The 56,734-nt window shown below is 70.2% G+C and carries 49 protein-coding genes, 2 pseudogenes and 1 riboswitch (2 of these 52 cut by a window edge); of the genes and pseudogenes, 22 read left to right on the top strand and 29 right to left on the bottom strand.

Going from position 1 to position 56,734, the window contains the following annotated elements:
* The 4 genes from ACIBCK_RS02375 to ACIBCK_RS02360 form a co-directional block, all read left to right on the top strand.
* A protein-coding gene (locus ACIBCK_RS02375; RefSeq protein ID WP_399386197.1) for a VOC family protein crosses the window boundary here: on the top strand, positions 1-375 show its 3' portion. The gene continues 90 nt to the left of window position 1, outside the view; the window shows 375 of its 465 coding nt (coding positions 91-465); its start codon lies off the left edge, out of view; it ends in the stop codon at positions 373-375.
* Positions 376-432: 57 nt separating this feature from the next.
* A riboswitch (cobalamin riboswitch) is annotated at positions 433-619 on the top strand.
* A 104-nt stretch (positions 620-723) separates the two neighbouring features.
* The gene (locus ACIBCK_RS02370; protein WP_399386196.1) at positions 724-1,773 is read left to right on the top strand and encodes an ABC transporter substrate-binding protein; all 1,050 of its coding nucleotides are present in this window, start codon (positions 724-726) and stop codon (positions 1,771-1,773) included.
* Positions 1,770-2,801 carry a FecCD family ABC transporter permease gene (locus ACIBCK_RS02365; RefSeq protein WP_399386195.1) on the top strand — a complete coding sequence of 344 codons (1,032 nt, stop codon included), beginning with the start codon at positions 1,770-1,772 and terminating at the stop codon, positions 2,799-2,801. Before ACIBCK_RS02370 ends, ACIBCK_RS02365 begins: the two co-directional genes overlap by 4 nt.
* A gap of 20 nt (positions 2,802-2,821) precedes the next feature.
* On the top strand, positions 2,822-3,604 hold the full coding sequence (locus ACIBCK_RS02360) for an ABC transporter ATP-binding protein (RefSeq protein WP_399387194.1): 783 nt from the start codon (positions 2,822-2,824) through the stop codon (positions 3,602-3,604).
* 26 nt (positions 3,605-3,630) lie between these two features.
* Here ACIBCK_RS02360 and ACIBCK_RS02355 read toward each other — a convergent pair whose 3' ends face one another.
* Together ACIBCK_RS02355 and glnA are read right to left on the bottom strand one after the other, a co-directional pair.
* On the bottom strand, positions 3,631-4,398 hold the full coding sequence (locus ACIBCK_RS02355) for an alpha/beta hydrolase family protein (RefSeq protein WP_399386194.1): 768 nt from the start codon (positions 4,396-4,398) through the stop codon (positions 3,631-3,633).
* A 192-nt stretch (positions 4,399-4,590) separates the two neighbouring features.
* A complete protein-coding gene (gene glnA, locus ACIBCK_RS02350) occupies positions 4,591-6,000 on the bottom strand; it encodes a type I glutamate--ammonia ligase (RefSeq protein WP_399386193.1) in 1,410 nt (469 codons plus the stop codon).
* 218 nt (positions 6,001-6,218) lie between these two features.
* On the opposite strand from glnA, the gene ACIBCK_RS02345 reads away from it, so the two are divergent.
* Together ACIBCK_RS02345 and ACIBCK_RS02340 are read left to right on the top strand one after the other, a co-directional pair.
* On the top strand, positions 6,219-6,686 hold the full coding sequence (locus ACIBCK_RS02345; protein WP_399386192.1) for an RDD family protein: 468 nt from the start codon (positions 6,219-6,221) through the stop codon (positions 6,684-6,686).
* Positions 6,687-7,314: 628 nt separating this feature from the next.
* Positions 7,315-7,779: pseudogene (locus ACIBCK_RS02340) on the top strand (recombinase family protein); the annotation flags it as partial.
* Here the strand turns inward: ACIBCK_RS02340 and ACIBCK_RS02335 are convergent.
* The 5 genes from ACIBCK_RS02335 to lipB all read right to left on the bottom strand — a co-directional run bounded on the left by ACIBCK_RS02335 (position 7,672) and on the right by lipB (position 12,435).
* A complete protein-coding gene (locus tag ACIBCK_RS02335; RefSeq protein ID WP_399387293.1) occupies positions 7,672-7,971 on the bottom strand; it encodes a hypothetical protein in 300 nt (99 codons plus the stop codon). The pseudogene ACIBCK_RS02340 and the gene ACIBCK_RS02335 overlap by 108 nt on opposite strands.
* A 1,339-nt stretch (positions 7,972-9,310) precedes the next feature.
* Positions 9,311-10,015 carry a DUF4191 domain-containing protein gene (locus ACIBCK_RS02330; protein WP_399386191.1) on the bottom strand — a complete coding sequence of 235 codons (705 nt, stop codon included), beginning with the start codon at positions 10,013-10,015 and terminating at the stop codon, positions 9,311-9,313.
* 30 nt (positions 10,016-10,045) lie between these two features.
* A complete protein-coding gene (locus ACIBCK_RS02325; RefSeq protein WP_363208335.1) occupies positions 10,046-10,249 on the bottom strand; it encodes a hypothetical protein in 204 nt (67 codons plus the stop codon).
* Between the two features lie 248 nt (positions 10,250-10,497).
* On the bottom strand, positions 10,498-11,463 hold the full coding sequence (locus ACIBCK_RS02320; RefSeq protein ID WP_367041172.1) for a lipoyl synthase: 966 nt from the start codon (positions 11,461-11,463) through the stop codon (positions 10,498-10,500).
* Between the two features lie 135 nt (positions 11,464-11,598).
* On the bottom strand, positions 11,599-12,435 hold the full coding sequence (gene lipB / locus ACIBCK_RS02315; RefSeq protein WP_399386190.1) for a lipoyl(octanoyl) transferase LipB: 837 nt from the start codon (positions 12,433-12,435) through the stop codon (positions 11,599-11,601).
* A 246-nt stretch (positions 12,436-12,681) separates the two neighbouring features.
* Between lipB and ACIBCK_RS02310 the strand changes: the two genes are divergently transcribed.
* Complete coding sequence (locus ACIBCK_RS02310) at positions 12,682-14,127, top strand: regulator (protein WP_399386189.1); 1,446 nt, start codon at positions 12,682-12,684, stop codon at positions 14,125-14,127.
* Between the two features lie 99 nt (positions 14,128-14,226).
* On the opposite strand, the gene ACIBCK_RS02305 is transcribed toward ACIBCK_RS02310, so the two are convergent.
* From ACIBCK_RS02305 to ACIBCK_RS02295, 3 genes are all read right to left on the bottom strand, one after another.
* Entirely contained in the window at positions 14,227-16,374 is a 2,148-nt protein-coding gene (locus ACIBCK_RS02305) for a family 20 glycosylhydrolase (protein WP_399386188.1), read from the bottom strand.
* A 210-nt stretch (positions 16,375-16,584) separates the two neighbouring features.
* On the bottom strand, positions 16,585-17,907 hold the full coding sequence (locus ACIBCK_RS02300; protein ID WP_399386187.1) for an NAD(P)/FAD-dependent oxidoreductase: 1,323 nt from the start codon (positions 17,905-17,907) through the stop codon (positions 16,585-16,587).
* 155 nt (positions 17,908-18,062) lie between these two features.
* Positions 18,063-18,998, bottom strand: a complete 936-nt coding sequence (locus ACIBCK_RS02295) for a TIGR01777 family oxidoreductase (RefSeq protein WP_399386186.1) — start codon at positions 18,996-18,998, stop codon at positions 18,063-18,065.
* A 62-nt stretch (positions 18,999-19,060) separates the two neighbouring features.
* On the opposite strand from ACIBCK_RS02295, the gene ACIBCK_RS02290 reads away from it, so the two are divergent.
* Positions 19,061-19,549: a GNAT family N-acetyltransferase gene (locus ACIBCK_RS02290; RefSeq protein ID WP_399386185.1), complete on the top strand. Its 489-nt coding sequence runs from the start codon at positions 19,061-19,063 to the stop codon at positions 19,547-19,549.
* Between the two features lie 114 nt (positions 19,550-19,663).
* Positions 19,664-20,809, top strand: a complete 1,146-nt coding sequence (locus tag ACIBCK_RS02285) for a PP2C family protein-serine/threonine phosphatase (RefSeq protein ID WP_399386184.1) — start codon at positions 19,664-19,666, stop codon at positions 20,807-20,809.
* A 9-nt stretch (positions 20,810-20,818) separates the two neighbouring features.
* On the opposite strand, the pseudogene ACIBCK_RS02280 reads toward ACIBCK_RS02285, so the two are convergent.
* Positions 20,819-20,983: pseudogene (locus ACIBCK_RS02280) on the bottom strand (TetR family transcriptional regulator); the annotation flags it as partial.
* A 168-nt stretch (positions 20,984-21,151) separates the two neighbouring features.
* On the opposite strand from ACIBCK_RS02280, the gene ACIBCK_RS02275 reads away from it, so the two are divergent.
* Positions 21,152-22,048: a peptidoglycan recognition protein gene (locus tag ACIBCK_RS02275; protein WP_399386183.1), complete on the top strand. Its 897-nt coding sequence runs from the start codon at positions 21,152-21,154 to the stop codon at positions 22,046-22,048.
* 48 nt (positions 22,049-22,096) lie between these two features.
* On the opposite strand, the gene ACIBCK_RS02270 is transcribed toward ACIBCK_RS02275, so the two are convergent.
* Entirely contained in the window at positions 22,097-22,621 is a 525-nt protein-coding gene (locus ACIBCK_RS02270) for a DUF4240 domain-containing protein (RefSeq protein ID WP_367048947.1), read from the bottom strand.
* A 133-nt stretch (positions 22,622-22,754) separates the two neighbouring features.
* Here ACIBCK_RS02270 and ACIBCK_RS02265 point away from each other — a divergent pair, with 133 nt between their 5' ends.
* Complete coding sequence (locus ACIBCK_RS02265; protein WP_399386182.1) at positions 22,755-23,726, top strand: SDR family oxidoreductase; 972 nt, start codon at positions 22,755-22,757, stop codon at positions 23,724-23,726.
* A gap of 28 nt (positions 23,727-23,754) precedes the next feature.
* The gene (locus ACIBCK_RS02260) at positions 23,755-24,726 is read left to right on the top strand and encodes a helix-turn-helix transcriptional regulator (RefSeq protein ID WP_399386181.1); all 972 of its coding nucleotides are present in this window, start codon (positions 23,755-23,757) and stop codon (positions 24,724-24,726) included.
* Between the two features lie 77 nt (positions 24,727-24,803).
* On the opposite strand, the gene aceE is transcribed toward ACIBCK_RS02260, so the two are convergent.
* The 6 genes from aceE to ACIBCK_RS02230 all read right to left on the bottom strand — a co-directional run bounded on the left by aceE (position 24,804) and on the right by ACIBCK_RS02230 (position 34,615).
* Positions 24,804-27,500, bottom strand: a complete 2,697-nt coding sequence (gene aceE, locus ACIBCK_RS02255; protein WP_399386180.1) for a pyruvate dehydrogenase (acetyl-transferring), homodimeric type — start codon at positions 27,498-27,500, stop codon at positions 24,804-24,806.
* A gap of 267 nt (positions 27,501-27,767) precedes the next feature.
* Complete coding sequence (locus tag ACIBCK_RS02250; RefSeq protein WP_367041151.1) at positions 27,768-28,391, bottom strand: GntR family transcriptional regulator; 624 nt, start codon at positions 28,389-28,391, stop codon at positions 27,768-27,770.
* A 149-nt stretch (positions 28,392-28,540) separates the two neighbouring features.
* On the bottom strand, positions 28,541-30,349 hold the full coding sequence (gene sucB / locus ACIBCK_RS02245; protein ID WP_399386179.1) for a 2-oxoglutarate dehydrogenase, E2 component, dihydrolipoamide succinyltransferase: 1,809 nt from the start codon (positions 30,347-30,349) through the stop codon (positions 28,541-28,543).
* Positions 30,350-30,413: 64 nt separating this feature from the next.
* The gene (gene lpdA, locus ACIBCK_RS02240; protein ID WP_367041148.1) at positions 30,414-31,802 is read right to left on the bottom strand and encodes a dihydrolipoyl dehydrogenase; all 1,389 of its coding nucleotides are present in this window, start codon (positions 31,800-31,802) and stop codon (positions 30,414-30,416) included.
* A gap of 301 nt (positions 31,803-32,103) precedes the next feature.
* Positions 32,104-33,639 (bottom strand): leucyl aminopeptidase, encoded by a 1,536-nt coding sequence (locus ACIBCK_RS02235; RefSeq protein ID WP_399386178.1) that lies wholly within the window; start codon positions 33,637-33,639, stop codon positions 32,104-32,106.
* Between the two features lie 193 nt (positions 33,640-33,832).
* Positions 33,833-34,615, bottom strand: coding sequence for an adenosylcobinamide-GDP ribazoletransferase (locus tag ACIBCK_RS02230; RefSeq protein ID WP_399386177.1), 783 nt, complete (start codon positions 34,613-34,615; stop codon positions 33,833-33,835).
* Positions 34,616-35,061: 446 nt separating this feature from the next.
* On the opposite strand from ACIBCK_RS02230, the gene ACIBCK_RS02225 reads away from it, so the two are divergent.
* The gene (locus ACIBCK_RS02225) at positions 35,062-35,823 is read left to right on the top strand and encodes a hypothetical protein (RefSeq protein WP_399386176.1); all 762 of its coding nucleotides are present in this window, start codon (positions 35,062-35,064) and stop codon (positions 35,821-35,823) included.
* Here the strand turns inward: ACIBCK_RS02225 and ACIBCK_RS02220 are convergent.
* The 3 genes from ACIBCK_RS02220 to cobT form a co-directional block, all read right to left on the bottom strand.
* Positions 35,766-36,476 (bottom strand): hypothetical protein, encoded by a 711-nt coding sequence (locus ACIBCK_RS02220; RefSeq protein ID WP_399386175.1) that lies wholly within the window; start codon positions 36,474-36,476, stop codon positions 35,766-35,768. The two genes, ACIBCK_RS02225 and ACIBCK_RS02220, sit on opposite strands and share 58 nt — an antisense overlap.
* A complete protein-coding gene (locus tag ACIBCK_RS02215; RefSeq protein ID WP_399386174.1) occupies positions 36,473-38,221 on the bottom strand; it encodes a phosphatidylglycerol lysyltransferase domain-containing protein in 1,749 nt (582 codons plus the stop codon). The genes ACIBCK_RS02220 and ACIBCK_RS02215 overlap by 4 nt, the downstream gene beginning before the upstream one ends.
* 66 nt (positions 38,222-38,287) lie before the next feature.
* Positions 38,288-39,445 (bottom strand): nicotinate-nucleotide--dimethylbenzimidazole phosphoribosyltransferase, encoded by a 1,158-nt coding sequence (cobT, locus tag ACIBCK_RS02210; protein WP_399386173.1) that lies wholly within the window; start codon positions 39,443-39,445, stop codon positions 38,288-38,290.
* A 150-nt stretch (positions 39,446-39,595) separates the two neighbouring features.
* On the opposite strand from cobT, the gene ACIBCK_RS02205 reads away from it, so the two are divergent.
* Positions 39,596-40,339: a class I SAM-dependent methyltransferase gene (locus tag ACIBCK_RS02205; protein WP_399386172.1), complete on the top strand. Its 744-nt coding sequence runs from the start codon at positions 39,596-39,598 to the stop codon at positions 40,337-40,339.
* A gap of 9 nt (positions 40,340-40,348) precedes the next feature.
* Here ACIBCK_RS02205 and ACIBCK_RS02200 read toward each other — a convergent pair whose 3' ends face one another.
* Complete coding sequence (locus ACIBCK_RS02200) at positions 40,349-41,548, bottom strand: bifunctional adenosylcobinamide kinase/adenosylcobinamide-phosphate guanylyltransferase (protein ID WP_399386171.1); 1,200 nt, start codon at positions 41,546-41,548, stop codon at positions 40,349-40,351.
* A gap of 89 nt (positions 41,549-41,637) precedes the next feature.
* Between ACIBCK_RS02200 and ACIBCK_RS02195 the strand changes: the two genes are divergently transcribed.
* Positions 41,638-41,859: a hypothetical protein gene (locus ACIBCK_RS02195; protein WP_367041130.1), complete on the top strand. Its 222-nt coding sequence runs from the start codon at positions 41,638-41,640 to the stop codon at positions 41,857-41,859.
* 64 nt (positions 41,860-41,923) lie between these two features.
* Here the strand turns inward: ACIBCK_RS02195 and ACIBCK_RS02190 are convergent, their stop codons facing one another.
* From ACIBCK_RS02190 to ACIBCK_RS02180, 3 genes are all read right to left on the bottom strand, one after another.
* Positions 41,924-42,979 carry a S1C family serine protease gene (locus ACIBCK_RS02190; protein ID WP_399386170.1) on the bottom strand — a complete coding sequence of 352 codons (1,056 nt, stop codon included), beginning with the start codon at positions 42,977-42,979 and terminating at the stop codon, positions 41,924-41,926.
* A gap of 118 nt (positions 42,980-43,097) precedes the next feature.
* The gene (locus ACIBCK_RS02185) at positions 43,098-43,805 is read right to left on the bottom strand and encodes a class I SAM-dependent methyltransferase (protein WP_399386169.1); all 708 of its coding nucleotides are present in this window, start codon (positions 43,803-43,805) and stop codon (positions 43,098-43,100) included.
* 74 nt (positions 43,806-43,879) lie between these two features.
* Positions 43,880-44,554: a DUF3043 domain-containing protein gene (locus tag ACIBCK_RS02180; protein ID WP_399387192.1), complete on the bottom strand. Its 675-nt coding sequence runs from the start codon at positions 44,552-44,554 to the stop codon at positions 43,880-43,882.
* A gap of 219 nt (positions 44,555-44,773) precedes the next feature.
* On the opposite strand from ACIBCK_RS02180, the gene ACIBCK_RS02175 reads away from it, so the two are divergent.
* From ACIBCK_RS02175 to ACIBCK_RS02155, 5 genes are all read left to right on the top strand, one after another.
* The gene (locus ACIBCK_RS02175) at positions 44,774-45,565 is read left to right on the top strand and encodes a PspA/IM30 family protein (protein ID WP_399386168.1); all 792 of its coding nucleotides are present in this window, start codon (positions 44,774-44,776) and stop codon (positions 45,563-45,565) included.
* A 40-nt stretch (positions 45,566-45,605) separates the two neighbouring features.
* On the top strand, positions 45,606-45,884 hold the full coding sequence (locus ACIBCK_RS02170; RefSeq protein ID WP_399386167.1) for a hypothetical protein: 279 nt from the start codon (positions 45,606-45,608) through the stop codon (positions 45,882-45,884).
* A 111-nt stretch (positions 45,885-45,995) separates the two neighbouring features.
* Positions 45,996-47,234: a sensor histidine kinase gene (locus tag ACIBCK_RS02165; RefSeq protein ID WP_399386166.1), complete on the top strand. Its 1,239-nt coding sequence runs from the start codon at positions 45,996-45,998 to the stop codon at positions 47,232-47,234.
* Entirely contained in the window at positions 47,231-47,911 is a 681-nt protein-coding gene (locus tag ACIBCK_RS02160) for a response regulator (RefSeq protein ID WP_399386165.1), read from the top strand. The genes ACIBCK_RS02165 and ACIBCK_RS02160 overlap by 4 nt, the downstream gene beginning before the upstream one ends.
* Before the next feature lie 151 nt (positions 47,912-48,062).
* On the top strand, positions 48,063-51,215 hold the full coding sequence (locus ACIBCK_RS02155; RefSeq protein ID WP_399386164.1) for an efflux RND transporter permease subunit: 3,153 nt from the start codon (positions 48,063-48,065) through the stop codon (positions 51,213-51,215).
* A 77-nt stretch (positions 51,216-51,292) separates the two neighbouring features.
* On the opposite strand, the gene nadA is transcribed toward ACIBCK_RS02155, so the two are convergent.
* Entirely contained in the window at positions 51,293-52,498 is a 1,206-nt protein-coding gene (nadA, locus tag ACIBCK_RS02150; protein WP_399386163.1) for a quinolinate synthase NadA, read from the bottom strand.
* A gap of 295 nt (positions 52,499-52,793) precedes the next feature.
* Here nadA and ACIBCK_RS02145 point away from each other — a divergent pair, with 295 nt between their 5' ends.
* Positions 52,794-53,150 carry an iron-sulfur cluster assembly accessory protein gene (locus ACIBCK_RS02145; RefSeq protein ID WP_249590357.1) on the top strand — a complete coding sequence of 119 codons (357 nt, stop codon included), beginning with the start codon at positions 52,794-52,796 and terminating at the stop codon, positions 53,148-53,150.
* 85 nt (positions 53,151-53,235) lie between these two features.
* Here the strand turns inward: ACIBCK_RS02145 and ACIBCK_RS02140 are convergent, their stop codons facing one another.
* Both ACIBCK_RS02140 and ACIBCK_RS02135 read right to left on the bottom strand, forming a co-directional pair.
* On the bottom strand, positions 53,236-54,765 hold the full coding sequence (locus tag ACIBCK_RS02140; RefSeq protein ID WP_399386162.1) for a hypothetical protein: 1,530 nt from the start codon (positions 54,763-54,765) through the stop codon (positions 53,236-53,238).
* A gap of 166 nt (positions 54,766-54,931) precedes the next feature.
* On the bottom strand, positions 54,932-55,150 hold the full coding sequence (locus tag ACIBCK_RS02135; protein ID WP_399386161.1) for a hypothetical protein: 219 nt from the start codon (positions 55,148-55,150) through the stop codon (positions 54,932-54,934).
* 186 nt (positions 55,151-55,336) lie between these two features.
* Between ACIBCK_RS02135 and ACIBCK_RS02130 the strand changes: the two genes are divergently transcribed.
* Positions 55,337-56,311 carry a carbohydrate kinase family protein gene (locus ACIBCK_RS02130; RefSeq protein WP_399386160.1) on the top strand — a complete coding sequence of 325 codons (975 nt, stop codon included), beginning with the start codon at positions 55,337-55,339 and terminating at the stop codon, positions 56,309-56,311.
* Here the strand turns inward: ACIBCK_RS02130 and ACIBCK_RS02125 are convergent, their stop codons facing one another.
* Positions 56,312-56,734: the final stretch of a cysteine desulfurase/sulfurtransferase TusA family protein gene (locus tag ACIBCK_RS02125; protein ID WP_399386159.1), read on the bottom strand. The gene runs 957 nt beyond the window's last position; 423 of the gene's 1,380 nt are visible here — the last part of the coding sequence; the start codon falls outside the window, past its right edge; the stop codon is at positions 56,312-56,314.

The raw sequence follows: 56,734 nt of genomic DNA, 5'->3' as shown, positions 1-56,734 counted from the left end.
CAGGCCCATGACGCCCCCGCCCTGATCGACTTCCTGGTCGGCACGGTCGGCTTCCTGCGCACCGCCGTATACGAGGACGGCGACCGCGTGGCCCACGCCGAGCTCGACTGGCCCGAGGGCGGCGCGATCATGCTCGGCTCGTACGACGAGAAGTCCCAGGAGTGGTGCCTGAAGCCCGGCACCTTCGGCGCGTACGTCGTCACCGACCACGTCGACGACCTCTACCGGCGGCTCACCGCGGCAGGGGTCGAGATCATCCGTGAGATCGAGGACCAGCCGTACGGCAGCAGGGAGTTCGCGATCGCCGACCCCGAGGGCAACAAGTGGTCCTTCGGCACCTACCGCGGCTCGCCGAGGCCCGGGACGGCGGCCTGACCTGGCGGGACGGCAGCCGTTCTGACCTCGCGTGACGGCAGCCGTCCTGACCTCGCGTGATAGCTTGCGAGCGCCAGTCAACCCACACCAGGGCCAGGGAATCCGGTGCGAATCCGGAACTGACGCGCAGCGGTGAGGGGGAACGGGCGGGGCCACGGCCACTGGGCGTCCACGGACGCCTGGGAAGGCGCCCCGCCCGGCCGATCCCCGAGTCCGAAGACCTGCTGGCACCTCCGCCCGCACACCGGGCGGCGGAGGTGACGAAGCAGGCCAGGCTCCGCGTATGAGCCGTGAGACTCAAGGGATCTCGTGTCCTCAACAGCCCGTCGTGTCCGTGTGCCCGTCCGTATGTCTGCCCGTGTGTCCGCCCGCGTGTCCGTCCTCCTCGTCACGGCCGCCGCCGTCACGCTGACCTCGTGCGCGGGCGGCTCCACGGCCACCTCCACCGCGGACGGGAAGGCCGACGGCTACCCACTGACCCTCACCTCCTGCGGCAAGAAGGCGGAGATCAAGGCGCCGCCGCGGCGGGCGGTCTCCCTCGACCAGGGCTCCACGGAGATCCTGCTCTCGCTCGGCCTCGCGGACCGCATGGTGGGCACGGGCACCTGGACCGACCCGGTTCTGAAGGGCCTGGAGAAGGACAACGCGAAGGTCGAGCGGCTCGCCGACAGCTACCCCTCCTTCGAGAAGGTCCTCGCCAAGGAACCGGACTTCGTCACCGCCTCCTTCCAGGCGACGGTCAGCAAGGGCGGCGTCGCCGACCGCGCCAAGTTCGCCGAACTCGGCGTACCTGCCTACGTCTCGCCCTCGGACTGCGCCGGCAAGGACAACAGCGGCGACGGCGACGGCCGCCGCGTCAAGACGCTCACCATGGACACGGTGTACGGCGAAGTCCGTGACCTGGCAAGGGCGTTCGGCGTCGAGAAGCGTGGGGAGCGGCTGGTCGCGGACCTCAAGGGCCGGGTGGCGAAGGCGAGCGGGGCGATCAAGAAGGCCGAGGCGTCCGACACGACACTCCTCTACTGGTTCGCCAACTCCGACTCGCCCTACATCGCGGGCTGTTGCGGAGCCCCGGGCGTCATCACCCGAGAACTCGGCGTGCGGAACGTCTTCGACGACACCCACGAGGAGTGGCCCCAGATCAACTGGGAGACGGTGGCGGACCGCGACCCGGACGTCCTGGTCATCGGCGACCTCACCCGCAAGTCGCAGACGGCCGAGAGCGCGAAGAAGAAGATCGAGTTCCTGGAGTCCAACCCGGTCACCAAGAACCTGACCGCCGTGAAGAAGAAGCGCTATGTGCTGCTGAGCGGCCAGGCCATGAACCCGACGATCCGCACGGTGGACGGCGTGGAGCAAGTCGCGGACGCGTTGCGTGAGTTCGGGCTCGCCAAGTGAGGAAAGCCGCCCCGGGCGGCATACGTTCCGCCCTGCTCTGGACGGCGGGCCTCGCCGCCCTCGCCCTGTCCGTCGCGGTGGCCGTCACCATCGGCCCCGCCGACATCTCCGTACCGGACGTGTGGTCGGCGGTCGCGGCTCACCTCGGCTGGGGAGAGGCGCGGCTCACGCCCATCAGGGACGGCATCGTGTGGAACCTGCGCATGCCGCGCACGCTCCTCGCCGCGGTCTGCGGCGCGGGCCTCGCGGTCTGTGGAACGGTCCTTCAGTCCCTCCTGCGCAACCCGCTCGCCGACCCCTTCGTGCTGGGCGTCTCCTCGGGGGCGTCCACGGGCGCGGTCGCGATCGTCGTCCTGGGGGTCGGCGGGGGAGTGGTGTCGGTTTCGGTGGGCGCCTTCGCCGGGGCCGTCGTCTCGTTCGCGCTGGTCCTGCTGCTGAGCCACAGCCTGGGCGCAAGCGCGGACAGAGTGGTGCTCTCGGGCGTGGCGGCGATGCAGCTCTTCTCCGCCCTCACCTCCTTCGTCATCCTGACCTCGGGCGACGCGGAGACGACGCGAAGTGTCCTGTTCTGGCTGCTTGGTTCGCTGAGCGGAGTGGGCTGGACGGACGTCTGGCTGTGCGCGGCGGTGCTCTTCGTGGCGCTGGCGATCTGCCTGACGCAGGCCCGCACCCTGGACGCGTTCGCCTTCGGCCAGGACGCGGCGGCGACGCTGGGCGTATACGTGGCCCGGGTCCGGCTGCTCCTCCTCTCCACCACCGCCCTGCTGACGGCGGTCCTGGTCAGCAGCGCGGGAGCCATCGGCTTCGTGGGCCTGGTCCTGCCGCACGCGGCCCGCGCCCTCGTGGGCGCCGGGCACGCACGCCTGGTCCCGGTCACGGCGCTCGCGGGCGCGGTGTTCCTGGTGTGGGTGGACACGCTGGCCCGCACGGTCCTGGACCCCCAGGAGGTCCCCGTCGGGGTGGTGACGTCCCTGATCGGAGTTCCGGCGTTCGTCCTGGTCCTCTACCGCACGAGGAGGACGACATGAGCCGGCACACCGAGGACGACATGAGCCAGCACACCGGACCCGGCCTGCGAGCCGACCGAGTGACCCGGGAGGCAGGCGGCCGGCTCATCGTCGACGGAGTGACCCTGACCCCGCCCCCCGGAGCCACGGTCGGCCTGCTGGGCCCGAACGGCTCGGGCAAGTCAACGCTCCTGCGCATCCTGGCGGGCGTCCTGGCCCCGACGTCAGGAGTGGTCACCCTGGACGGCATGCCCCTGCGCGACGCGGGCCGCCGCACGGTGGCACGCAGGGTGGCGGTGGTGGACCAGGACGCCACCACGCAGGTCGAGCTGTCGGTGGAGGAGGTCGTACGCCTGGGCCGCATCCCGCACCGCAGGGCGTGGTCACCGCCGACGCCGGAGGACGAGGAGGCGGTCCGTCAGGCCCTGACCCGCACGGGCCTGACGGACCGAGCCACCCAGTCCTGGCACACGCTTTCCGGCGGGGAACGCCAACGGGCACAGATAGCAAGGGCGTTGGCCCAGACCCCCCAGGAACTCCTCCTGGACGAACCGACCAACCACCTGGACATCCACCACCAACTCGACCTCCTGTCCCTGGTGGCGAACCTCCCCCTGACCAGCGTGATAGCCCTGCACGACCTGAACCTGGCGGCCATGTTCTGCGACCAGATCCTGGTCCTGCGAGAGGGAGTGGCCCACGCGGCAGGCACACCCTCAGAGGTGATCACGGAGGAACTGATCGCGAAGGTGTACGGGGTACGGGCGGAGGTCACCCAACACCCCACGGAACCCCACCCCTCGATCCGCTTCCTGCGCGCCTGAGTCTCCGCCGTCCAGGACGCCGCTTCTCAGGGCCGCGGCTCGTCGAGGTACTGGTCGGCCCAGGCGCTGATGATGTGAGCGGCCCGTTGCGCCTGCCCTCGCGCGGTCAGCAGATGGTCCGCGCCTTCGAGCGAGATGAAGCTGCGGGGGTGGCGTGCCTCCTGGAAGATCTCCGCGGCGTTGGAGATGTCGACGGTGGAGTCGGTGGGCGAATGCGCCACCAGGAGCGGAAGGTCCACCTCGCCGATCCGGTCGCGCAGGTGAGCCCGGCGCACGTCCTCGACGAAGGCGCGCTTGAGAACCAGGGTCCTGCCGCCGACGAACCACTCGTGCGCCCCGTCACTGAGGACGCGATCAAGGACCGAGTCGTACTGCCGCTCGACATGACTGGGGTCGACGGGCGCCGCGATCGTGGCCAGCGCGCGGAGGCCGTCGATCTCGCTCGCGGCTGCGATGGCGGCGGCGCCTCCCCATGAGTGCCCCACCAGCAAATCCACCGGAGTCCCTCGCTCCGCCATGAAGGCCGCGGCACGGACGGTGTCCTGCACCTTGACGGTGAAGGAACCGTCCCCCCAGTCGCCCTCGGAGTCCCCGATCCCGAGATTGTCGAAGCGCAGCATGCCGATCCCCTCGCGCGCCAGCTGCTTGCAGACCCGCGAGGCGGCCGGCGATCCCTTGCCCAGGGTGAACCCATGCGCGAAGAGCCCCCAGCCTCGGACCTCGCCCTCCGGCAGATCGATCGCTCCGGCCAACGCGGGGCCGACGACGCTCGGGAATGTCACTTTTTCGCTCATGTGGGGTGCTCACCTAGGCAGGGACTGATCGTGGGGGAGGGAGAGGAGGGGGACGAGAGCGACACTAGCCGGTGACGGCGCTGGACCGACACGACAGCCCGCCACAACAGTGGGCCGCCTCCCCGTTCCGGGAGACGGCCCACTGTCCATGCTGACGCGGCGTCGGGTCTCGGCTTCACCCGACCCGGCGTTCTAGATGTCGAAATACAGCTCGAACTCGTGCGGGTGCGGGCGCAGCTGGATCGGGGCGATTTCGTTCGTGCGCTTGTAGTCGATCCACGTCTCGATCAGGTCGGAGGTGAAGACACCGCCGGCCAGGAGGTACTCGTGGTCCGCCTCGAGGGCGTCGAGGACGGCCGGGAGGGAGGTCGGGACCTGGGCGACACCCGCGTGCTCCTCGGGGGCGAGCTCGTAGAGGTCCTTGTCGATCGGCTCCGGCGGCTCGATCTTGTTCTTGACGCCGTCCAGGCCGGCCATCAGGAGCGCCGAGAACGCGAGGTACGGGTTCGAGGACGGGTCCGGCGCGCGGAACTCGACGCGCTTGGCCTTCGGGTTCGAGCCCGTGATCGGGATACGCATGGCCGCGGAGCGGTTGCGCTGCGAGTACACCATGTTGACCGGCGCCTCGAAGCCCGGGACCAGGCGGTGGTACGAGTTCACCGTCGGGTTGGTGAAGGCGAGCAGTGACGGGGCGTGCTTGAGGATGCCGCCGATGTAGTAGCGGGCGGTGTCGGACAGGCCCGCGTAGCCCTGCTCGTCGTAGAAGAGCGGGTCGCCGTTGGCCCACAGCGACTGGTGCACGTGCATGCCCGAACCGTTGTCACCGAAGATCGGCTTCGGCATGAAGGTCGCGGTCTTCTGGTTGCGCCAGGCGACGTTCTTCACGATGTACTTGAAGAGCATCAGGTCGTCGGCCGCGGCGAGCAGCGTGTTGAACTTGTAGTTGATCTCCGCCTGGCCGGCCGTGCCGACCTCGTGGTGCTGGCGCTCGACCTGGAGGCCGTTCTTGTCCAGCTCCAGGGAGATCTCCGCGCGGAGGTCCGCGAAGTGGTCGACCGGCGGGGCGGGGAAGTAGCCGCCCTTGTAGCGGACCTTGTAGCCACGGTTGTTCTCGACCGCACCGGTGTTCCAGGCGCCTGCCTCGGAGTCGATGTGGTAGAAGCTCTCGTTCGCCGACGTCTGGAAGCGGACGTTGTCGAAGACGTAGAACTCGGCCTCGGGACCGAAGTACGCGGTGTCCGCGATGCCGGTGGACGCGAGGTAGGCCTCGGCCTTCTTGGCGATGTTCCGCGGGTCACGGCTGTACTGCTCGCCCGTGATCGGGTCGTGGATGAAGAAGTTGATGTTGATGGTCTTGTCGCGGCGGAAGGGGTCGACCCGGGCGGTCGACAGGTCCGCGCGCAGCGCCATGTCGGACTCGTGGATGGCCTGGAAGCCGCGGATCGACGAACCGTCGAAGGCGAGCTCCTCGTTCGGGTCGAACGCCGCTGCCGGGATCGTGAAGTGCTGCATCACTCCGGGCAGGTCGCAGAACCGGACATCTACGAACTTCACGTCCTCGTCCGCGATGAACTTCTTTGCGTCGTCGGCGTTCTGGAACATCCAACTCCTCCTACTCCCGACCCCCAGGCGGGGACGGGGTTGCAGCTCGTTGTGCGGCCAGTGCGGTGGCACACGCTGGGACCCGACCATAGGGACGGGGGATTTCTCAAGCATGACCCATTTGTTTCGCCGAAGTTAACCGAGGCGGGTTCGAGTCAGGTGTCATTCGCCCTACCCCGCCCGTCCTCGGACGAAATCGGGCGCAGTACCGTGGACGGGTGGACAACAGGCAAGCAATCGGATCGTGGCTCTCCGGCCCTCGTGCGGCGGCAGAGGAAGCGGGCGTCGACTTCGGGTACCGCGGCGAGCAGCTCGGCCTGCCGGAGGAGGGGCCGGGATCGATCGCGCGCCCCGGGCGGCGCATGGGCGCCATCGCCGTCGACTGGGGGGTGAGCATGCTCATCGCATACGGCCTGTTCGCTCGCGGTGACCAGCAGGCGATGGGCAACTGGGCGCTCGGCATCTTCTTCGTCATGACCGTCCTGACGGTCGGCACGGTCGGCTGCACCCCCGGCAAGGCCCTCTTCCGGCTGCGCGTCATCGCCGAGGGCGGTGGCAGGCTCGGTATCGGCCGCGTCCTCGTCCGCAGCGTGCTGCTCTGCGTCGCCGTCCCCGCCCTGATCTGGGACCGCGACGGCCGCGGCCTCCACGACCGCCTCGGCCGCGCGGTCCAGGTGCGGATCTGAGATCCCCGCTCTACGTATGGCGAAGGCCCCGGAACCGATCGGTTCCGGGGCCTTCGCCATACGTAGAGACAGGAGAGCAGGAGAGGTGGAAAGAGGCGGAGAGCTACCGCATCTTCGGGCCACCGCGAGGCGTGCGCATGCCCGTCGGCAGCGTTCACGCGTGTTGCCCTTGCGTTTACTCTGCGCATCTAGCTCCTGCCAGGGCAAAACCCTGGTTGGCTTCGAGGGCCGCGCGAGGTTTGAGGGGCCCTGCAGATCTTCGGCGGTGCCCGCCGCCACCTCAGCCTCAGCGAGGTGCGTCGCCGAGAGCTTGCCAGAGAGGCGCAGGAGCGGGGCCATGAGCAGCGCTCGTGATGGGGAGTGGGCTCCTCAGAGGTGCTGTGCCTAGAAGAGTGGCTGTGCTGACTCTCCTGCTCCCGAAACCAATCGCGACTCGGAACCAGAAGCTGATCTCAAGGTCATTTGGAAACCAACGGAGGCTCCGGGGTCAGAGGTGGCGCATCAGAGAATGCTGGAAATCTTGTTTGCACCCCGCCCTGGCGAATAGCGCCCTACAGTTGACGAATCGCATGGGTGACCCCGGCGGTGCGCTAACACCCCGGGGTCTGGCCAGTCTGGGAGGACTGACATGGGTAACTCTGCCATACGCTCAATTCACGTCGCAGCTCAGGCCGTTGATCGTGCCAAGCCCGTGATGCGGGCAGTTGACTACCTGCGGGTGTCCACTGATCAGCAGGTCGACGGTTACGGCATCGCCTACACAGGCGACGAGACGGCCGCGTACATCGCACGCAAGGGCTGGGGTCACGTCGACACCTTCAAGGATGAAGGGGAGTCGGGCACCCTCACATGGGACAAGCGCGAGGGCGCAACTGAAATCATGTCTCTCGCTCAAAAGAAGCCCTGTCCATTCAATATGGTGGTCGTTTACGAGACCCGAGCCGTCGGGCGAAATAATCGCGTCTTCTGGGAATGGGTGTGGAAGCTACAAGATCTCGGCGTGTATGTCGCCATCGTGGATGACGACATAGACAACACGACCGAAGAGGGTGAAGAGCGAATGCGCGATAAGGCGACTGAAGCCTTTAAGGAACTTCTCCGCATTCATAAGAGGACTCAGGGGGGAATTCAGAAGAAGGCTCGCACGGGTGGCTATGCTGGCGGCGCTCCCCGTTACGGTTACCGCATTGAGAACAAAGGGGTGAAGGGGAAGCAGCGTCTCGTGATCGACGTTTGCGATGGGGGTGAAAACTGCTCTCGATCCGAAGTTTGCACGACCGTGCACGAGGCGATGGTATTGCGTAGGGGGCGCATCCTCGTCGTCAAGTTCAAGGGGGTTTGGCGTAAGGTCGTCCGCTCTCTCAATTCTGAGGGGTTAGTGAGTCGTTCGGGTAAGCCTTGGGGTGAGGCGAACTTCCGGTCACGTTTGCTGAATGAGGATCTGCTAGAGGCTCGGTATGTGTTCCGAGGGAAGAACGCAAAGCTTGGCGAGGACGGAACTCCTGTATGGGGAGCGACTAGCGTCATTCCGCTCGATCCGATGTTTACTCCAGAGGAAGTGGCAGAGCTTCGGAGCGCTACGGAAGGACCGCGGCGCCGACCCTCAATCAAAGGGCGGATTTATACGCTGACGGGTCTGATTCAGAGTCAGTGCGGTAAGCGCTACGTGGGTTGCGCTCCGGCGAATGAGGCGGCGCACTACCTCTGTTCGGGGAAGAGGGAGGCATACCCAGGGGCGCCAACGTGCTCGTGCCCGCAGCTCGATGCTCAAGGCGTGGAGGGCTGGGCCTGGGGAAGTGTCTGCGACTTCTTTCGGGATGGGAACAGACTCAAAAGGCTCTCGGGTGAATGGCTGGGGAAGACGAGAGAGCGGCAAGTGGATTTTGCCTCACGTCTGGCCGAACTGGATCGGAGGATCGCAGAGCAAGACAGCACGATCGATACCACTACTGCCGTCGCAGCAGAGCGGGCCGCACGCCGGGGGCTTTCGCAACGCGACGCCAGAGCCGCAGTGAATCGAGCGATCAAGCCGCTTACGGATCGCCTCGAAGAACTGGAGCGGACGCGATCTGAGGTGGCTTCCTGGAGAGAGGCCGCTTCGCAGGAGGACCAGCGGGCGGCGAGTCTCGAAAGGCTCGCGCGTCTCAGTGACCGTTTGGAGGCGCTACCCCGAGAAGAGCAACAGGAATTCTTTGGGCTGGCCAACGTCAAGATCCTCATCACGGGTACCCCGCCACCCATGCATCGGGGGCTTCCCTGCCCCATCGGCGCTTGGTTCCGCACCCGTGAACGGCTGGTGCCGACGCTGTGTGACTGTGCTTGGGAGCGGGTGGTGGAGGTGGAAAAGTTTCCAGGTGGAGGCGTCGTACCTCGACAGAGGGGAGGGCTTGCCCCTCGGACGGTGTTGGAAGCCTTCCTCAAGAAGGCTCGAACCGGGGCCGCTTGGCCAGAGCTGGATGCTGAGTACGGCTCTACGGGCCTCATCGGGCATTGGAGGCGGTGGAGTGCGTCAGGTCGCTGGGAACGAGTAATGGGCGCCTTGGAGGGCGCCCATGGGGGTGTTGAAGTAGCGAGGCCTCACCCTCTCCCGCCTATGGAAATGACGGGAGAGGTAAAGCCAGGAGTCATCCTCGCGGCATACGAGGGGTACGACCGCGTCCCGCACCCTTCGGCATCGGCCCCTTCGGCAGCGGCATGTTGCTCATCAGGTCGCCCATCGCGCGCAGCCGGTCGTTCGTCGTCGTGACCTGCGGGCCCTGGAGGACGCGGGGCAGCTTCAGAAGCGTCGTACGCAGCTTCTTCAGCGGGACCTGGCCCTCGCCGGTGCCGACGATGACGTCATGCACGGGGACGTCCGAGACGACCCGCGCCATCCGCCTCTTCTCGGCGGCCAGCAGGCTCTTCACCCGGTTCGGGTTGCCCTCGGCGACGAGCACGATGCCGGCCTTGCCGACCGTGCGGTGCACGACGTCCTGGCTGCGGTTCATCGCCACCGCCGGAGTCGTCGTCCAGCCGCGGCCGATCTTGTCGAGCACCGCGGCCGCCGCACCGGGCTGGCCCTCCATCTGCCCGAAGGCCGCACGCTCAGCCCTGCGCCCGAAGACGATCGCCATCGCGAGGAAGGCGAGCACAAAGCCGAGAATGCCGAGATAGATCGGGTGACCGATCAAGAAGCCGATCGCGAGGAAGACACCAAAGGTGACGATTCCCACAGCCGCGATGATGAGACCGATCCGCGGATCGGCCCTGCGGGTCATCTTGTAGGTCTGGGCAATCTGCTTGAGTCGCCCGGGGTTCGCGGCGTCCGCCGCGGGTTCCTTCCTCGCCATGCCGTGAAGTCTACGTGTCCCTGGAGGTGACTACGACGTGCGGGTTGTCATCGCCTCTTCGAGCACGCGCAGCGCCTCGGCCCGGTCCTTGGCGCGACGCCGGTCGTCAAGGACGGACGTCCACGCGTTGCGGCGCGCGGTGCGCTGGCCGCTGCTCATGAGAATCGACTCGACGGCACGCAGTGCGTCGGTGACGGACGGGATGGCGGTGGCGCGTACGGGCGCGGCCTGCATGGTGGAGCCCTCCTGAGCGGCTATGGGTAGGGCAGTACGTGGGGTGATTCCAGGGTCACTGATTGGTGTTACCAGGGCGTGACCGACCGGTCAAACACGGATGAAGCCTTGACGCCGACCCGCAAAACATTGACGCGGCCCCTACGTCCCCCTCACCTGCGGGGACCGTGGAGGCCGCGCCATCTCGGCCACTACTCATCAGTAGACACTTGTGCGCCGATTCACACAGCCGAACTCTCGGGGAGAGATCACACCGCCTGCGAGGCGACGTACGCGCCGCGCTTCTCGATCGCCATCTGGTAGAGGCGTCCCGCGCGGTACGAGGAGCGGACCAGCGGCCCGGACATGACGCCGGAGAAGCCGATCTCCTCGGCCTCCTCCTTCAGCTCCACGAACTCCTGCGGCTTGGCCCAGCGCTCCACGGGGTGATGGCGCGGCGTCGGGCGCAGGTACTGCGTGATCGTGATGAGCTCGCAGCCCGCGTCGTGCAACGCGTGCAGCGCCTCGCTGATCTCCTCGCGCTCCTCGCCCATGCCGAGGATGAGGTTCGACTTGGTGACCAGACCGGCCTCGCGGGCACGGGTGATGACCTCGAGCGAGCGCTCGAAACGGAAGCCGGGGCGGATCCGCTTGAAGATGCGCGGCACCGTCTCCACGTTGTGCCCGAGGACCTCGGGGCGCGAGGAGAAGACCTCGGCCAGCTGGTCGGGGTCGGCGTTGAAGTCGGGGATGAGCAGCTCGACCTTGGTCCTGCCCTCCGCGCGCTCCGCCGTCATCGCGTGGATCTGGCGCACGGTCTCCGCATACAGCCAGGCGCCGCCGTCATCCAGGTCGTCGCGGGCGACGCCGGTGATCGTGGCGTAGTTCAGGTCCATCGTCACGACGGACTCACCGACGCGACGCGGCTCGTCGCGGTCGAGGGCCTGCGGCTTGCCCGTGTCGATCTGGCAGAAGTCGCAGCGCCGGGTGCACTGGTCACCGCCGATGAGGAAGGTGGCCTCGCGGTCTTCCCAGCACTCGTAGATGTTGGGACAGCCCGCTTCCTGGCAGACCGTGTGCAGGCCCTCGCTCTTCACGAGGTTCTGCATCTTGGTGTACTCGGGGCCCATTTTCGCCCGGGTCTTGATCCACTCGGGCTTGCGCTCGATCGGGGTCTGGGCGTTCCGGACCTCAAGGCGCAGCATCTTGCGTCCGTCGGGTGCGACTGCGGACACATCGGCTCCCTGTAGCTTCGATTCTTCGGCGCACACCAGGGTACGCCCGTGATGTCGTTGGGCTTACGTTCGGGCAACCTCTGGCCGGCGGGGTGCATTCCCCGAAGCCGTGGCAGGCCCGGACGTACCGGCTCTCTAGGCCGTCGCCTTCTCGTCTTCCGGCTGCTCAACCGTCTGCTCGGCGGCCGTTTCCACCACCCGCGGCTTGAGCTCGGCGTTCTCCAGGACCTCCCGCAGGTGCCGCTCGGCGACGGGCAGGACGTCGGCGATCGTGACCTCGCGGCCCAGCTCGTACGAGAGGGACGTCACGCCCGCGTCGCGGATCCCGCACGGGATGATCTTGTCGAACCAGGTGTTGTCCGGGTTCACGTTCAGCGCGAAGCCGTGCATCGTCACGCCCTTGGCGACCCGGATGCCGATCGCCGCGATCTTGCGGTCCTCGCGGCGCTGGCCCGCGTTGGACGGGGCGTACTCCGGGCCGTTGAACCGGGCGTCGAACTCGTCGTCCTGGGTCCGGGGGTCGAGGTCCAGCGTCAGGCCGCCCAGCGCCGGACGCTCCTGCACGGGGTCACCGAGCACCCATACGCCGCTGCGGCCCTCGACGCGGGACGTCTCCAGGCCGAATTCCGCACACGTACGGATAAGAGCCTCTTCCAGACGACGCACATGTGCTACGACGTCCACCGGGCGCGGCAGCTTCTGGATCGGGTAGCCCACGAGCTGTCCCGGACCGTGCCAGGTGATCTTGCCGCCGCGGTCCACGTCGACGACGGGGGTGCCGTCCAGCGGGCGCTCGCTGTCCTCGGTGCGGCGGCCCGCGGTGTACACCGGCAGGTGCTCGAGCAGCAGACATGTGTCCGGGAGTTCGTCGGCGAAGCGGGCGGCGTGCACGCGGCGCTGCTCGTCCCACGCCTCCTGGTATTCGACCGAATCCGGGCCGAAGCCGAGACGGACGAACTGAAACTCACTCACGGCACGTGCCTCCCTAGAACCTGCACCGGTACCTGCACCGCAGAACCTGCACCTTGCACATATCGCGCCCCCAGCCACTGTACGGGCAGCGGATTCTCGTCAGTCGTCCGGTCAATCCTCACACGATCGGATGAATGCGGGTCGAAGGTCGCGATGAGGGCGGTGAGGGCCGTTACATTCACGCCGTTCACAGAGCCATAAGGGCTGCTCAAGGCAACGCCCGAAAGGCAGGAGACCGCACAGCCGATGACGGAACGACCTCCGCAGCGCACGCCCAACCGCCAGCTAGCCGCGCTCATCTCAGAAGCCGGGTTCTCCAATGCGGGGCTCGCACGCCGCGTCGATCAGCTGGGCCTCGAGCACGGTCTCGATCTGCGGTACGACAAGACATCGGTGACCCGCTGGCTGCGCGGGCAGCAGCCGCGCGGCACCACCCCCGCCCTGATCGCCGAGGTCTTCACCCGGCGGTTAGGCCGGCGCCTGACGGCGCAGGATCTCGGGCTCGACGCGTGCGCGCCGGTGTACGCCGGTCTTGAGTTCGCGGCGAGCCCCGAAGAGGCGATCGACATCGTCGGCGGGCTCTGGCGCAAGGACTCCGGGAGCCACGCCGAGCTCCGGAAGATCGCGTTCACCCCGGCGGGCCTCGTCGTGCCCAGCAGAGACTGGCTGATCGGCCGCGCCGACGACCGGGTGAGCCGCGGCGACTACCCGCCGAGCGGCGCCCGCGTGCCCACGCAGGGCCGGCCGGCCATACCGCGCCAGCGCAAGGAGCCCGAGCGCGGCCTCGGGGCCAAGGTGACCAGCGGCGACATCTCGGCCCTGCGCTCCGTCGGCGAACTCTTCCGCGCCCTCGACCACGCGTACGGCGGCGGGCACGCCCGGCAGGCCCTCGTGCGCTACCTGGAGCACGAGGCCGAGCCGATGCTTCGGGGCACGTACGGCGAACAAGCCGGGCGGCGGCTCTTCGCGGCGGCCGCCGACCTCACCCGGCTCGCGGGCTGGACGTCGTACGACATCGCGGCGCACGGCCTCGCCCAGCGGTACTACGTGCAGGCGCTGCGGCTCTCGCAGGCGGCGGGCGACCGCGCCTACGGCTCGTACGTCCTGGTCACCATGAGCCGCCAGGCCGTCTACCTCGGGCACGGCAGAGAGGCCGTACAGCTGGCGCGGGTGGCCCAGCAGGGGGTCGGGTCGTCGGCACCGCCCGTCGTGCAGGCCCTGCTGCACTCGGTCGAGGCGCGCGGCCACGGTGTGCTCGGCGAGGTGCGGGCGTGCACGGCGTCGATGGTGCGCGCCGAGCGCGCCCTGGAGACGGCACGGCCGGGCGACGAAGTCCCCTACTGGGCGCGGTTCTTCGACGAGGCACAGCTCGCGGACGAGTTCGGGCACTGCCACCGGGACCTTCAGCAGTACCGCGTGGCCGCTCAGCACGCGGAGCGCTCGCTCCAGCTGCGCGCCCCCGGGTACGCCCGCAGTCGCCTGTTCTGCCGGATCGTGCTCGCCTCGTCGCGCCTGGGCCTCGGCGAGCTGGAGCAGGCCTGCCAGCTGGGCGCGGAGGCGGCGCAGGCGGCGGGCGAGATGCGGTCGGTGCGAGCCATTGAGTACGTACGCGAATTCGAGCGGCGGCTCGAGCCGTACCGCGACGCGGCGGCGGTGCGGGGCTACCGCGACCGGGTGGCCGCTCTGGGGTGACCCAGGGGGTGGCTCGTAAGGGGAGGCGCTTGTAAGGGGCGGGGCTGCGCAGCCCCGCCCCTTACACACGCGCCCGACCGGGGCTGGGCTTGGCTGGGCTCAGCGCAGTCGTGCGGCCTTCCCGGGCGACAACGCCTCGTCCCATGTCATGAGGTCGTCGAGATCGCCCCGCAGGCTCGCCTTCTCCGTCCCGATGGACCGCAGCGGCAGCGGGATCGACGCCGCGACGGACCCGACCCGCTTCCCGTCGGCGTACAAGGTGGTGCGTCCCGGAGCCGTCACCCAGGTCAGCCGTGTCCAGCGGTCCAGCGGCAGCGTGAAGTCGAAGCTGTGGTCGGCCTCGCCGTACCGCGTGAAGCCGACCTTCCCGGTGCCGTGCTGCATCAGCTTCAGCGCGCCCGCCTTGGAACTGAGCAGCACCTGGTCCCCGGTCCTCGCCGTCGGGCGGACCCGCACCGAGACCGTCCACGGCTCGGCGACGTCGAGACCGCCGAAGCCCACGCCGTCCCGGTCGGAGTCGAAGCGCCATGCCTGACCGCGCACGCCCTTGACCGGGGTGGGGTTGTCGATGATGTAGGAGGTGCCGGGCAGCCCGCCGGCGACGTCCTCGGCGAAGATCGTGTTGCCGGGGCTGCCCGCGTACGTCCAGCCGCTGGGGTACGACGCGTCGTCGAACGTCCAGTGGTGGCTCGGCCGGCCCTCCACCCTCGGCGGCGCCGGCGCCGGTGTCGTGCCCGGTGGATCGCCGATCCGGGTGGCACGGGCCCGGAAGTCGGTGAGCGTGTCCGGGGTCGCGGACTTGTTCCAGGCGCGGTCGGCGAGGATCGCGCGGGGGCCCGCCATGTGCTGCTCGAAGTAGCCGTCGTCGGCCCAGAAGTTGTAGTCGGCCCAGTTGGTGACGCCGGAGCCGAGCATGTCGGGGTCGGTGTTCGGCGCCCAGTCGTCGTACATCCAGGGCTCGTCCGGATACAGGTGGTGGTAGTTGTTCGGGGTGTCGTAGAAGGGGCCGATGGCGATCTCGTCGTGGCCGGGGATCTCGGGCTCGGCGCCCGTGCCCTCCCAGGTGAGGAAGACGACGGGGGCGTGGACCTTCTGCTGGGGCGCTGCGAGGTGCTCGGAGCCGTTGTAGACGGCCGTGCGCTTGCCGTGCGAAGTGACCACGTCGTCAAGGGTGTTGATGTAGCGGTTGAGGAGATCGCCGAGGGTGGACACGTCGGGCGCGCTCGCCAGGTGGTTCTGCACGCGCGGGCATTCCGCGAGCTGCCCCGGGACCTCTTCCGCGCCGATGGAGAACAGCGGCGCGTCGAACCAGCCCGCGAACTCGTCCACGATCTCCTTGGACTTGGCGATCGCCTTGTCGCTGGTCATGTCGATGATCCAGTCGGGCGTCAGGTGCGAATGCGTGTGCGCGCCCGTGCAGGCGTCGGCGTCGGCGCCGGACCCGAAGCCGATGCCGAAGGCCTCGCTGATCACGGTGGCGTGGCCGGGAAGTTCGAGGCCGGGCATCAACTGGACGTGGTGGCGGGCCGCGAAGGCCTTCAGATGCTCGATGTCGGCGCGGCTGTAGCTGTGGTCGGGGTCCGCGAGGCCCGGGAACTTCGGGCTGTTCAGGCGGAAGCCCTCGGACTCGGAGAGGTGCAGGAAGAGGGTGTTGAGCTTCTGGTCGCCCATCCTGCGGATCAGGTTCTCCAGGTAGGGGATCTTCCAGTACTTGCGCCCCGCGTCGAGGTGGACCATGCGCACGGCCTGCGCGGGGCGGTCCGTGGAGCGCGCTCGGGGGACGGCGCGATGGTCGTCGGCCGTGGAGCGCAGGAGCTGGAGGAGCGTGCGGGTGCCGTAGTAGAGGCCGTGGGTGGAGGCGGCTTCGATGCGGATGGGGCCCGCGCTGTCGAAACCGTAGCCCTCGGGGCCGAGGTTCCCCTCGGTGGTGAGGCCGAGCGTGATGTCGCCGTCGGCGGGTCGGCCGCTGCCGATCCGGGGTGTGATGCCGGTGACCTGCTTGATCTCCGTACGGAGCTGGGTGGCGAGTTCGCGTACGGACTGGTGTGCGGGGCCGGGGAGTTCGCCGCGGCCCGAGGGGAGCGCGGTGGTGGATCCGGCGCGCGGGTCGATCAGGATGCGGGTGCGCTGGGTGAGTTTCGTACGGCCGTCGAGGGCGGTCCAGTGGGTGGGGCGCGGGATGACGGAGGGCACTTCGTCCGCAGTGTCGGCGGGTGTGTCGGCGGCTGTGGCGGTGGCTGTGGGCAAAGACAGACCTCCCATGAATAGGCCGAGGATGAGTGATATCACCGGGATGGTGCGACGCACGTGAGCCTCCCGCAGCTTGACGATCCGGTGGGACCGTAGCCTTGGGGTGCCGGTGTGGCAAGGGGAGTTGCCGGGGTGCGGGAGAATGAGGGGAAGCCCCCGCGTGGGGCACGGGGGCTTCCGGGGGTGACCGCAGAGGTCGGATGGCTGTCAGGCCGCCAACGGGAGCTGCCCCGCCCCGTAGGCGGGAGCCACGCCGAAGTCCGCCAGTGCCGCCCGCGCCGCGCGACGGCCCGAGTGCAGGGCGCCCTGCACCGTGCTGGTCTCCCGGTGGTCCCCGCACACGTAGAGTCCCGCGAGCAGTCGCACCGGGCGGCGCAGATCGTGCGGCGGTGGCATCGCGGGCACCGCCTCGCGGGTGTGGTGGACGGCGAGCGACTCCCACCGGGCGGTCGACGTGCCGTACAGATCGGCGAGATGGGCGAGGACGGCCCGCTCGTCGGGCGGCGGCCCGAGGACCGTCGACGAGATGAGCGCCCGGCCCGCGGGGGCGCGCGAAGGGTCGACGTGGCTGATCACGGCGGTGTGCGCGACCGGACCCGAACGGTCGGCGTCGAGCAGCAGCGCGGGCTCGGCGAGCGGCGCGTCGGGCGCCGCGTGGTGCAGCACCGTCACTTGATGGAAGGACGGCACGCGCAGGCCGGGCAGCAGTTCGGCGGCGGCGCGGGCGTCGGTGGCCAACAGGACGGCGCGACAGCTCACTTCCCCGTGTTCCGCGGTCGTGACGGAGGTCGTGGAGACGCCGGTGACGCGTACGCCGGTGTGGACCGTACCGGGCGGCAGCGCGGCCGACAGGAGCTCCGGCAGTACCTCGGCGCCCCCCTCGGGCAGACACAGGCGGCCGCGTGCGAAGGAGCGCAGGGCGAGGTCGGCGCATCGGCTCGACGTCGTCAGGTCCGGGTCGCAGAGAAGCGCCGAGAGCAGCGGGCGCAGGAAGCCGGTGACGGTGCGCGCGGGCAGGCCCCGGGTGAAGAGGGCTTGCGACGCGGGGAGTTCGGGGCGGGCGATGAGGCGCTCCGGATCCGTCGCCGCGAGCCTGGCGAGCGCCGCGCCGAGGCGGGCCTGGTCGAGCGGGCCGCCGAGTGGGCCGCCGAGTGGGGTGACGCGGGGGGCGCTCGCTAGGGCGCGCGCGGCGGTGAGTGCGCCCCGTGCGCGCCGGGGGCTCGTCGGCTCGACGGCGCGGTGGTGCCGGCCGTCGCTGTGCACCAGGACGCCGGGTACGAAGGGCCGCAGTACGAGGGCGTCGAGCCCCGGCGTGTGGCGTAACTCGGGGTACGACGTGGTGAGCAACTGCCCGATCCTGTCGAGCCGGAACCCGTCCACCTTCTCCGTGGACATGCGCCCGCCGACGTAAGGGGCGGCTTCCAGGACGACGGTCGTTACACCTGCCCTGGTCAGCTGATGGGCGGCCGACAGTCCCGCGACCCCCGCTCCCACGATGACGACATCCGCATGGTGCGCAGGCTCTAGCACGTGCCCCTCCCGGAGGTTGTGCGGCTGCTGGGGACGTCATGCCCTCAACAGGGCTTCGGAATCACCGAGTTCCGCACGAGGGTAGGAGCGCGAACGGTCAGCGGCAGTCGCGCATCGACCGAGCACGGTCGCACGCCGGTCGCACTGTCGGCTCGTTACCGCAGCGCCGCGCGGATCGTCTCCTCGATGCCCGGGAAAGCGAACGAGAATCCCGACTCCAGGAGCCGGGTGGGCAGGACCCGCTGGCTGCCGAGCACGTCACCCGCCATCTCGCCGAGCACGACGCGCAGCGCGGGCTTCGGCGCAGGGAAGAGCGTGGGCCGGTGCAGCACCCGGCCCATCGCGGCCGTCACCTCGCGGTTGGTCAGCGGATCGGGCGCCGTCAGATTGACCGGACCCGCCAGCGAGTCCGTGTCGAGCAGGTGCCGCAGCGCGGCCACCGCGTCGTGCAGCGAGATGTAGCTCCAGTACTGCCTGCCGTCGCCGAGGCGCCCGCCGAGCCCCGCCTTGAAGAGCGGGAACATCCGCTGCCACGCCCCGCCCTCGCGCGCCACCACCAGGCCGTTGCGCGAGAAGACCGTGCGGATGCCCGCCGCGTGCGCCGCGGCGGCAGCACCCTCCCACTCCACGCACAGGGACGGCAGGAAGCCCTCTCCGGAGGGGGCACTTTCGTCCACCGCACGCTGACCGGTGTCTCCGTAGTAGCCGATCGCGCTCGCACACAGGAAGACCCGGGGCGGCTCGTCCAGCGAGGCCACCGCCTCGGCGAGCGTCGCGGTGCCGAGCACCCTGCTGTCGCGGATCTCCCGCTTGTAGGCGGCCGTCCAGCGGTGATCGCCGATCCCGGCCCCCGCCAGGTTGACCAGGGCGTCACAGCCCGTGAGCCCCGCCGTGTCGACGTAACCCTCCTTGGGGTCCCACCGCACCTCGTACTTCGTACGAGGTGCTCGGCGCACCAGCCGCACCACCTCGTGACCGTCGTCGGCGAGGGCGCGCGTCAGCGCCGTTCCGATGAGGCCGGACGCGCCGGCCACGGCGATACGGGACCGCCGCGACGACGGGGCTGACTGCTCGGGCTCGGTGGGCTCCATGCAGCCATCCTGCCCCGGAAACCCGGCAAGAGGCTTCAGGCGTACGTCGTACAGTGACGCCCATGCCGGACACGCACATACGTACCGCCCTGCGGGACGACGAAGAGGTCCTCGCCCGCATCGACCGCGTCACCTGGTCCACCCTGCACGCGGTACAACCGGCTCCGCAGCCTCCGTACCCGCCGTTCTTCAGCGAACGCTTCGGGCCCCACGACCATTTGGTGGCCGAGCTGCACGGCGTGGTCGTCGGCTACATACGGCTCGGTTATCCCACCTCCCTCCTCGCCAACGCCCACGTGCGCCAGATCCTCGGCTTCGCGGTCACGGACGAGGCGCGTGGCAGGGGAGTGGGCCGCGGTCTCGTCAGGGCCGCGGTGGAGGAGGCCCGCCGCCAGGGCGCGCGGCGCGTCACGCTGCGGGTGCTCGGCCACAACACTCCGGCCCGGACGCTCTACGCCTCCGAGGGCTTCGTGGTCGAGGGGGTGCTGCCGGGCGAATTCTTCCTCGACGGCTCGTACGTGGACGATGTGCTGATGGGCCGCGTGCTCTGACACCCCGGGCCCGCAAGGACCCACTCCCGGGTCCGCCACCCGACGGACCGGCCCGGCGTGCGGCGGGCACGCGCGCGTAGGAGCGTGGGGAGGCCGACCGGAAGGAGCGAACCGATGTTCAGGGTCGCTGCTGCCAGCCGGCGGGACAGGGACGAACCCGGCTGGCTGCGCGGTGCGCCGCCGCCCCCCTGGGTGCGCTGGCCCCCGCCCGTGCTCCTCGCCGTGATCTGCGCCATCCAGCTGGCCACTCCGAAGACGGTCGACCTCAGCTTCCTGCTCGCCGCCGTGCCGCCGCTCGCCGCGCTGTCGTACGGCGCATCCGCCACGGCCCTCCTCGGCGGCACCGTGGTGCTGCTGCTCTATCTGCCCGGCTTCGGTCTCGGCCGTCCCGGGGACAGCGATGTGCTGACGGTCGCCTTCGTGGCGCTGCTGAGCATCCTCTTCGCCTGGGTACGCAGCCGGCGTGACACCCAGCTCGTCACGGTCCGAACCGTCGCGGAGGCCGCCCAGTTCGCCGTCCTGCCGCCCCTGCCCGAACGCGTGGGCCCGGTGCGCTGCGCGGGCCTCTACCGCGCCGCACAGGGCGGAACGCTGGTCGGCGGTGACCTCTTCGACGTGCGCAAGGGCCTCAGCGGCGTCCAGGCACTGGTCGGTGACGTGCAGGGGCACGGCCTTGCCGCCGTCGGCACGGTCGCCGCGCTGCTCGGTGCCTTCCGGGAGGCGGTGCTCGACCAGCCCGACCTGGAGGGGGTCGCCGCCCGGCTCGACCGGCGTCTGGTGGTCGACTCCGAGGAGGCCGAGCACGCCGAACTCTTCGCCACCGCCGTGCTCCTGGAATTCCGGGCCGACGCCCCTGAGCTGCGGATCGTCTCCTGCGGTCACCCGCCGCCGCTGCTGGTCCGCGGTGGGGTCGTCGAGGAGCTCGCGGTGGCGCCGGGGGCTCCGCTCGGCCTGGGCATCGCGGGTATTGCCCCGCCCGAAGAGGTGACCCTGAGCGTGAAGCCCGGCGACTGGTTGCTCGTGGTGACCGACGGGGTGACCGAGGCGCGGGACGGCTCCGGCGCCTTCTATCCGCTGGCCGAGCGGCTTTCGGTGCTCTGCGCCGACATGCGGGACGACCCGGCGGCGCTGACGTCGGCGGTCTGGAGAGACCTCATGCGGTTCTCCGGTGGTGTGGGGGACGACGTGGCCCTGCTGGCGCTCTCACTGGACCCGGAGCCGGACGTGCGGCCGGGACCGCGGGGGACTCCGGAGTTGTAGCGGTAGCCGTCATTGTGTGGGGGCGGCCAGGAGCCGCAGGCCGCCCGTCAGTTCGCGCAGGCAGCGCACCGCCAGGGCGGCGGGCGAGCCCGGCCCGTCGGTGGGTGCGTCCGTGGCGGCCCAGGTCTCCAGGGCCAGGCGGATGGCGTCGGTGGCGGCAGCGGCCGCCAGGCGTCACGGAGGTCCGGGTCGACGGCGGCACCCACTTCTGACGCGCGGGCGTGAAGTCTCGGGGATCGGGCTCGTGGTTCCGGCTCAGGGCACCGGCTCAGGGATCCGGAGATTCACCCGAGTGGCGGAGTGTGGATCGCGGGCGGACCGGGCGGGCCGGACAGTCGGACCATGCGTGTCTTCCGTGGGTTGTCCGCGGCACGTGGGTCCATGGTCCGTGCGCCTGCGGTGCATGTGCCGTCGGCGGTGCGTGCGGTGCTGGGCTGTGTGCCCGGGGTCGCCGCCGTGGCCCTTCTGCTGTTGTGCGCCTGGTTCGTGGGGCCCGGGATACCGGGGGAGCCGGGGCGGGCGAGTGACGGTCCGGTGGCGTTCGCCGGGCCCGGGGAGCGGGCAGGGGGCACCGGCCCGGATCCCCGGATGCCGGCGGCCGCGGCGCCGGTGCGCAGGGCGATGGGGCATCCCGCGGCGCAGCCTCACGTGGTGCCGCGCGCCACATGGCTGGCCGGTGCGGCGGACGAGCCGCCGCCGGCCCGGTACGCGAGCCGGGTCGAGGCGGTGTTCGTGCACCACACGGACACGCCGAACGGCTACGACTGCGCCGACGCCCCGCGCACCATCCGCTATCTGTACACCGGCCAGACCGACGGGAGGCAGTGGGACGACATCGGCTACAACTTCCTCGTCGACCGGTGCGGGACCGTCTACGAAGGGCGTGCGGGCGGCATCGAGAGGGCCGTCGTCGGGGCCCACACGCAGGGCTTCAACAAGGGGTCGGTGGGGATAGCGGCGATCGGGACGTTCACGGCGGGGACTCCACTCCCCCGGGCGATGACCGACGCGCTGGCGGCGCTGATCGCGTGGAAGCTCGGGCTCTCGGACGTGGACCCGCGTTCCTCGGTGCGGCTGGTGTCCTCGAACAGCCTCAGCAGATATCCGGCGGGGGCGGTCGAGCGGTTCAGCGCGGTGTCCGGGCACAAGGACGGCTACTCCACGTCCTGCCCCGGGGCGGCGCTGATGGCCGCGCTCCCCGCGATCAGGGAGAGGGCCGCACGGCTGCAGAGCCGGTGAGCGGGTGAGCGGGTGTACTGCTGTCCGGGGAGGCAGGGAAGCCGGGGCTCAGTCGACCTCGCCGAAGCGTTCCCACAGTTTCGGGTAGCGCTGGGCCATCGCCGCCTCGTTCTCGAAGTCGAGTGGTGTTCCCAGCGGCTCCGTGGGGGCGGGGGCGATGCCGAGGTCGGGGGTGACGACGCCGGTGAGCGTCTCGTAGGCCTCGTCGGCGGCGTAGCCGAGCTCCTCGCCGTCACCGTCGATGTCCTCGTCGAAGTCGTCGAGGAGATCCGCGAGGGAGTCCGGGTCGTGCAGCGCCCCCTCGAACACCTCGCGCCCCTGACCGATCAACCAGCAGCGGAAATAGTCGAAGGCGTCGTCGCTGGCGCCGCCGAGGAGGACCCAGGAAGCTCCCCACAGATCCCAGCGGTACGCACGGTTGTAGCGCGCCTCGAAGTGACGGGCGAAGTCGAGCACCATGTCCGGCTCGAGCTCCAGCAGCTTCTCGGTGAGCAGGTCGGCGTGGTCCTCGGGGTCGCCCTCGGCGGCCACGCGGGTGCGGTCCACGATCTCCCAGAACTCCGTCTCGTCCATCACGGGACAAGCATCGGTCCTGGGGGGTGCGTACGCACGCGGAGTGCGGCGGATGCGACTGTGTCGTTATGTGTGCACATGCCCGTGGAAAACCCGACAGCAGGTGTCGGTATTGGGTGGCAGCCTCGAAGCCATGGAGAGCGAAGAGATGGACAGCACACACGCGCCCGCACACCCACTGACCGGAAAGATCGCCCTCGTCGCGGGCGCCACCCGCGGCGCCGGCCGGGCCATGGCCGTGGAGCTCGGCCGCGCGGGGGCCACCGTGTACGCGACGGGGCGTACGACCCGCGAGCACACCAGTGAGGTCGGCCGCACCGCGGAGACCATCGAGCAGACCGCGGAGCTGATCACCGCCGCGGGCCGCGAGGCGGGCGGACCCGGCACCGGCATCGCCGTACCCACCGACCACCTCGAGCCCGAGCAGGTCGAGGCACTCGTCGACCGGATCGACCGTGAGCAGGGCCGCCTCGACATCCTGGTCAACGACATCTGGGGCGGTGACGTCCACGTCGAGTGGGACAAGAAGATGTGGGAGCACGACCTCGACAAGGGGCTGCGCCTGATGCGCCTCGGCATCGAGACCCACATCGTCACCAGCCGGTACGCGCTCCCGCTGCTCATCAAGAACCCCGGCGGCCTGGTCGTCGAGGTCACGGACGGGACCGAGGAGTACAACGGCCCCAACTACCGCAAGCCGTTCTACTACGACCTCGCCAAGGCGGCCCCGCTGCGGATGGCGAAGGGCCTCGCCGAGGAGCTCAAGGAGTACGGCTGCACGGCCCTCTGCCTGACCCCCGGCTGGCTGCGCTCCGAGGCGATGCTCGACACGTACTTCAAGGTGACCGAGGAGAACTGGCTCGACGGCCGCGAGCAGAACCCCCACTTCGCCATCTCCGAGACCCCGACCTTCGTGGGCCGGGCCCTGGTCGCGCTCGCCGCCGACCCCGAGGTGGCCCGCTGGAACGGCGCATCGCTCTCCAGCGGCGGCCTCGCCAAGGAGTACGGCTTCACGGACGTCGACGGTTCGGCGCCGGACGCCTGGCGGTACATCACGGAGGTCGACCAGGAGAGCAAGGAGGCGGACGTCACCGGTTACCGCTAGGGCCTCTCGCCGACGGCATCATGGGGGCATGCGCGCTGCACGCCTCATCAAGATGGTGCTTCTGCTCCAGGCCCGCCCCTCCATGACCGCCGCCGAGCTCGCGGGTGAGCTCGAAGTGTCCGAGCGGACCATCACGCGGGACGCCCAGGCCCTCTCGGAGGCGGGCGTCCCGGTCTACGCGGACCGGGGGCGGGCCGGCGGCTACCGCCTCATCGGCGGCTACCGCACCCGGCTCACCGGGCTCGGGCGCAGCGAGGCGGAGGCGCTGTTCCTGTCCGGAGTGCCGGGCGCGCTGCGGGAGATGGGCCTGGAGGACGCGGCATCGGCGGCCCGCCTGAAGGTGTCGGCGGCGCTGATGCCCTCGCTCCGGGACGCCTCGCAGAACGCCTCGCAGCGGTTCCATCTGGACGCGCCGGGCTGGTTCCAGGAGACGACGGCGCCTGAACTGCTGCCCCCGCTGGCGGACGCGGTGTGGGACGACCGGCGCGTCACCGCCCGCTACCGGCGCCAGGACACCGAGGTGGAGAGGGAGTTGGAGCCCTACGGCCTCGTGCTCAAGGCCGGGGTCTGGTACTTGTGCGCGCGGGTGCCCGACACGGGCTCGTTCCGGGTGTATCGCATCGACCGGTTCACCGCGATCGCCGCGGGCGACGACCGCTTCGTACGCGACGAGGACTTCGATCTGCCGGGCTTCTGGGGGGAACGGGCCGCGCAGTTCGCGCGGGCGATCCTGCACTCCGAGGTCGTGCTCCGGCTCTCCGAGCGGGGCGTACGGCAGCTTCCGTACGCCACCGACTCGGCGTCCACGCGAGAGGCACTGTCGACCGCGAGCCCCCCGGACGACGAGGGCCGGGTGACGCTGACCCTCCGGGTCGAGAACGAGGACGTCGCGTACATCCAGCTCATGGCGCTGGGCCCGGAGGCGGAGATCCTGGAGCCGGTAGCTCTGAGGGAGCGTTTTGCCCAGGCAGCACGGCAGATGGCAGACCGCTACCGGTAAGCCCTCCCACAGCCGACAGCGGGTCCCCACCCCCGGAAGGGGGCAGGGACCCGCATCAAGCCGAAGGCCACAAACCGCTACAGACCGTACTTGGCCCGAGCTTCCTTCACCGCGGAAGCGGGAACCTCACCGCGACGGGCAAGCTGCGCGAGCGAGGCCACGACGATGGACTCCGCGTCGATGCCGAAGTGGCGCCGCGCCGCGTCACGCGTGTCGGAGAGGCCGAAGCCGTCCGCGCCGAGCGACGAGTAGTCCTGCTCGACCCACTGCGCGATCTGGTCGGGAACCTGCCGCATGTAGTCGGAGACTGCGAGCACGGGACCCTGCGCACCCTCAAGTGCCGTACGCACGTAGGGAATTCGCTCCTCGCCGCGCAGGATCGCCTCGTCCGCCTCCAGGGCGTCGCGGCGCAGCTCGGTCCAGGAGGTCGCGGACCACACGTCGGCGGCCACACCCCACTCCTCGGCGAGCATCTTCTGGGCCGCGAGGGTCCAGTGGATGGCCGTACCCGAACCGATCAACTGGATGCGCGAGGCGTTGGCCGCGGCGGAGAGCCCCGCCGTCTCGGCGGTGTTGAAGCGGTACAGGCCCTTCACGATGCCCTCGTCCACACCCGCGGGCTTCGCGGGCTGCGGCATCGGCTCGTTGTAGACGGTGAGGTAGTAGAAGACGTTCTGGTCCTCACCGGGGGCGGCCTCGCCGTACATGCGGCGCAGACCGTCCTTGACGATCGCCGCGACCTCGTAGGCGAAGGCCGGGTCGTACGACATGGCGGCGGGGTTCGTCGCGGCGATCACCGGCGAGTGACCGTCCGCGTGCTGCAGACCCTCGCCCGTCAGCGTCGTACGTCCCGCGGTGGCGCCGACGAGGAAGCCGCGGCCGAGCTGGTCGCCGAGCTGCCACATCTGGTCGGCCGTGCGCTGCCAGCCGAACATCGAGTAGAAGATGTAGAACGGGATCATGGCTTCGCCGTGCGTCGCGTACGACGACGACGCGGCGATGAAGTCAGCCATCGATCCGGCCTCGGTGATCCCCTCGTTGAGGATCTGGCCGTCCTTCGCCTCGCGGTAGTACATGAGCTGGTCGCGGTCGACCGGCTCGTACGTCTGGCCCTTGGGCGAGTAGATGCCGAGCGACGGGAAGAGCGACTCCATGCCGAAGGTGCGCGCCTCGTCGGGGACGATCGGCACCCAGCGCTTGCCGGACTCCTTGTCGCGGATCAGGTCCTTGACCAGGCGTACGAAGGCCATGGTCGTCGCGATCGACTGCGAGCCTGAGCCCTTGTCGAACGAGGCGAACGACTTGTCGGCCGGGGCGGGCAGCGGGGAGAGGGGCTGCGTGCGGCGGGCCGGGGCCGGACCGCCGAGGGCGGCACGGCGCTCCTGGAGGTAGCGGACCTCGGGGGAGTCGGCGCCGGGGTGGCCGTAGGGGACCACGCCGTCGACGAACTGGCTGTCCGAGATCGGCAGCTCCAGGAGGTCGCGCATGTCCTTGAACTCGTCCACCGTGAGCTTCTTCATCTGGTGGTTGGCGTTCTTGGACTCGAAGCCCTTGCCCAGCGTGAAGCCCTTGACCGTCTGCGCGAGGATCACGGTCGGCGCGCCCTTGTGGGTGAGCGCCGCGCGGTAGGCCGCGTAGACCTTGCGGGCCTCGTGGCCGCCGCGTGAGAGGTGGAAGCACTCGCTGATCTTGTCGTCGCTGAGCAGCTTGCCGAGCTCGACGAGCGCGGGCTCGGAGCCGAAGAAGTGCTCGCGGATGTAGGCGGCGTCGCGCGTCGCGTACGTCTGGAACTGGGCGTCCGGTACCTCGCGCAGGCGGCGTACGAGCGCGCCGTTGGTGTCGAGCTTGAACAGCTCGTCCCAGGCGTTGCCCCACAGGACCTTGATGACGTTCCAGCCGGCACCGCGGAACTGGGCCTCCAGCTCCTGGACCACGCGGAAGTTGGCGCGGACCGGGCCGTCGAGACGCTGCAGGTTGCAGTTGATGACGTACGTGAGGTTGTCGAGACCCTCACGTGCGGCGAGCGCGAGGGCTGCCGTCGACTCGGGCTCGTCCATCTCGCCGTCACCGAGGAACGCCCACACGTGCGAGGCGGAGACGTCCTTGATGTTGCGGTTGGTGAGGTAGCGGTTGAAGCGCGCCTGGTAGATCGCCGACAGCGGGCCGAGGCCCATGGAGACGGTCGGGAACTCCCACAGCCAGGGGAGACGGCGGGGGTGCGGGTAGGACGGCAGGCCGTCGCCGCCGGACTCGCGCCGGAAGTTGTCGAGCTGCGCCTCGTTCAGACGGCCGTCGAGGAAGGCGCGGGCGTAGATGCCGGGGGAGGCGTGGCCCTGGATGTAGAGCTGGTCGCCGGAGCCGTCCCCCTCCTTGCCCTTGAAGAAGTGGTTGAAGCCCGTCTCGTACAGCCAGGCGGCGGAGGCGAAGGTGGCGATGTGGCCACCGACGCCGTATTTGCTGCCCCGGGTCACCATCGCGGCCGCGTTCCAACGGTTCCACGCGGCGATCCGCTGCTCCATCGCCTCGTCGCCCTCGATCGCCGGCTCGGCGGAGGTGGGGATGGTGTTGACGTAGTCGGTCTCAAGGAGCTTGGGCAGCGCCAGGCCCGCGCCCTCGGCGCGCTCCAGCGTGCGCCGCATCAGGTATGCGGCTCGGTGCGGCCCGGCCGCCTGGGTAACGGCGTCCAGGGAGGCCTGCCATTCGGCGGTCTCCTCGGGGTCGCGGTCCGGGAGCTGGTCGAGCTCGCTCGGCTGGATTGCGGAGGGGTCGGTCATGTCGCCGCCTTCCTGAGTCGGAGGGGGTCCCCTGTTCGGTAAGGGGTGGGGTGCCCTAGGTCTTTGGCAGGACAGGGCGTAAGGCTCGGGTGGGAGCCCGTCGGAGACTCTAACTCCGTGATCGATGATCGATCAAAGGGTTGAAGGGGAAAACTCCTTCATATTCAGAAAGTAGGCATCCGGTGCCATGAACACGGGCACGCGGTGCCTTTGATTCCAAGGATCCTTGCAGGTGGGGGCACGTTTGAGCACCCCTGTGCTCCTACGTCAGGGACGCGGCGCGCACCCCAGGACGTGGGCCTTCACCAGCTCCGCGATCGCGGGGTCCCGCTGCCGGAAGGCCGTGACGAGGGCCTCGTGCTCCTCCGCGTACGACTGCTGCACCGTCCCGAGCCATCGGATCGAAAGGGCGGTGAAGACCTCGATGCCGAGGCCCTCCCAGGTGTGCAGCAGTACGGAGTTGTTCGCGGCCCGCACCAACTCCCGGTGGAAACCGACCGTGTGCCGCACCTGCGCGGTGCCGTCCGCGGCCCGGTCCGCCTCGTACAGGGCGGCGACATGGGGTTCGAGGGCCGAGCAGTCCTCGGCCAGGCTCCGCGCCGCGAGTTCGGCCGCGATGGCCTCGAGACCCGCACGGACGGGGTAGCTCTCCTCCAGGTCCGCCGCGGTCAAGTTCCGTACGCGCACGCCCTTGTTGGGCGCCGACTCGATGAGCCGCAGCGTCTCCAGCTCGCGCAGGGCTTCCCGTACGGGAGTCTGCGAGACCTCCAGCTCGACGGCGATCCGCCGCTCCACGATCCGCTCGCCCGGCTGCCAGCGCCCGCTGACGATCCCCTCCACGATGTGCTCGCGGATCTGTTCGCGCAGCGAGTGAACAACGGGCGCGGTCATGTGGGCTCCTCCGGCGGGGGCAGCGCCCCAGGGCGTGGTGACCCCTAGACAATACGGCGACGCCCCCGCTCGGAAACCTCCGAACGGGGGCGTACGTGCTGATGAGACGAGTCTTACAGCCCTGAGGGCCGCAGCACCAGCGACAACGACTACAGGCCGAGCTCGACCTCGAACTCGCCGGCCTCAAGGATCGCCTTGACCGTGGTCAGGTAACGGGCGGCGTCCGCGCCGTCCACCAGACGGTGGTCGTAGGAGAGCGAGAGGTACGTCATGTCACGGACAGCGATGGTCTCGCCGAGGTCCGGGTGGTTGATGACGACCGGACGCTTCACCGTGGCACCGATGCCGAGGATCGCGGCCTGGTTCGGCGGCACGATGACCGTGTCGAACAGGGCACCGCGCGAACCGGTGTTGGAGACCGTGAAGGTGGCGCCGGACATGTCGTCCGGGGTGAGGCCACCGCCACGGGCCTTGCCGGCCAGCTCGGCGGTCTTCTTGGAGATACCGGCGATGTTCAGGTCGCCCGCACCCTTGATGACCGGCGTCATCAGACCCTTCTCGGCGTCAACGGCGATGCCGATGTTCTCCGAGTCGAAGTACGTGATGGTGCCTTCGTCGTCGTTGATCCGGGCGTTGACGACCGGGTGGGCCTTCAGCGCCTGGGCGGCGGCCTTGACGAAGAACGGCATCGGGGAGAGCTTGACGCCCTCACGGGCCGCGAACGCGTCCTTCGCCTTGGCGCGCAGCTTCATCAGCTTCGTGATGTCGACCTCGACGACCGAGGTCAGCTGGGCCTGCGAGTGCAGCGCCTTCATCATGTTGTCGCCGATGACCTTGCGCATGCGGGTCATCTTGACGGTCTGGCCGCGGAGGGGAGAGGTCTCCAGGGCCGGAGCCTTCGAGGCGGCCGGGGCGGCGGCGGCCGGAGCCGGAGCCGACTTCTTGGCCTCGGCGGCAGCGATGACGTCCTGCTTGCGGATGCGGCCACCGACGCCGGTGCCCTTGACGTCCCCGAGGCTCACGCCGTGCTCGTTCGCGAGCTTGCGGACCAGCGGCGTGACGTACGCGCCGTCGTCCGACGGGGAAGCCGGGGCGGCCGGAGCGGCGGGCGCGGCCGGAGCAGCCGCGGCGGGCTGGGCCGGAGCCGCGGGCTGAGCGGCCGGGGCGGCGGGCTGCGCCGGGGCGGCGGGCTGAGCGGGGGCGGCAGGCTGCGCGGGAGCCGGGGCGGCCTCCTGCTTGGGAGCCTCCTGCTTCGGGGCCTCCTGCTTCGGCGCCTCCTGCTGCGCGGGGGCGGCCGGGGCCTCCTCCTTGGCGGGGGCCGGAGCGGCACCGGGAGCGCCGATGACGGCGAGCTTGGCGCCGACCTCAGCGGTCTCGTCCTCGCCCACGACGATCTCGAGCAGTACGCCCGCGGCCGGGGAGGGGATCTCGGTGTCGACCTTGTCCGTGGAGACCTCGAGCAGGGGCTCGTCCTCCGCGACCTCCTCGCCGACCTCCTTCAGCCAACGGGTGACGGTGCCCTCGGTGACCGACTCGCCCAGTGCGGGCAGCGTGACGTCGGTGCCCTCGGCGGAGCCGCCGGACGGGGCGGGGGCGGCGGGCGCCTCTGCCTGGGCCGGGGCCTCCTGCTGCGGGGCCTCCTGAGCCGGGGCCTCCTCCTGGGCGGGGGCGGCCGGGGCCTCCTCCTGCGCCGGAGCGGCGGAGCCGCCCGCGTCGCCGGAGCCGTCATCGATGACGGCGAGCTCGGCGCCGACCTCGACGGTCTCGTCCTCGGCGACCTTGATGGAGGCCAGGATGCCCGCGGCCGGGGAGGGGATCTCGGTGTCGACCTTGTCGGTCGAGACCTCGAGCAACGGCTCGTCGGCCTCGACGCGCTCGCCCTCGGCCTTCAGCCAACGGGTGACAGTGCCCTCGGTGACGCTCTCGCCGAGCGCCGGAAGGGATACGGAAACCGCCATGGTTTCAGTTGCTCCTTACGAAATTGCGGAAGTCTGTGGTCGTCGCGCCCGTGTGACTGATGGGTCAGTCGTGGGAGTGGAGAGGCTTGCCCGCGAGGGCCAGGTGAGCCTCGCCCATGGCCTCGTTCTGCGTCGGGTGGGCGTGGATGAGCTGGGCGACCTCGGCCGGCAGCGCTTCCCAGTTGTAGATCAGCTGGGCTTCGCCGACCTGCTCGCCCATGCGGTCGCCGACCATGTGGACGCCGACCACGGCACCGTCCTTGACCTGGACGAGCTTGATCTCGCCCGCGGTCTTGAGGATCTTGCTCTTGCCGTTGCCCGCCAGGCTGTACTTGAGGGCGACGACCTTGTCCGCGCCGTAGATCTCCTTGGCCTTGGCCTCGGTGATGCCCACGGAGGCGACCTCGGGGTGGCAGTACGTCACCTTCGGCACGCCGTCGTAGTCGATCGGGACGGTCTTGAGACCGGCCAGGCGCTCCGCCACCAGGATGCCCTCGGCGAAGCCGACGTGCGCGAGCTGGAGCGTCGGCGCCAGGTCGCCCACGGCCGAGACGGTCGGGACGTTGGTCTGCATGTACTCGTCGACGAGGACGAAGCCGCGCTCCATCGCGATGCCCTGCTCCTCGTAGCCGAGACCGGCGGAGACGGGGCCACGGCCGATGGCGACCAGAAGCACCTCGGCGTCGAAGGTCTTGCCGTCGGCGAGAGTCACGCGGACGCCGTCCTGCGTGTACTCGGCCTTCTCGAAGAAGGTGCCGAGGTTGAACTTGATGCCGCGCTTGCGGAACGCGCGCTCAAGAAGCTTCGAGGAGTTCTCGTCCTCGACCGGCACGAGGTGCTTGAGGCCCTCGACCACGGTGACCTCGGCCCCGAAGGACTTCCACGCCGAGGCGAACTCGACGCCGATGACGCCACCGCCCAGGATGATCGCGGACTTCGGCACGCGGTCCAGCTTGAGGGCGTGGTCCGAGGAGATGATGCGGTCGCCGTCGATCTCCAGGCCCGGCAGCGACTTCGGCACGGAGCCGGTCGCGAGGAGCACGTGGCGGCCCTGGATGCGCTGGCCGTTCACGTCCACCGAGGTCGGGGACGAGAGCTTGCCCTCACCCTCGATGTACGTCAGCTTGCGCGAGGCGATGAGTCCCTGCAGGCCCTTGTAGAGGCCGGAGATCACGTCGTCCTTGTACTTGTGGACGGCCGCCATGTCGATGCCTTCGAAGGTGGCCTTCACGCCGAACTGGCCGGCTTCGCGTGCCTGGTCGGCGATCTCGCCGGCGTGCAGCAGCGCCTTCGTCGGGATGCAGCCGTTGTGCAGGCAGGTGCCGCCGACCTTGCCCTTCTCGATCAGGGCGACGTCCAGGCCCAGCTGCGACGCGCGCAGTGCCGCGGCGTAACCGCCGCTACCGCCGCCGAGGATCACTAGGTCGAAAACGGTGCTGGCGTCGTTCGCCACGTCACGTCCTCCATGCATGTGCGCCGTACGCCGGACCCCTTTGCGCGGGGGACGACCGGTCGGTCGGCTGGTATCGGCCGCTCTTGTTTCGGCCCTGTGGTGGGGGCCCTGTCCTGCCGAGAACCCATCTTCGCACTTGTCGGCGGGAGGTGGGACGGCGGGCCGGGCTGTGAGATGTCTGATTCGCCACGTGAGGGCGCTACTCAGGCGTATGAACGTACGGATTTCGTCGAGGGCGAAATCAGGCAGGGCCCGGACATCTGGACGTCCGGGCCCTGCCTGCGTACGACAGATCAGCCGGTCAGCCGAGGTCGCCCGCCGCCGTGCGCTCGGCCAGGCGGACCAGGGTGCGGACCGCGGTGCCGGTGCCGCCCTTGGGCGTGTAGCCGAACGGGCCGCCCTCGTTGAAGGCCGGGCCCGCGATGTCCAGGTGCGCCCAGGTGATGCCCTCGCCGACGAACTCCTGAAGGAAGAGGCCGGCCACCAGACCGCCGCCCATGCGCTCGCCCATGTTGGCGATGTCGGCGGTGGGGGAGTCCATGCCCTTCTTCAGGTGCTCGGGCAGCGGCATCGGCCAGGACGGCTCGCCCGCCTCCTCGGAGGCGTCGTGGATCGCGGCGCGGAACGCGTCGTCGTTGGCCATGATGCCGAAGGTGCGGCTGCCGAGCGCCATCATCATCGCGCCGGTCAGCGTGGCCACGTCGACGATGGCGTCGGGGGCGTCCTCGGAGGCCTTGGCGATCGCGTCGGCCAGGACCAGGCGGCCCTCGGCGTCGGTGTTGAGCACCTCGACGGTCTTGCCGCTGTACATCCGCAGGACGTCGCCGGGGCGGGTCGCGGAGCCGGAGGGCATGTTCTCGGCGAGCGCCAGCCAGCCGGTGACGTTCACCTCCAGGCCCAGGCGCGCGGCGGAGACGACGGCGGCGAAGACGGCGGCGGCGCCGGCCATGTCGCACTTCATGGTCTCGTTGTGACCGGCGGGCTTCAGCGAGATGCCGCCCGAGTCGTACGTGATGCCCTTGCCGACGAAGGCCAGGTGCTTCTTCGCCTTGGACGACGTGTACGAGAGCTTGACCAGGCGCGGCGGGGCCTCCGAGCCGGCGCCGACGCCGAGGATGCCGCCGTAGCCGCCCTTGGTGAGGGCCTTCTCGTCCAGGACCTGGACCTTGATGCCGTGCTCCTTGGCTGCCGCGGAGGCGACCGCGGCGAAGGCCTCGGGGTTCAGATCGTTCGGCGGGGTGTTGATGAGGTCGCGGGCGCGGTTGAGCTCCTCGGACAGGGCGATGGCGCGCTCCACGGCCGCCTTGTACGCCTTGTCGCGGGGCTTGGCGCCGAGCAGGGCGACCTCGGCGAGCGGACCCTTGGCGTCCTTGCCGTTCTTGCCCTTGGTGGCGGAACCATTTTCCTTGTACGCGTCGAAGGAGTACGCGCCGAGCAGCGCGCCCTCGGCGATCGCGCCGGTGTCCTCGGCGTCCTCGGCGGGCAGCGCGAACGCGGCCTTCTTCGAGCCGGACAGGGCGCGCGCGGCGGTACCGGCGGCGCGGCGCAGGGCGTCGGTGCCGTACGTCTCGTCCTTCTCCGGCACCGTGCCGAGGCCGACCGCGAGGACGACCGGAGCCTTGAAGCCGGAGGGCGCGGGGAGCTTGGTCACCTCGCCCTCGGCGCCCGAGGCACCGAGGGTCTCCAGGACGGACGCGAGCTTGCCGTCGTACGCCTTGTCCACGGCCTCGGCGCCCGGCGCGACGACCGGACCCTTGGCGCCCTTCGCGACGCCGACGACGATCGCGTCGGCACGGAGGCCGGATGCGGCGGCAGTGCTGAGAGTCAGAGCAGTCACGGTGGTGAATTCTCGCTTCCGTTGAGTTCCTTGGCCGATGGGGTGGGTCGACCCGCCCGGCGCCAGCCTAGAACGGGCCGGAAGGGCACCGAACATGAGCCTACGCGCGTCGTGCCCATTCGATCGTGTCGGCGCAGATTCATCCGTACGTGTCGCCGCATTTATGTTTCACGGCCGCGTACGCAGACGTGGTTCAGCCGAGGGCAAGGACGACCAGGGCCGTCGTGGCCGCGGTCTCGGCGAGCGCGCCGAAGACGTCGCCGGTGATGCCGCCGAAGCGGCGGACGCAGTGCCGCAGCAGGAGCTCGGCGGCGCCTATCGCGAGGACGACGGCGGCCGCGTACTGCACGGTCTCGTACGTCCCCAAGGGCGCGGCGGCGATGGCTGCCACCGCCACGACGAGCACCGCCACGAGCAGGGCCGCGCCCTGGGAAACCGTTCCTGCCACCGCCGCGCCGAGCCCTTCGGGGCGGGCCGGCGGGACGCCCTTGCGGGCGGCGAGGGTGAGGGCGAGGCGGGCCGCCGCGGCCGAGACGACCGCGGCGAGTGCGCCCCGGCTCCATGAGGCCTCGTACAGCTGGGCGAGTACGGCCACTTGGGCGAGCAGGGTGAGGAGCAGCGTGATGACGCCGAAGGGGCCGACGTCGGACTGCTTCATGATGCGCAGCGCCTGGTCGGCGGGTTTGGCGCTGCCGAGTCCGTCGGCGGTGTCGGCGAGGCCGTCGAGGTGCAGGCCGCGGGTGAGCGTCGCCGGTACGGCGGCGGTGGCTACGGCTGCCGGCAGCGGGCCCGCCCCGAGGGCCATGAGCGCACCGCCGAGCGCGGCGGCACAGAGCCCGATCACGATCCCGGCGAGCGGCGCACAGAGCATCCCGGAGCGGGCGGCTCCGCGGTCCCACCGGGTGACGGTGACGGGAAGCGCGGTAAGAGTGCCGAAGGCAAAGCGAAGACCGTCGGAGGGGGAGGTTCGGGACACGGCGGAAGGTTACCGGGGGCGGCGCCGGGCCTGAACGGTCCCCCGCATCCGCCTCTGGCCGAACGGACCTCTCCCACCCACCCGCCCGTCACCCGGCATCCGCCCCTGGCCGAACGGGCCTTTCCCACCCACCCGCCCGTCACCCGGCATCCGACCCTGGCCGAACGGGCCTTTCCCACCCACCCGCCCGTCACCCGGCATCCGACCCTGAGCGAACGGGCCTTTCCCACCCGCCCGCCCGTCACCCCGCATCCGACCCCGCCCGTTCCGTGGCGGGAGCAGCTGCGGGGAATCGGGTGGGTGGGTGGGGAAGATTCGCCGCGAAGCGGCGACGCAGGGGTCTAGCGGCGACAGCGGCGAGTGGCGGCGGGCAGCGGCGACGTAGGAAAGCCCCCCGCCCGCCCGCAGCGAATGCGGTGGAGAGGTCCCCGGCCGAGGATGGGCCCATGGGTGGATGGTGGGTGAGGAACATTGTGGAGCCGGGGAAGCTTCCGCTTCTGCTGGCCCTGCTCTCCTTCGTCGGCTGCTTCCTCGTCACGAGGACCATCACCCGCCTCATCCGCGCCGGCAAAGGCCCCTTCCGGAACATCAGCTCGGGAGACGTCCACATCCACCACGTCGTGCCCGGCATCTTCCTCTTGCTGGTGGGGGGATTCTGGGCCGTGGCCGCCGGCAGGCACAGCCTCGCCTCGATGTTCGCGGCCGTCATCTTCGGCATCGGCGCAGGCCTCGTACTGGACGAGTTCGCGCTGATCCTCTACCTCGACGACGTCTACTGGAGCGAGCAGGGCCGTAAGAGCGTCGAGGTCGTCATGCTGACCGCGGCCCTGGTGGTGCTCGTGCTCACCGGTTTCACGCCCTTCGGGGTGAACGACCTGACCCCCGAGGAACGCGGCAACCGCGCGGGCTTCGCCCTGAACATCGCCGTCAACTGTTGCTTCGCCCTGATCGCCCTGGCCAAGGGAAAGCTGCGGACGGCCGTGATCGGCATGGTGATCCCGCTGGTCGCGTTGGTCGGCGCGGTCCGCCTCGCCCGCCCGGGATCGGCATGGGCCAGACGCTTCTACCGCAAACGGCACCGCGCCCGCGCCCGAGCGGGCCTGCGGGCCTACCACCACGACAAACGCTGGGCGGGCCCGCGCCGCAAGGTTCAGGACTGGATCGGCGGCAGGCCGGACCCCGAACTGCCCCGCCCGCCACGCCGCTGAAGCACCTCCGAACAGGCGCACAGCACCAGCACGGCCCCGATGGCCGCCAGATGCTCCTTGCCCGCGAGGTTGTTCTTGACGCACACCTCGGCGATCATCACGGCGGTCACGAGCCCCGCCGTGAACCACGCCCGGTAGCGCCAGCACACGTAGACCGCGAGCCCCACCACGGCCGCGGAGGGCCCGGTGTCGACGACCCGCGCGTCGGACGCGGGGAGCCCCAGCGGGCTGCCGGGACCCCACGCGATGCCCACGCGCGCGTAGAGCGTGCCGGCGAGGGTGGCCGCGTAGCCGATGAGGAGCGTGCGCCACCAGCCGACGCAGATCTCCGCGATGCCGAACACCAGCAGGATCTGCGCGAGCGCACCCCAGACGGGCAGGTCGAGCGCGGGCACGAAGAGCGAGAGCGGGGTGCGCAGCAGGGCCAGCCAGAGCGGGTCCTCGGCCCGTACGGAGCCGACGTTCTGCACGAACTGATAGCCCCAGGGCTGGTTCTGCACGAACTGGCAGAGGGCGGTGAGGCAGACGGCGGCCAGCGTCATGGGCGCCGCCCGCCACCGCCGCTCGGAGACGCCGTCGCGTACCGCCGCGTACAGCGGACCCCATTCGGTGCGCGCCAGACGGGTCAGCCGGCCCGCGGCCACGGAACTCATCGTCGGGACTCCAGGTGCTTGCGGTGCAGCCACTTCGGCAGGCCCGGCGCTTCGAGGAAGCCCTCCGCGCGGGCCGACGCGATGCCGATGCGCGGCAGGTCCGCGCTCTTCTCGAAGAGCAGGAAGCGGGGCTCCCAGATCGGGCGGTACTTCGCGTTGGCTCGGTACAGCGACTCGATCTGCCACCACCGCGAGAAGAAGGTGAGCAGCGAGCGCCACAGCCGCAGGACCGGGCCCGCGCCGAGCCGCGAGCCACGTTCGAAGACCGACCTGAACATCGCGAAGTTCAGCGAGACCTGAGTGATCCTGATCTCGGCGGCCCGCTGGAGCAGTTCGATGACCATGAACTCCATCAGGCCGTTCTCGGCGTCGCGGTCACGCCGCATCAGGTCGAGGGAGAGCCCGCGCGGCCCCCATGGTACGAAGGAGAGCAGCGCTCTCAACTCGCCCTCGCCGTCCGTGCATTCGAGCATCACGCACCGCCCATCGGCCGGGTCGCCGAGCCTGCCGAGCGCCATCGAGAAGCCGCGTTCGGTGGCCCCGTCCCGCCAGTCGTCGGCCCGCTCGATGAGGTACGCCATCTCGTCGGCCGGGATGTCCTCGTGACGGCGGATCCGCACCTCGTAACCGGCCCGCTTGACCCGGTTGTACGCCTGGCGGACCGTCCGCATCGCCCGCCCCTCCAGCGTGAACTCGGCGGTCTCGACGATGGCTTCGTCGCCCAGTTCGAGCGCGTCGAGGCCGTGCCGGGCGTAGATCGTGCCCGCCTCCTCGCTCGCTCCCATCACGGCGGGGATCCAGCCGTGCTCGCGGGCGTCGGCGAGCCACGGCTCGATCGCGCCCGGCCAGGCCTCCGGGTCCCCGATGGGGTCACCGGAGGCCAGCGACACACCCCCGATGACCCGGTAGGCGACCGCCGCCTTGGCGCTCGGCGACCACACGACGCTCTTCTCGCGGCGCAGCGCGAAGTAGCCGAGCGAGTCGCGCTCGCCGTACTTGTCGAGGAGTTCGTGCAGTTTGCGCTCGTCGTCCTCGGCGAGCGGGTCGACCGCCTTGCGCGAGCGGAACGCGGCGTACAGGACGGCCAGGAGGAGCAGCGTGCTGAGCACGTTGATGCCGACGTTGACCCAGCCGGGCGTGGTGATCCCCTCGAACCGCCGGTCGTCGGCGGCCAGCGAGACCAGGCGCATCGTGCCGTAGCGCCAGCGGTCGAGGAACGTCGAACGGCTCTCGTCGTGCGCGTGGTTGGTGACCGTGACCAGGAGCGCGGCGAGCAGCGATGCCGCGAGCAGTCCGCCGACGGCGACGGCCGCGGCGAGCTTCGGATTGGAGCGGTCACCCTTGGCGTAGAACTCCCGCCGCCCGACGATCAGCGAGGCGACGAAGGCCGCGGTGAGGACGAGGGAGATCCAGTTCTGCGCGTATCGGCGGATCTCCGGGAAGGCCATCGCGAACGCGAAGAGCAGCAGAAAGAGCCCGCTGAGTACGAGGTTGAGAATCCACGCGGCGCGTTTGCGGCGGCGCATCGTGATGGCCAGGAACATCGTGAACGCACCGGAGGCGAAGCCCGCGGTGAGCAGATACGGCGTGAAGTAGTTCTCGGTGTTGTGCCGTCGCAGATCCTGCCCGAGGGAGACCCAGACCGCGCTCAGGAAGTTGATGAAGGTGACGGCGCGGAGGTACCAGACGCTGAAGGCCGCGGCGAGACGCTGACGGCGCCCGGCAGCATATTGCTCATCTCCCATGAAAAGGGATCATATGGGGCGTGCCGGGCCGCCTCGGCTGTGACCAGCCGCGCCTTCGGGTGCGGTCTACTTCGCTTCGGTCCGGGGGGCCTCTGCCTCCGGAGCAACCTCCGGCTCCGGCGCAGGCGCGACCTCCGGTTCCGGAGCAACCTCCGGCTCCGGGGCAACCTCCGGCTCCGGCTTCCGCTCGGGCAGCTCCGCGGAGAGCGCCGCCGCGGCCCGCACCAGCGGCAGGGCGAGCAGCGCCCCCACGCCCTCGCCGACCTGCACGCCCTGTTCGAGCACCGGGTCGAGCGCCATCCGGTCAAGGGCCTTGGCCTGCGCGGGCTCCCCGCTGTTGTGCCCCGCCAGCCACCAGTCCGGCGCCCGGAAGGCGACGCGCTGGGCCACGAGGGCCGCGGCCGATGCCACCACGCCGTCCAGGACGACCGGCGTGCGGCGCACCGCGCACTGCAGCAGGAACCCGGTCATGGCGGCGATGTCCGCACCGCCCACCGTCGCGAGCAGCTCCAGCTGATCCCCGAGCACGGGCCGGGCCCGTCGCAGCGAGTCCCGTACGGCTGCGCACTTGCGCATCCACGCGAGGTCGTCGATCGGCGCGCCGCCCCGCCCGGTCACCACGGACGCGTCGGTTCCGCACAGGGCGGCGACCAGCGTCGCCGCGGGCGTCGTACCGCCGACGCTCACATCGCCCAGCACGACCAGATCGGTACCGGAGTCCGCCTCCTCGTCGGCGACGGCCATCCCGGCCCGCACCGCGGCCTCGGCCTCCTCCGACGTCAGCGCGTCCTCGATGTCGACGCGCCCCGAGCCGCGCCGCACCCGGTGCCCCGCCACCTCCGCGGGCAGCTCGGCCGGGTCGCAGTCCAGCGCCATGTCGACGACCCGGACGGGCACGTCGAGGCGGCGCGCGAGGACCGCCACGGGGCTGGCGCCGGAGAGCACGCCACGGACGAGCTCGGCCGCGCCACCCGCGGGCCTGGCGGAAACGTCGAGGCCCGCGACCCCGTGGTCACCGGCGAAGAGGATCACGCGCGGTCGCTCGATCGGCTTGACCGGCACCGAGGACTGGGCGGCGGCGAGCCACTCGGCGAGATCGTCCAGGCGGCCGAGCGCTCCGGGCGGCACGCTCTGCCGTTCCCTGCGCTCCTCGGCGTCGCGGCGCACCCCGCCGTCGGGCCGCTCGATCAGGTCGGTGAAGTCGTCGAGATTCAGCGAGCTCATTCGCCGAACAGTACCGGCAGGGCTTGGCGGCGCATCAGACGGCCCGGCCCTCCACGGTGTCGTTGCGTCGGCGCGAATCAACCCTTACGTACCGTTAAGTACGAATTGTCGATCCGCTCGCATCCGCACCGCCCGACGAAGGAGCCTGCCATGCCCATCGACGCAGCCCAGGCCGCCGCCGCTCAGGCCGAGAAGATCCTCGCAGTCCCGTACTCCGCCCGCCGTCACCGGGCACGGGCCCGTGCGATGGGCCGGTTCATCGAGCCGGAGAGCTGGCTGGACGTCGAGACCGGGCACGGGCACTTCCCCGCCGTCGCACAGCAGGTGCACCCGTACACCTCCTTCGACGGCCTCGACCTCACCGGGCGCGTGGAGGAGGGCCGCAGGGCCGGACGCGTGGAGGAGGCCCATCGCGGGCTCCTGTCCGACCTGGCGCCGAAGCTCGCGGGGCGCTACGACGCGCTGAGCATGTTCCACTACCTGGAGCGCAGCGCCGACCCGCGCATCGAACTCATCGCCGCCCGCACGGTGTTGCGCCCCGGCGGCCATCTGATGATCGAGGTCCCCGCCCCGCGCAGCCGGTACGCCAGGCTCCTCGACAAGGGCTGGCTCAGGCCCGAGCCCTACCACCGCATTCCGCTCGCCACCCTGCGGTCCGAGCTCGAAAGCCTCGGCTACACCGTCGTGGCCACCGACCTGCGCGAGCCGCACATCCCCTTCGACCTGACCGCGCGTCTGGCCATCACTCTCGGCCGCATCCGCGCCGCGGCCCGCATCGCGGTCCCGCTCCTGGCCGCCGCGGCCCTGGCCGACCGGATCCTCGCCCCGCTGGTCAGCCGCACCCGGTTCGCCAACGCCTACCGGGTCATCGCGCGCCGGGGCCCCACCGCCTGAGCGGCCGGTTCAGCCGCGCAGCGTGAGTGCCTGGCCCGCCACGACCAGCAGCACGTGCTCGCACTCGGACGCGAACGCCGCGTTCAGACGGCCCAGTTCATCGCGGTACCGGCGGCCCGAAGCGGTTGCGGGGACGATGCCGGAGCCCACCTCGTTCGACACGGCGACGACCGTGCGCCGGGTCGAGCGCACCGCGTCCGTGAGCTCCGAGACCCGCTTGCGCAGGGCACGCTCGCCACCGCCCGCCCATTCGTCGTCGTCCCACGCGTTCACCTCGTCCATGGCGTACGTCAGCCACAGCGAGAGGCAGTCGATGAGCAGGGGAGGGCCGTTCTCGGCGAGCAGCGGCACGAGGTCGCAGGTCTCGGCGGTGCTCCACGACCCGGGCCGCCGCTCACGGTGGGCGCTCACCCGGTCCGCCCACTCCGAGTCGCCGTTCCTGGTCCCGCCGGTGGCCACGTACAGCACCTCGGGGAAGGCCTCCAGGCGCCGCTCGGCCTCCACCGACTTCCCGGACCGGGCGCCGCCGAGTACGAGGGTGCGGCGCGGCACGTCCGGTACGTCCTCATAGGCGCCGACCACCAGCGTCGACCCGTCCGGCACGGCCCGCGCACCGGCGGCGGCCAGCCTGCGGTTCAGTTCCGCGCCGGGCGGCACCTCGTGGCCCAGATGGACGGCTACGACATCCGTGGTCGGCCCGATCGCCCCCGTGGCCCGCAGCCGCGCGAGCCCGTCCGGCCGCCCGACGACATCGGCGACGACCGTCTCGTACGGGGCCTGCTCGTCCGGCAGCCCGGCGGGCGCACCCCCCGGCGGCAGATACAGCAGCCGCTCGCCGTCGGGGCCCGCGACCTCGTACCCCGTACCCGGGTGGTCCATCGCCACCGCGCGCACCCGGTGCCCGGTGAGCAGCGCGAGCTCCCGCCCGTCGGGCACCCGGCCCGGCTGCGGCAGCCCCGCGGGCACCTCCACCGAGGGGCCGTCGTGCGGGTGGGAGAGCAGGACCTGGCGTACACCTGCGAGCGAGTGCCCGGAGCGGGCGGCCGCGAAGGCGGCGCCAGGGGTGAGGTCGAGCAGCAGGACGCCGTCCACCAGAAGCGCGGTGGCGCCGCGCGCCGCGCCGCCGAGCGCGGTCGCACAGGCCGCGCAGGGACAGCCGGGGCGGGGCAGGCCTTCGGGGGCGCCGGTGCCGAGCAGAGTCAGTTCCACAGGAAGATCCTCCCGCGTCGTCGCGAGCGCCGCTCGCCCGGCTAGGCTTCTAGCGGCTCACACAGCTGTCGGACCATCGGGAGGCTGGCATGGCGGCATGGACGTGGCGGTTCGAGAAGGCGGACGGGACTGAGGTCCAGCCGGCTCTGACGCCCGAGGAGTTCACGACTCAGGGGGACGCGGAGTCGTGGATCGGCGAGTACTGGAAAGAGCTCGCCGAAGGAGGCGCCGACCAGGTGTCGCTCTTCGAGGACGCGAACAAGATCTATGGGCCGATGAGCCTGCACGCGCAGGACGCGGCGCAGGAGTGAGCGACGGCTGAGACGCCGAGGGGGTGGCCGCAGTCGCGGCCACCCCCTCGGCGTCGTACCGCCCCTACATCTCGCCCAGCGTGACGTCGGCGCTCTTCTCGGCGCCGTCCCGTACATACGTCACCTGCGCCTTGTCGCCCGGCTTCTCCCCGGCGAGCGCCTCGGAGAGCGAGGTGATCGTGGTGATGCCGGCGCCGCCCATCTTGGTGATGATGTCGCCGGCCTCGATGCCCGCCTTGGCCGCCGCGCCGTCCTTCTGCGCGTTCACGACGGCGACGCCGGCCGGCTTGTAGTCGTCGCCGAGCACGGTGCGGCCCGTGATGCCGAGCGCGGCCCGGCCGGAGTCGGTGACCTTGCCGTCCTCGATGATCTGGTCGGCGATGGTCTTCACCATCGTGGACGGGATCGCGAAGCCGATGCCGGGCGCCGCGCTGTCGCCCATCTGCGGATCGCTCGCGGCGAGCGTCGGAATGCCGATGACCTCGCTGTCCAGGGTGACCAGGGCGCCGCCGCTGTTGCCCGGGTTGATCGCGGCCGACGTCTGCACCATGTTCGCGATGGTGGCCCCGGAGGCGCCGCCCTCCGTGCGGGGCTCGCTGACGGTGCGTCCGGTGGCGGAGATGATGCCCTGCGTGACGCTGGACGACAGGCCGAGCGGCGAACCCATGGCGAGCACGATCTGCCCGACCTCGGCCTTCGTGGAGTCCCCGAACTTCGCCGCCTTGAGCCCGCTCGGCGGGTTGTCGAGCTTGATGACGGCGAGGTCCTGCTCGGGGTAGGAGGCGACGAGCTTCGCGGTGAGCGCCTGTTCCCCGGTGGCCGTCGTGACCTTGAAGGTCCGTTCCTTGCCCACGACATGGGCGTTGGTGACGATGTGGCCCTTGCTGTCGTGGACGACACCGGAGCCGAGGCTGTTGGAGGCTTCGATCTGCACGACCGACGGCAGGACGTCCTTGATCACCTGCTGGTAGTCGTCCTGCAGATCGCTCGCGGCCACGGGCGCGGCCTGCGTGGTGGACTCACCGGAGTCTCCGGACCCGGGGCTCGAGCAGCCGGCGACAAGGAGGCCTGCGGTGACGGCGGCGGCTGCGGCGAAGTGACAGGTGCGCAAGGCATTCATGCCCCGAGTGTCCCGTTTACGCCGTTCTGTCGCTCTGGATGCGGGGCAATCGGGTGGGTGGGCGGGAAAGCTCCGCCGCGAAGCGGCGGTTCAGTCAGTCCCGCACAGCCCCGCAGGGTCAGTCCCGCACGCCGCAGACGTGCAGCAGAGCCGCGACCCGGCGATACGGGTCGGTCCGCCCGGCCCGCTCCTCGGCGGCGAGCAACGCCGCCAACTCCGCTTCCTCCGGAGGCAGAGCCTCGTCCGACGCCTGGTCGGTGAAGACCCGCACCCCGTACCAGGCATGCAGCGGCGCGGCGATCCCCGCGAGCGAAGCGGAAACGGCACCGAGCCGGTCGGCCCGCGCCTCGATGCCGAGCCGATTGCGGTACACCGTGGATTCGAAGGCGGCCATCGCCCCCGCCCAGTCCCCGGCAAGACCCGGCCGCATGGCCAGCGCGTCGGCGTTCCGTACGAGAAGGGAGAGCAGCCCGCCGGGGGCCAGCATCCGGGCCAGGCCCGCGAGGAGCGCGTCCGGCTCCTCGACGTACATCAGGACGCCGTGGCACAGCACGACGTCGAAGCTGCCCGGCAGGAAATGCACCCCGGTCTCGCGCCCGTCGCCCTCGACGATGCGCACCCGCCCCTGGATGCCCTCCGGCTCGGCGCCCAGCGCGGCACGCGCCGCGGCCACCATCGCCGGATCCTGCTCGACGCCCGTCACCTTGTGCCCGGCACGGGCGAGCCGCAGCGCCTGCGTGCCCTGGCCCATGCCCACGTCGAGCACGCGCAGCCGCTGCCCCACGGGGAAGCGCCCGGCTATCTGCTCGTCGAGCTGCCGGGTCACCAGCTCCTGGCGTACGGCGTTACGAAGGCCGCCCAGCTTCTGAAGCCATGCGGCGGCCCCGCCGGCGAATCCGCTCAGGGCCGTTCTCCGCGCTTGACCTGCGGCTTCGGCAGCCGCAGCCGGCGCATCTGGAGCGTACGCATCAGGGCGTAGGCGACGGCGCCCTTCTTGCTCACGTCCGGGAAGCGCTCGGCGAGACGCTTCTTCAGGCGGAACGCCGTCGTCACCGAGTCCACGATGATCAGGACGATCACGAAGAGCCAGAGCAGCAGCGCGATGTTCTGCAGCTGCGGGATGCGGACCATGCTCAGTACGAGGATGATCACCGCGAGCGGCAGGAAGAACTCGGCGATGCAGAACCGCGAGTCGACGAAGTCACGCGCGAACTTGCGCACGGGCCCCTTGTCGCGGGCGGGCAGATAGCGCTCGTCACCGCTGGCGAGCGCCTGGCGCTGCTTGTCCATCTGGACGCGGCGTTCGTCGCGCTGCCGCTTCGCCGCCTCCTTGCGCGTCACAGGCGTGTTGGCCACGCTGCGGCGCTGGGTCTGGGCCTCACTGCGCTTGGGCGTGGGGCGGCCCTTCGGGGCCTCGGGGTCACGGGGCTGCTGGGAGTCGGTCACCGGGGCCTTGGCTACCGGGGCCTTCTCGTCCTTGGATCGGCTACGGAACACAAAACCCAAGGGTACGGGGTGCGGACGTGTGGACCGCCGCCCTATGGGGAACGATCCGGCAACACCGGGCGTCTTGATTGTGTGGGTAGGGGGACGTTCCGTGTGGTTTACAAGCGGTTTCCGGGCCCTTCCCGGGGGTGCACCTACTCCCTACGCCTGAGCCCGGCCGGGCACAGTCGTCCTTGGGGATGAGCGCATCCGCACGCGAACAGTGCGGTAATGGATGCAGGGCCCGTACTGTGGGTTCTGAGCAGTACCTGGAGCTGGAAGTCCGTCAGAAGGGGGCGCGCGAAGCCCATGAGCGGTGTCATGAAGCGTATGGGGATGATCTTCCGCGCGAAGGCGAACAAGGCCCTTGACCGGGCCGAGGACCCGCGCGAAACCCTCGATTACTCGTACCAGAAGCAGCTCGAGCTGCTGCAGAAGGTGCGCCGCGGTGTCGCCGATGTGGCGACCTCGCGCAAGCGCCTCGAGCTGCAGCTGAGCCAGCTCCAGAAGCAGTCCTCCACCCTCGAGGACCAGGGCCGCAAGGCCCTCGCCCTCGGCCGTGAGGACCTCGCCCGTGAGGCGCTCTCGCGCCGTGCGGCGCTTCAGCAGCAGGTGACCGACCTGGAGACGCAGCACCAGACGCTCCAGGGCGAGGAGGAGAAGCTCACCCTCGCGGCGCAGCGCCTCCAGGCCAAGGTCGACGCCTTCCGCACGAAGAAGGAGACGATCAAGGCCACGTACACCGCAGCCCAGGCGCAGACCCGGATCGGTGAGGCCTTCTCGGGCATCTCCGAGGAGATGGGCGACGTCGGCATGGCCATCCAGCGTGCCGAGGACAAGACCGCGCAGCTCCAGGCGCGGGCGGGTGCGATCGACGAGCTCCTGGCTTCCGGGGCCCTCGACGACTCCTCCGGACTGGCCAAGGACGACATCCAGTCCGAGCTGGATCGCCTCTCCGGTGGTACTGATGTAGAGCTGGAACTGCAGCGGATGAAGGCGGAACTGGCCGGCGGTTCGACGTCGAAGCAGGCCATCGAGCCGGGTCAGGGCCAGCCGCAGACCAAGGAGCCGCAGGACACCCCGCGCTTCGACAAGCAGTAGGGCCCTACACAGCACACCGCTCACGTCCGAGGAGGGCGACATGATCGTACGGATCATGGGGGAGGGGCAGGTGAAGCTGGCCGACAGCCACTTCACCGAACTGAACAAGCTGGACGACGAGTTGCTCGCCGAGATGGAGAGCGGCGACGAGTCCGGCTTCCGCAGGACGCTGGGCGCGTTGCTGGACAAGGTCCGGGAACTGGGCGAGGCCTTGCCGGACGACGCGCTCGAACCCTCGGAACTGATCCTCCCCGCGCCGGACGCGACCCTGGACGAGGTCCGGGAGATGCTGAGCGACGACGGCTTGATCCCTGGTTAGACACTGGATGCGGGGCAATCGGGTGGGTGGGCGGTAAGGATCCGGCGCGAAGCGGCGGGCCAGGACGCCCAAGTAGTCGGAGCTCAGCCATGACAAAGGGCGGGGCAAGGCGTGACCACTCTCGTGCGAGGCCGCTGCTGGGCCAAGGCGCATCCCCTGGCTGTGGACGCCGCCCTCGCGGCAGCCGTCCTCGTGTGCATGGTCATCGGTTCCTTCGTGGAGCCGTACGGCCACGACGGCGGCCCCACGTGGGGCACGCGCTCCCCAGGCACGCTCAGCCTCGTCCTGATGCTGCTCGGCGCCACCGCCCTGGTCTTCCGCCGCCGAGCCCCCTGGGTGGTCCTCGCGGCGACCTGCACCGTCTCCGTGGTCGACCTCATCACCGGAGAGTTCCGCGGCGCCGTCGTGATGAGCGCGGTCATCGCCCTCTACACCGTCGCCGCCACCACGAACCGCCCCACCACCTGGCGCGTCGGCGTCGTCACCATCACCGGCCTCACCGGCGTCGCGATGCTGGCGGGACCGCTGCCCTGGTACGCCCAGGAGAACCTCGGCATCTTCGCCTGGACCGGCATGGCCGCGGCCGCCGGTGACGCCGTCCGCAGCCGCCGCGCCTTCGTGGACGCCATACGCGAGCGCGCCGAACGCGCCGAACGCACCCGCGAGGAGGAGGCCCGGCGCCGTGTCGCCGAGGAGCGGCTGCGTATCGCCCGCGACCTGCACGACGTGGTCGCCCACCACATCGCCCTCGTCAACGTCCAGGCGGGAGTCGCGGCCCACGTCATGGACAAGCGGCCGGACCAGGCCAAGGAAGCCCTCTCCCACGTACGGGACGCCAGCCGCTCCGCGCTCAACGAACTGCGCGCCACCGTAGGCCTGTTGCGGCAGACCGGCGACCCCGAGGCACCCACCGAGCCGGCCCCGGGCCTCGCCCGCCTCGACGACCTCGTCGAGACCTTCCGGCACGCGGGCCTCCCCGTGGAGGTGACTTGCGACGACACGGTCGCCGACCTGCCCGCCGGGGTCGATCTGGCCGCGTACCGCATCATCCAGGAAGCCCTCACGAACGTGCAGAAGCACGCGGGCGTGGGCGCCAAGGCCGAGGTCAGCGTCATCCGCGTGGGGCCGAACGCCGAGGTCACGATCCTGGACGACGGCGGGGGCGAGAAGAAGGAACCGGCCGGCGAGGGCGACGGCGGGGGGCACGGCCTCCTCGGCATGCGCGAGCGCGTCAGCGCCCTGAACGGCCGTTGCACCGCCGGACCCCGCTACGGCGGCGGCTTCCGCGTCCATGCGATCCTGCCGGTCACGGCAACGCCGGTCAGCCCGGCAGAGGGAGGGACCGCGTGACGATCCGGGTGCTGCTCGCCGACGATCAGGCCTTGCTGCGCAGCGCGTTCAAGGTGCTCGTCGACTCCGAGCCCGACATGGAGGTCGTCGCCGAGGCGTCGGACGGCGCCGAGGCCGTCGAGCTCGCCAAGTCGCGGGCGGCCGACGTCGTCCTGATGGACATCCGCATGCCCGGCACGGACGGCCTCGCCGCCACCCGCCTGATCAGCTCCGACCCCGCCCTGGCCCACGTACGCGTGGTCATGCTGACGACCTTCGAGGTCGACGAGTACGTGGTGCAGTCGTTGCGCGCCGGCGCCTCCGGCTTCCTCGGCAAGGGCGCGGAGCCGGACGAACTGCTCGGCGCGATCCGGATCGCGGCCGCGGGCGACGCTCTGCTCTCCCCGGTGGCGACGAAGGGCCTGATCGCCAAGTTCCTCGCGCAGGGCGAGAGTCCGGACGATGACGGCGGGGCGCGCGGCGAGCGGCTCGACGCGCTCACCGGCCGTGAGCGGGAGGTCCTGGTCCAGGTCGCGGGCGGGCACTCGAACGACGAGATCGCCGAGCGCCTGGAAGTCAGCCCGCTCACCGTGAAGACCCACGTGAACCGTGCGATGGCGAAGCTGGGCGCCCGCGACCGGGCACAACTCGTCGTCATTGCCTACGAATCGGGCCTGGTACGTCCAAGGGTGGAGTGATTGCGGAAGCGACGTACTGCACCCGCAGTATGCGCCGCATAAGAACGGGTCCTCGGAGTGACGATTCATGCCCTGGACATGGCAGATCGTGTAGGGGGCACCGGCTGGCCGGTGCCCGTTCCTGCGCAGTACGCCACAGAGAGAGACCACCATGTCCTGGCTGTCCCGGTTCAGCCTCGCCCAACGGGCCCTGATCGGGCTGATATCCATCATCGCGCTGGTCTTCGGCGCGATCGCGATCCCTCAGCTCAAGCAGCAGCTGCTGCCCTCCATCGAACTCCCGATGGTGTCCGTCCTGGCCCCTTACCAGGGCGCGTCCCCCGATGTGGTCGAAAAGCAGGTCGTCGAACCGCTCGAATCCTCCATCGACGCGGTCGACGGCATCACCGGCATCACCTCCACGGCGAGCGAGGGCAACGCCGTGATCATGGCCCAGTTCGACTACGGCAGCGGCTCCAAGCAGCTCGTCGCCGACGTCCAGCAGGCCGTGAACCGCGCCGGGGCCCAGCTCCCCGACGACGTGGACCCGCAGGTCATCGCGGGCTCCACCGACGACATCCCGACCGTGGTCCTCTCCGTCACCTCCGACAAGGACCAGCAGGCGCTCTCCAACCGGCTCGACACCACCGTCGTCCCGGCCCTGGAGGACATCGACGGCGTCGCCCAGGTCACCGTCGACGGCGTGCGCGACCTCCAGGTCGACGTCACCCCCGACGACAGGAAGCTGGCCAAGGCGGGCCTCACCCCGGCCGCGCTCGGCCAGGCGCTCCAGACCGGCGGCGCCACGCTCCCCGCGGGCTCCTTCGACGAGGACGGCAAGAACCGCACCGTCCAGGTCGGCGGCGGCTTCACGTCCCTGAAGCAGATCCAGGACCTGATGGTCACCCCCGAGGCCAAGCCGGGCTCGTCGGCGGGCGCGGGCAAGCCGGTGCGACTCGGCGACCTCGCCACGGTGAAGCAGCAGCCGTCGGACGCCACGTCCATCACCCGCACCAACGGCAAGCCCAGCCTCGCCGTGGCGGTCACGATGGACCAGGACGGCAGCGCCGTCGCCATCTCCGACGCGGTCAAGGACAAGCTCCCCGACCTGCGCAAGGACCTGGGCGCGGGCTCGGACCTGACGGTCGCCAGCGACCAGGGCCCGGCGGTCTCCAAGTCCATCGACGGCCTCACCACCGAGGGCGCCCTCGGCCTGGTTTTCGCGGTCCTGGTCATCCTGGTCTTCCTGGCGTCGATCCGCTCGACGCTGGTCACCGCGGTCTCCATCCCGCTCTCCGTCGTGCTCGCCCTGATCGTGCTGTGGACGCGGGACCTCTCCCTCAACATGCTCACGCTCGGCGCGCTGACCATCGCCATCGGCCGTGTCGTCGACGACTCGATCGTGGTCCTGGAGAACATCAAGCGCCACCTCGGATACGGCGAGGAGCGCGAGGCCGCGATCATCACGGCCGTCAAGGAGGTCGCGGGCGCCGTGACCTCCTCGACCCTGACGACCGTCGCCGTCTTCCTGCCGATCGGCCTGGTCGGCGGCATGGTGGGCGAGCTCTTCGGCTCCTTCTCGCTGACGGTCACGGCGGCGCTCCTGGCCTCCCTGCTCGTCTCGCTGACGGTCGTGCCGGTCCTCTCGTACTGGTTCCTGCGTCCCCCCAAGGACGTCCGCGGCGCCGACCCGGAGGAGGCCCGCCGCAAGGCCGAGGAGAAGGAGGCCAAGAGCAGGCTCCAGCGCTTCTACGTCCCCGTGCTCCGCTTCGCGACCCGGCGCCGCTTCACCAGCCTCGTCATCGCGATCGTGGTCCTCGTGGGCACGTTCGGCATGGCACCGCTGTTGAAGACCAACTTCTTCGACCAGGGCGAGCAGGAAGTCCTGACCATCAAGCAGGAGTTGAAGCCGGGCACCAGCCTGGCCGCGTCCGACGCATCGGCCAAGAAGGTCGAGAAGATGCTGGACGGCCTCGACGAGATCAAGGACTACCAGGTCACGGTCGGTTCCTCCGGTTTCATGGCCGCCTTCGGCGGCTCCACGGACACCAACCAGGCCTCGTACACCCTGACGCTCAAGGACAAGTCCTCGTACGACAAGACGCAGGACAAGGTCGAGGAGGAGCTCGGCAAGCTGTCGGGCATCGGCCAGACGTCCATCGCGGCCGGTGACGGCTTCGGCAGCCAGGACCTGAGCGTGGTCGTCAAGGCCGCCGACGGCGACGTGCTGCGCAAGGCGTCCGACGAGGTGCGTGACGAGGTCGCGAAGATCGACGACGTCACGGACGTCCAGAGCGACCTGTCGCAGAGCATCCCGCGCATCTCGGTCAAGGCCAACGCCAAGGCCGCGGCGGCCGGTTTCAACGACACCACCCTCGGCCAGGCCGTCGCCCAGGCGGTCCGCGGCACCCAGAGCGGCAAGGCGATCCTGGACGACAGCGAGCGCGACGTCGTGGTGAAGTCCGCGAAGCCGGCGAAGACCCTCGCCCAGCTGCGCGCGCTGGACCTCGGCTCCGTGAAGCTCGGCGACATCGCCTCGGTCAAGCTGGTCGACGGCCCGGTCTCCATGACCCGCATCGACGGCGCCCGCGCCGCGACGATCACCGCGAAGCCGACCGGTGAGAACACCGGCGCGGTCAGCGCCGACCTCACCAAGAAGCTCGACGCGCTGAAGCTGCCGGACGGCGCCACGGCGTCCATCGGCGGTGTCTCCGAGGACCAGGACGAGGCGTTCGCCTCGCTGGGCCTCGCGATGCTGGCGGCGATCGCGATCGTCTTCATGCTGCTCGTGGCGACGTTCCGCTCGCTCGTCCAGCCGCTGATCCTGCTGGTCTCGATCCCGTTCGCGGCCACGGGCGCCATCGGCCTCCTCATCGCGACGGACACCCCGATGGGCGTACCGGCGATGATCGGCATGCTGATGCTGATCGGCATCGTGGTGACGAACGCGATCGTCCTGATCGACCTGATCAACCAGTACCGCAGGCAGGGCCACGGCGTGGTCGAGGCAGTCATCGAGGGCGGTCGCCACCGCCTCCGCCCGATCCTGATGACGGCCCTGGCGACGATCTTCGCCCTGCTCCCGATGGCCCTCGGCATCACGGGCGAGGGCGGCTTCATCGCCCAGCCGCTCGCGGTGGTGGTCATCGGCGGCCTGATCACGTCGACGCTCCTGACCCTCCTCCTCGTCCCGACGCTGTACGCGATGGTGGAGCTCCGCAAGGAGAAGAGGCGCGCGAAGCGCGAGGCGAAGCGGGCGAAAAAGGCGGGCGTCCCGCCGCAGGCGGAAGCGGACTCAGGGGATCAGGAGCCCGCGAAGGTCTAGCACCACCCGCAAGGAGCACAGAACGAGGTAAGGGGCACCCGGCAATGCCGGGTGCCCCTTACGCACATGCAGCAGGCCTACGGCAGGGCCAGCATCCGCTCAAGGGCCAGCTTCGCGAACTGCTCCGTCTCGCGGTCGACCTCGATCTGGTTGACCAGCTTGCCGTCGGCCAGGGATTCGAGCGCCCAGACCAGGTGCGGCAGGTCGATGCGGTTCATGGTCGAGCAGAAGCAGACCGTCTTGTCGAGGAAGACGATCTCCTTGTCCTCCGCGGCGAAACGGTTCGCCAGGCGGCGTACGAGGTTCAGCTCGGTCCCGATCGCCCACTTGGAACCGGCGGGAGCCGCCTCCAGAGTCTGGATGATGTGCTCCGTGGAGCCCACGTAGTCCGCGGCGGCGACGACCTCGTGCTTGCACTCGGGGTGCACCAGGACGTTCACGCCGGGAATCCGCGCACGCACGTCCTCCACGGACTCCAGCGAGAAGCGCCCGTGCACCGAGCAGTGCCCGCGCCACAGGATCATCTTCGCGTCCCGCAGCTGCTGAGGCGTCAGGCCGCCGTTCGGCTTGTGCGGGTTGTAGAGCACGCAGTCGTCGAGCGAGAGGCCCATGTCGCGGACCGCGGTGTTCCGGCCGAGGTGCTGGTCGGGCAGGAAAAGCACCTTCTCGCCCTGCTCATAGGCCCACTCCAGGGCCCGCTTGGCGTTGGACGAGGTGCAGATCGTCCCGCCGTGCTTGCCGGTGAAGGCCTTGATGTCGGCCGACGAGTTCATGTACGAGACGGGCACGACCTGCTCGGATATCCCGGCGTCGGCCAGCACGTCCCAGCACTCCGCGACCTGCTCGGCGGTGGCCATGTCGGCCATCGAACAGCCGGCGGCCAGGTCGGGCAGGACGACCTTCTGGTCGTCGGTGGTCAGGATGTCCGCGGACTCGGCCATGAAGTGCACGCCGCAGAAGACGATGTACTCCGCCTCCGGCTTGGCGGCCGCGTCCTTGGCCAGCTTGAAGGAGTCGCCGGTGACATCCGCGAACTGGATGACCTCGTCGCGCTGGTAGTGGTGGCCGAGCACGAAGACCTTGTCGCCGAGCTTCTCCTTGGCGGCGCGTGCGCGCTCCACCAGGTCCGGGTCGGAGGGTGACGGCAGATCGCCGGGGCACTCCACACCGCGCTCGCTCTTGGGGTCGGCCTCGCGGCCGAGCAGCAGGAGGGCGAGCGGTGTGGGCTGTACATCGAGGTCCACGAGGTCCGCGGGGGACTGGGCGGTGGTCACGACACGCACCCTTTCTGAAGGTGATGAGCGCGGCGGCAGCCGCTCCGGTGGAGCCGGTGCTAGCACCGGGGAGCCTTTTCGTCTAATTGACGTTATCTATCATAACCGCTTCACGTCAGTTTGACGATGGCCATAGTGTCGATGTGACGCGTTCGCCTCCGACGGGCCGCTGCCCCTCGCGACGGCATGTGCGAGCATGAAGGGACAGAGCCGAGAGACACAGCACTCGGCCCGGAATGAATCAGCGGCCCCGCCGGTTGCAACCGTCGGCAAGCAGTCTCCGTACAACCCGGGAGAGAAGCAGATGTCCGTATCGGACGAGACCACCACCGTGAGCGACGGCATCCTCCTGTCCGACGCCGCCGCGGGCAAGGTCAAGGGCCTTCTTGAGCAGGAGGGCCGGGACGACCTGGCGCTCCGCGTCGCCGTTCAGCCCGGCGGCTGCTCGGGCCTTCGCTACCAGCTGTTCTTCGACGAGCGTTCGCTCGACGGCGACGTCGTCAAGGACTTCGACGGCGTGAAGGTCGTGACCGACCGGATGAGCGCTCCTTACCTGGGCGGCGCCTCCATCGACTTCGTCGACACCATCGAGAAGCAGGGCTTCACGATCGACAACCCGAACGCCACGGGCTCCTGCGCCTGCGGCGACTCGTTCAGCTAAGCCTGTACGTAGCTGAGCCCGCACGTACGAAGGCGGCGGCCCCCGGAGTATTTCGGGGGCCGCCGCCTTTGTGTCAGCAGGGGGGCTACTTCCGCGGCACCGTCCCGCCGCCCGTCGCGTCCACGACCTTGCGGTCGCGGTCGCCGAGCGGCTCGTCGAGGGTCACGGTCTTGGTGAACTCCTTGGCCATGCTCACGCAGACCTCGCCCTTCTTGTGGGTCTCCGTCACCTTCACGCGCACGCTGTTCTTGCTCTCGTCGGCCGACGCCGAGTAGTCACTGCAGACGCCGCCCCAGAAGTGCACCGTCAGGGACGTGCCGTCCGCGCGGTAGGACTCGACGCGCGTGGCCGAGTCCTGCTTGCCCGCGCCCGGCTTCTCGCTGGGCGTCGCGGTGGGCGACGGCGTGCTCGGCGAGGTGAGGAACTTCGGCGCCACGGCCGGATGCGTCACCGTGAAGCTGTCCTTCGCGCCCTGCGGCCGTACATCGAACAGCCAGGCGGGGACGAGCGTCTGGCGGCCGTCCACGAAGTGCACCGCGAGCCCGAACGTCGCGTCCTTCACCGTGATCGGCCGCGGCTTAGGAGGCGCGGAGGACGGCTCCTCGCACGGCGCCTTCGTCCCCTCCTCGACCGCGGGGCCGCCGCCGTCGGAGCCGGCAGCCGTGTCACCCTTCGCGTGCGGCACCGCCGACGCGCACCCGCCGATGCCGACGCGGCCATCACCGGCGCCCGACTTGTTGAGCTGCTCCAGGGTCTTCCCCGCACTGATCACGGGGTACGTCGCACCCTTCTCCGGTGCCTTCAACTGGCCGCTGCCGCCGACCACTTGGCCGTCCGCGCCGACCTGGATGCCGGTCGACCAGCCGTACGTCGGCAGGCCGCCCACCTTCGGGTCGGCGTTCACCACTCGTACGCCGCCCATGAGTTGACCCGCGTCCAGCTTCGCGTCGTCCTGGCCCACGGCCTTCAGGATCGGCGCCGCGGCCTTCTTCGCCGCGCTCTCGCCGACCGCGTCACCCTCACCGTTGGGCGCGGTGGACGACCCCGACCCATCCGAACAGGGCTTGCCCTTCTGGCAGTTGTCGCTGCCGCCAGTGGCATACCGCGTGAACGTCCAGGTGCCCGGCGCCTCCTTGCCCACCTGGAGCGAGGGCCCCGAACCGTCCTTGGTGGGGCCGATCTTCCAGGCACCGTCCTTCGAGGCCGGCTTGCCCTCGATGCCCAGGGCCCTGGCCAGCTCGGTGACCTGGTCCTGGCTGACCGTGCCGCGCGCGTGGTACACGGCCGCCGAGCCGGGGCCGCCGGGCAGGTTGCCCTCGGCGCGGTAGGCGGCACCGTTCGGGTCGGGCTCTCCCGGGGCGATGCCGCCGGTGTCGCCGGTGCCGCCTTCCTGCCGGTCGCCGTCCGTGTGGCCGTCCAGGGCGAGGGGCGGGGGCGTGCCGCCGTCGCCGGCCGGGGAACTGCCGTTGCCGTCGCTGCCGCCTGAGGCGGTCGCGGCGAAGTAGGCGCCGCCGCCACCGACGAGCAGCACCGTGGCCGCCACCGACGCGACGGCAAGGCGAGAACGCCGCCGGGGCTGCTCGGCCGCGTCATGAACGGATCGGTCGGTGCTCACCGCATCGCTCCTTCGACTGCACTGCTGTCCCTGGAGACCCGTGTGCGGGCCTCGTTCGTACGCCGTCTCCCCTTTACGGGGGACAGCGGTGGGACGCAGCGGGGGAGCGCGCGGTTCCCTCGGCGCGCGCCGTTGCCCCTGCGCCGGTCGCGGACCGGCCCTCGCCTCAGTCGCCGTACTCGGACATGCCGTCGATCAGGCGGGCGGAGGCGGGCGGGACATCGACCCCATGGATCAGCGCGGGCGACACCGGGGCGGCCACGGCGACCGCGGGGGTCGCCCAGTGCGGGGCCATGCGGGCGCAGTCGCCGCGCAAGGTCTCCAGGGTCTCGGAGGGCAGCTCGACGGGACGCGTGGTGACGACATGCTTCGGGATAACGGCCATAACCGCACCGTACGCATCGCACACCTCGCGAAAAAAGCCCTACTAACGGGTAGTTTGGCCTCTTCAGTGACGGTGGCCTCACCCGGTAGCGTGAAGTGTCAACCCCTTGCCCACCCGTCTCCCACCACCGCCCTTGCAAGGTGCGCTTCGCGCGCCCCCCTTGATTCTCCACAGGAGCATGCCGTCGTGCGTATCGCAGTCACCGGCTCCATCGCCACCGACCACCTGATGACCTTCCCCGGCCGCTTCGCCGACCAACTGGTCGCGGATCAGCTGCACACGGTTTCTCTCTCTTTCCTGGTCGACGCCCTAGACGTACGCAGGGGAGGCGTCGCCGCCAACATCAGCTACGGCATGGGCCAGCTCGGAACCAAGCCGATCCTGGTCGGCGCGGCCGGCTCGGACTTCGGCGAGTACCGCGCCTGGCTCGACCGGCACGGCGTGGACACGGCATCGGTCCGCATCTCCGAGACGCTCCACACGGCCCGCTTCGTGTGCACCACGGACGCCGACCACAACCAGATCGGCTCCTTCTACACCGGCGCGATGAGCGAGGCCCGTCTCATCGAACTGAAGAACGTGGCCGACCGCGTGGGCGGCCTCGACCTGGTCCTCATCGGTGCGGACGACCCCGAGGCGATGATGCGCCACACCGAGGAGTGCCGCTCGCGCGAGATCCCCTTCGCCGCCGACTTCTCCCAGCAGATCGCGCGCATGGACGGCGAGGAGATCCGTACCCTCCTCTCCGGCGCCACGTACCTCTTCTCGAACGAGTACGAGAAGGGGCTCATCGAGTCCAAGACCGGCTGGACCGACGCCGAGATCCTCTCGAAGGTCGGCCACCGGGTGACGACCCTCGGCCCGCGCGGCGTGCGCATCGAGTCCCAGGGCCAGGACCCGATCGAGGTCGGCGTCCCCGAGGAGAAGGCGAAGATCGAGCCGACCGGTGTCGGTGACGCCTTCCGTGCGGGCTTCCTCTCGGGCCTGTCCTGGGGCGTCTCCCTGGAGCGCTCGGCGCAGCTCGGCTGCATGCTCGCCACCCTGGTCATCGAGAACGTCGGCACCCAGGAGTACGAGCTGCACCGCAGCGACTTCATGGACCGCTTCACCAAGGCGTACGGCCATGAGGCGGCGTCCGAGGTCCAGGTGCGGCTGGCCTAGTCAGGAGCTCCGGCGGACCACATAGGCAGAGCCGTGGTCCGCCGGCTCCTCGCCCACGTACTCCTGGCCCCGCATCTCGCACCACGCGGGGATGTCGAGCCGCGCGGCCTCGTCGTCGGCGAGGACCGTCACCGTGCCGCCCACCGGCACGTCCCCGATGACCTTCGCGAGTTCGATGACGGGCAGCGGGCAGCGCTTGCCGAGCGCGTCCACGACGAGGGAAGCCGATTCCGTGCGCGAAGCCGGTGCCACCGGGGCGCCCAGCTGCTCGCGTACGCCGGCCACCACCCCCGGCAGCACCTCCAGGAAACGCTCGACGTCAGCTTCCTGGGTCCCCCGTGGGAGTGACACCCGGACGTTCCCCTCGCTCAGCACGCCCATCGCTTTCAGGACATGGCTCGGGGTCAGTGTCGAGCTGGTGCA

It is taken from the genome of Streptomyces sp. NPDC051218 (genome assembly GCF_044455475.1).
Lineage (GTDB): Bacteria > Actinomycetota > Actinomycetes > Streptomycetales > Streptomycetaceae > Streptomyces.
The sequence above is the reverse complement of the archived record's forward strand: the minus strand, read 5'-3'. Positions and strand labels throughout refer to the sequence as shown.

What these genes read in the sequence shown, in the direction of transcription:
- ACIBCK_RS02285 (WP_399386184.1), top strand. Translation starts at nt 19,664, where the DNA reads ATGTTCAGGGTCGCTGCTGCCAGCCGGCGGGACAGGGACGAACCCGGC.
- ACIBCK_RS02175 (WP_399386168.1), top strand. Translation starts at nt 44,774, where the DNA reads ATGAGCGGTGTCATGAAGCGTATGGGGATGATCTTCCGCGCGAAGGCG.
- ACIBCK_RS02330 (WP_399386191.1), bottom strand. Translation starts at nt 10,015, where the DNA reads ATGGCGAGGAAGGAACCCGCGGCGGACGCCGCGAACCCCGGGCGACTC.
- ACIBCK_RS02135 (WP_399386161.1), bottom strand. Translation starts at nt 55,150, where the DNA reads ATGGCCGTTATCCCGAAGCATGTCGTCACCACGCGTCCCGTCGAGCTG.
- ACIBCK_RS02215 (WP_399386174.1), bottom strand. Translation starts at nt 38,221, where the DNA reads ATGGGAGATGAGCAATATGCTGCCGGGCGCCGTCAGCGTCTCGCCGCG.
- ACIBCK_RS02270 (WP_367048947.1), bottom strand. Translation starts at nt 22,621, where the DNA reads ATGGACGAGACGGAGTTCTGGGAGATCGTGGACCGCACCCGCGTGGCC.
- cobT (WP_399386173.1), bottom strand. Translation starts at nt 39,445, where the DNA reads ATGAGCTCGCTGAATCTCGACGACTTCACCGACCTGATCGAGCGGCCC.
- sucB (WP_399386179.1), bottom strand. Translation starts at nt 30,349, where the DNA reads ATGGCGGTTTCCGTATCCCTTCCGGCGCTCGGCGAGAGCGTCACCGAG.
- ACIBCK_RS02145 (WP_249590357.1), top strand. Translation starts at nt 52,794, where the DNA reads ATGTCCGTATCGGACGAGACCACCACCGTGAGCGACGGCATCCTCCTG.
- ACIBCK_RS02295 (WP_399386186.1), bottom strand. Translation starts at nt 18,998, where the DNA reads ATGGAGCCCACCGAGCCCGAGCAGTCAGCCCCGTCGTCGCGGCGGTCC.
- glnA (WP_399386193.1), bottom strand. Translation starts at nt 6,000, where the DNA reads ATGTTCCAGAACGCCGACGACGCAAAGAAGTTCATCGCGGACGAGGAC.
- ACIBCK_RS02370 (WP_399386196.1), top strand. Translation starts at nt 724, where the DNA reads ATGTCTGCCCGTGTGTCCGCCCGCGTGTCCGTCCTCCTCGTCACGGCC.
- ACIBCK_RS02355 (WP_399386194.1), bottom strand. Translation starts at nt 4,398, where the DNA reads ATGAGCGAAAAAGTGACATTCCCGAGCGTCGTCGGCCCCGCGTTGGCC.
- ACIBCK_RS02325 (WP_363208335.1), bottom strand. Translation starts at nt 10,249, where the DNA reads ATGCAGGCCGCGCCCGTACGCGCCACCGCCATCCCGTCCGTCACCGAC.
- ACIBCK_RS02220 (WP_399386175.1), bottom strand. Translation starts at nt 36,476, where the DNA reads ATGAGTTCCGTGGCCGCGGGCCGGCTGACCCGTCTGGCGCGCACCGAA.
- ACIBCK_RS02170 (WP_399386167.1), top strand. Translation starts at nt 45,606, where the DNA reads ATGATCGTACGGATCATGGGGGAGGGGCAGGTGAAGCTGGCCGACAGC.
- ACIBCK_RS02195 (WP_367041130.1), top strand. Translation starts at nt 41,638, where the DNA reads ATGGCGGCATGGACGTGGCGGTTCGAGAAGGCGGACGGGACTGAGGTC.
- aceE (WP_399386180.1), bottom strand. Translation starts at nt 27,500, where the DNA reads ATGACCGACCCCTCCGCAATCCAGCCGAGCGAGCTCGACCAGCTCCCG.
- ACIBCK_RS02155 (WP_399386164.1), top strand. Translation starts at nt 48,063, where the DNA reads ATGTCCTGGCTGTCCCGGTTCAGCCTCGCCCAACGGGCCCTGATCGGG.
- ACIBCK_RS02275 (WP_399386183.1), top strand. Translation starts at nt 21,152, where the DNA reads ATGCGTGTCTTCCGTGGGTTGTCCGCGGCACGTGGGTCCATGGTCCGT.
- ACIBCK_RS02310 (WP_399386189.1), top strand. Translation starts at nt 12,682, where the DNA reads ATGACGGAACGACCTCCGCAGCGCACGCCCAACCGCCAGCTAGCCGCG.
- ACIBCK_RS02225 (WP_399386176.1), top strand. Translation starts at nt 35,062, where the DNA reads ATGGGTGGATGGTGGGTGAGGAACATTGTGGAGCCGGGGAAGCTTCCG.
- ACIBCK_RS02260 (WP_399386181.1), top strand. Translation starts at nt 23,755, where the DNA reads ATGCGCGCTGCACGCCTCATCAAGATGGTGCTTCTGCTCCAGGCCCGC.
- ACIBCK_RS02190 (WP_399386170.1), bottom strand. Translation starts at nt 42,979, where the DNA reads ATGAATGCCTTGCGCACCTGTCACTTCGCCGCAGCCGCCGCCGTCACC.
- ACIBCK_RS02250 (WP_367041151.1), bottom strand. Translation starts at nt 28,391, where the DNA reads ATGACCGCGCCCGTTGTTCACTCGCTGCGCGAACAGATCCGCGAGCAC.
- ACIBCK_RS02360 (WP_399387194.1), top strand. Translation starts at nt 2,822, where the DNA reads ATGAGCCAGCACACCGGACCCGGCCTGCGAGCCGACCGAGTGACCCGG.
- ACIBCK_RS02205 (WP_399386172.1), top strand. Translation starts at nt 39,596, where the DNA reads ATGCCCATCGACGCAGCCCAGGCCGCCGCCGCTCAGGCCGAGAAGATC.
- ACIBCK_RS02290 (WP_399386185.1), top strand. Translation starts at nt 19,061, where the DNA reads ATGCCGGACACGCACATACGTACCGCCCTGCGGGACGACGAAGAGGTC.
- ACIBCK_RS02265 (WP_399386182.1), top strand. Translation starts at nt 22,755, where the DNA reads ATGGAGAGCGAAGAGATGGACAGCACACACGCGCCCGCACACCCACTG.